The following is a 57,671-nucleotide window of genomic DNA, read 5'->3' as shown; positions in this document are numbered from 1 at the left end:
GTGAGGAGGGTCTTGGTCGGCCATGGGTCGATCCAGACCTCGGGGGCGGGGAAGTGCCAGTCGGTGCGCCGGCCGGAGGTGTTCAACAAGTAGCCGTCGGCCCGGTTCCACAGGACGACCGCCGGGCCGTCGGGTGTGTCGAACCACAGGCCGAAGGTCTGCGGGTCGGGGAAGGTCAGCCAGCCCTGGAAGGTGGCCTGATCGAGTACGCGGGCCGCGGTCGCGTACGCCAGGAGCGACGGCTTCGGGCTGAGGTCGCGGTTCATCAGCCCGTAGTGGTATTCGACGTTGTCCGGATCGGCGACCTGCGGCATGCCCAGCACGCTGTCGTGGAACTGGTACCAGCACACGCAGGTGATGCCTTCGGCTTTCGCCAGTGCCATGCTGAGCAGGACATTCTCGGCGGCGTGCCGGTAGGTGTCGTGCCACCAGCTGTTCGGCTTGGTCGGTGCGTAGGCTTCGGTGAGCCAGACCTCCTTCTCGCCGTGCTGCGCCATCAGCGTCTTCAGTTGCTTCAGTCCGCCGTAGAAGTTCCAGTACGTGCCTTCGGGGCCGGTGCTCCAGTCGTCGCCCGGAGGTACGTAGTCCGGGGTGAAGTTGCCGCGGCCGGGGTGATAGGCGAACGCGTCGATCAGGTCCCAGCCGCCGGCGGCGATGAAGGTCTCCACCCAGGGTTTGTCCATCCCGGCGAGTCCGTTGTTCATCAGCCTGACGGCGGCGCCGGTCGCAGCCCGTCGGTCGAAGACCGGGCGCAGCGCCTTGTCCAGGTAGGTCTGGGCGGCTGCTCCGGTGTTGAACGGCCGGTTCAGTTCGTTGCCGACCTCGAAGTAGCCGGCTCCGGCCCCTTGCGCCACGGTCAGTTTGTCGGCCGCCCAGGCTGCGGCCTCGGTGTCGGTCGCGTCGAGTGACGGTTGCAGTTCGATGTTGTGGCGGATGCCACGTGCGTCGAACGCTGAGGGCGGCAAGCCCGGGCCGCCGTCGTAGGCGATGCGGACCAGTGCGATGCCGGCCCGCTGCCAGAGGTCGAGTACGGCGTCGGCGCTCGGCCGCTGCAGCCACGGGTAGTTGGCGATCCCGAACATGCTGTCCGCGCGGGCCTGGTAGGTGAACGGTGGCAGGGTCGCGAGGTTGGTCCGGGCGAAGGCCTCGTCGTCTGCGGACCGTACGACGACCTCGGCGAGCGCGATGCCGGCGGCCGGCGCGGGCACGGTGAAGGTGTGCTGCCAGGTGCCCGCCGCGGCGATGCTGCCGGTCACGGTGGTGGCGGCCAGTTGCGCGCCGTCGAAGTCGCGTACCGACAGCTGCAGTTCGGCCGGGCGTGCGGTGCCGCCGTTGGCGACCAGGGCGGTGAGCTGCATCGGCTCGCCGGGGACCTGGTAGAGGTTGAAGTCGCGGTCGGTGGTCAGCTCGAGGCCGAGTTCGCGGCCGCGGCCGATGGTGGCTGTGGCCGACGGCCTGGTGTCGGAGAAGAAGAAGTCGGCCCGGCTGGTCCACCCGCCGGCCGGGTCGGCCGTTCCGGGTGCGTGGACCCAGGTCGCGTTCGTCCAGGCCTGGCGTGAGCGGTCCAGCAGGAACAGTCCGTGCCGGCTGCCCCAGGTCGAGGTGTGTGCGACGCCGACGGTTTCCTCGTAGGGGATGCCGCCGCCGGCGTCGCGGACCCATTCGGTGATCGCGATGTAGTCGTCGGGCGCGGTCGGCGTCTGGATCGCCCGGCTGAACAGGAAGCCGTCCGGCACCAGGGTGTCCGCGCCGGTGATCCGCCACTCCAGCCGGGCGTGCTCGGTGGTGACGCTGAACCAGCCGGTGACGGTGGCCTGCCCGGCGGCCGCGTCGAAGGCGTAGTCCATCCGGATCGCCGGTGTTCCGTCCTGCAGGGTGGCCAGTGCGGGGGTGCCGCCGGTCGACAGGTGGATGCCGGTGAGCTGGTCCTTGATCTGGAACTTCGACCCGGCGCTGCGGGTGACACCGGCCGCGTCGCGTATGGCGAGCCGGCCGCCGATGCCGGCCAGCAGGCTGATCCCGCCGGCGGTCAGGGTGACATCGCCGTCCGCGGCGTGGGCCGTCACGGGGGTGGGCTCGGCGATCAGTACGACGCCAGCCGCGAGCGCCGCGCCGAGAAGACCGCGACGGCTGAGGTGGGCGCCTTCGGCAGGTGGGGTCGTCATCGTCTGCTCCTGTCTGGCCGCGAACTGTCGTGATAATGCCTATCTTCAACGTCGTGACACGGACGGTCTCAACCGAACAACCCGATAGTCAAGGGGTATTGCGCTCTTGTTTCCAGCGGTTTAATGTCGCCGACGTCTGTTGAAGTTACGCATTATCACCGGAGGATCGATGCCAACGAAGCCGCGCCGGGTCACCCAGCGCGAAATCGCCGAGATCGCGGGGGTCAGCCAGACCACCGTCTCGGTGGTGCTGAACGACCGTGACGGCACGAACGTGCGTATCCCGGAAGAGACCCGGGCGCGGGTCAGGCGGGCGCTTGAGCAGGCCACCTACGTCGCCGATCCGGCGGCCCGCCGGCTGGCCGGTCTGGACAACCAGATCATCGGCGTCTTCACCTACGAGGAAGCCCTGTCGCCGGAGAGCCTGGACTTCTACGGCCCGCTGCTGAACGGGATCGAACGTGCGGCCGAGGCGATCGGCTGGGACCTGCTGTTCTTCACGTCCTCGCCGGTCGAGAACGGCACCCGCAGTCTGTTCCATCGCAAGACCCGGCTGCGGCTCACCGACGGCTGCATCCTGCTCGGCCAGCAGATGGTCGGGTCCGAGCTGGAACGGCTGGTCGCCGAGCAGTTCCCGTTCGTCGCGGTCGGCCGCAGGGACGAGACGGCCGCGGCCGTGCCGTACGTCGGCGTCGACTATGTCACTCCGGCGGACGCCGTGATCGACGTGGCTGCGAACAGCGGACACCGCCAGGCCTTGTATGTGCACCGCGGCCGCGACACCGCCACTGCGCGGGACCGGCGCGGCGCGGTCGAGGCCGCCTCGGCGGCGGGACGCATGGCGTTCATGCTGGTGGGTGAGGAGCGCGTCGCCGAGCTGCCCCGACTGGCCCGGGCCACGGAGGCCACGCTGATCATCGCCGAGGACGCCTTCCTCACCGAGGATGTCATCCTCTCGCTCGTCGGTGCCGGGGTGGACGTGCCTGGCGAGATCTCGGTCGCCGCGTTCGGTGAGGTCCGTGGTCATCGCACCGACGGACGGGTGCTGACGGGCTTTCGCGTGCCACGCAAAAAGGTCGCCGCCGAAGCGCTCGAGCTGCTGCAGCAGCTGGTCACCACCGACCCGCAGGAGTGGGCCGATCTGGACACCCAGCGGCTCCTGGCAGCCGAGGTCGAAGCGGGCGACACCATTGTCGCTCGGTCGGCAGGGCTGTCGTGAACAAGATCGCCACAGAGGTGGCGGTCATAGGCGGCGGTCTCGGATCGGTAGCAGCCGCTCTCGCGCTGCTGCAGCGCGGACACCGGGTGGTGATGACCGAGGAGTACCCGTGGCTGGGTGGCCAGCTGACGTCGCAGGCGGTGCCACCGGATGAGCACATCTGGGTGGAGCAGTTCGGCGTAACCGCCCGCTACCGGAGGCTGCGGGAGAACATCCGTCGCTACTACCGGGACCACTATCCGCTGTCGGCGGCGGCTCGCGGGGACCGTGAACTCAACCCAGGGCGCGGCCGGGTGAGCCGGCTGTGCCACGAGCCGCGAGTGGCGCTCGCAGTGATCGACGCTCTCCTCGCGCCGTATCGGTCGAGCGGCCGGCTGACCATCCTGCAGCCCGCGGTTCCGGTCGGGGCCGAGGTCGTGGACGGGGTGGTCCGCACGGTCACGGTCGCGGATCCGCAGACCGGGGCGCAGAGCGTGATCACGGCGGAGTTCGTGCTGGACGGCACCGAGACCGGTGACCTGCTGCCGCTGACCGGCACCGATTACGTCGTCGGTACCGAGGCGCGGTCCGACACCGGTGAGCCGAGCGCTCCCGATGTCGCCGACCCGGCCAACGTGCAGTCGATCGCGTGGTGTTTCGTCTTCGACCATGCCGCCGGGGATCACACGATCGCCCGGCCCGACGACTACGACGACTGGCGCTCGTTCGAGCTGCCCTACTGGGGCGCGCCGATGCTGTCGTTCACCGCGCCCAATCCGCGCACCCTGGTGCCGGAGCAGCGCACCATGATCGTAAATCCGGAGCAGGACGTCTCCGGTGATCCGCGGTTCGACGCCGGCGATCAGGACCTGTGGCAGTTCCGGCGGATCGCCGCCCGGCAGACCTTCACCGACAGCCTGTACGACAGCGACATCGTGCTGGCCAACTGGCCCCAGCTGGACTACGTCGGCGGCTCGATCATCGACACCGCCGAACGACTGCAGCACTTGGCCGCGGCAAAGGCGCAGTCCCGGGCCTATGTCTACTGGCTGCAGACCGAGGCGCCCCGGCCCGACGGTGGCCGCGGGTGGCCGGGACTGCGGCTGCGCGGGGATCTGGTGGGAACCAGCGACGGCTTCGCGCAGGCTCCGTACATCCGGGAATCCCGCCGGATCAAGGCGCTGACCACCGTCCGCGAACAGGACATCTCGATCAAATCCCGCGGGTCCGGCGGGCCGGCCCGGTTCGACGCATCCGTCGGGGTGGGGATGTACCGGATCGACCTGCACCCCTCGACCGGCGGCGACAACTACATCGACGTCGAGTCGGCGCCGTTCGAGATCCCGCTGGGCGCCCTGGTCCCGGTCCGGACCCAGAACCTGATCCCCGCCGCCAAGAACATCGGCACCACCCACATCACCAACGGCGCCTACCGACTCCACCCGGTCGAATGGAACGTCGGTGAGTCCGCGGGCGAGCTCACCGCGTTCTGCCTCGACCGCGGACTGAGCCCGCAGCAGGTCGCCGCCGAACCCGCACTCGTCGATCAGCTTCAACGTCGCCTGGTCGAGGCCGGCGTCGAACTCCACTGGCCCGAGGTCGTCGGCTACTGAGCCGGACAGATCGCGTCGAACTGCACTGCCCGAAGTCGCCGGCTACTGAGCCGGACCGGCCAACCAGCACGTCGAAGGGAACCACCATGATCAGAACCAGAAAGGCGCTGAGCGCTGTCGCCTTGACGACGGTCCTTGCGCTCAGCGCGGCCTGCGCCGGGCCGGCGGCCGACACCCCGGACAAGGCAGCAGAGCTGCGGATGACGGTCTGGACCTCGGACGAAGCTCAGCTGAAGCTACTCGACAGCATCGGCGACGCCTACCGGGCCGACCATCCCGACGTTGCGAAGATCACCTTCGAGAGCCTGCCATTCGCCGACTACAACACGACGCTCACCACGCAGATCGCCGGAGGCAACGCCCCGGATCTCGCCTGGATGGGCGACCTGTCGCGGGATCTCATAGCCTCCGACGCACTCGTCGGTCTGACCGACGAGCTCAAGTCCACCCCGGGCTGGAAGTACGACGACCTGCTCGACAGCGTGACAGCGGAGTTCAGCCGCGACGGCACGCTGTACGGCTACCCGTTCTCCAACTCGCCGTACGCCCTCTACGTGAACACCGACCTGCTCGCCAAAGCCGGACAGAAGATCAATCCGGCCACACTGACCTGGGATCAAGTCGCAGCCGCCGGAGCGGCCGTCCACGCCAAGACCGGCAAGGCCGGCTTCGTCATCCGCGACTTCGACTACAAGGCGTGGAACATGCTGGCCACAGTGTGGACCGGCTGGGGCGCGTCAGCGTGGAGTCCGGACGGCAAGACCTGCACCTTCGCCAGCCCCGAGATGCAGCAGGCCTTCACCTTCCTGCACGACGCGGCGTTCAAGACCCAGGCGATGCCCGGCCCGGGCACCGCCGCCGACTTCTTCGCCGGCGATGCCGCCTTCACCATCGCCCAGGTCTCCCGCGCCTCGCTGCTGACCGGCACGTTCGACTTCGGGCTCTACCCGCTGCCCGCGGGCCCCAAGGGCAAGTACTCCGTCCTCGGCCAGGCCGGGGTGGGCGTACTGGCCTCCAGCAAGCATCCGGACCAGGCGGCGGACTTCCTCGCGTACCTGACCAATCCGGAGAACGCCGCCAAGCTGGCCCAGTACTTCCCGCCGCCGCGGAAGTCGTTGCTGACCGGGGACAAGCTCGCCGCGAACAACAAGGTCCTCAACGCCGCCCAGCTGCAGGATGCGGTGGTCGACCGGCTGCCGGACGCCGTCACGCTACCCAACCACACCAGCCCGGCGGAGATAGCCCAGAAGGGCAAGACGGCGCTTGATGCGATGTGGCGCCCGAATGCCGACATTCCGGCCGTCCTGCGCTCGGTCTGCGCCGCGATCGATCCGATTCTGGCCAAGTGACCAGGACACGGGCCGCTGAGCGGGCCACCCCGCAGGCCGCCGGGCAGGCGGCTGCGCCGGCCGCCGCCAAGGCCGCACGCGCATCCGGGCCGACCTTCTGGACGACCCGCCGGCGGGACGTGCTGACCGGCTACCTGTTCATCCTGCCGCAGCTCGTCGGGGTGGCGGTGTTCGTCCTGCTGCCGGTCGGCATGGCGATCTGGTACAGCCTGAACGACTGGAACGTCTTCACCGGCAAGCAGACCTTCGTCGGCGGCGAGAACTACGCGGCCCTGGCCGACGATCCGCAACTGCCCAAGGTGCTGCTGGCAACGGTGCTCTTCTCCGGCGGGGTGGTGGTCGTCAACATCACGCTCGGGCTCCTGATCGCCGTTTTACTGAACCGCAAGTTCCGCGGTGTCACGGTGTTCCGGATGCTGTTCTTCTCCCCGGTGGTGGTCTCCGTGGTCGCCTGGACCCTGGTCTGGGGCTTCCTGCTGCAGGACAACGGCGGCATCAACGGCCTGCTGGGCACGGTCGGGATCGACGGGCCGAACTGGCTGCAGGAGGGCGACACCGCGATGGTGTCGGTGATCCTCACACAGGTGGTGCGCAGCGTCGGGGTCAACATGGTGCTGTTCCTGGCCGCCTTGCAGGGCGTGCCGCAGGAGTTGTACGAGGCCGCCCGGATCGACGGTGCGAACAGCCGCACGGTCTTCGCCCGGATCACGTTGCCGATGATCTCACCGACGGTGCTGCTGACCGTCATCGTCACGGTGGTCGGGGCGTTGCAGTCCTTCGCCCAGATCGCCGTCCTGACCGGTGGCGGGCCGGAGCTGTCCACCACGGTCCTCGTGTACTACGTGTTCCAGCAGGCCTTCGAGTTCAACAACATCGGCTACGGCTCGACGCTGGCCCTGATGCTGCTGTCCTTCGTCATGCTGCTCACCTTGCTGCAATGGCAGCTGCGTCGTAAGTGGGTGTTCTATGAGGACTGACAGGGTCCGGTCGGTACTGCTGGTGATCGCTCTGGGCGTGCTGGCGATCCCGTTCGTGGTGCCGACGATCTGGATGGTCGCCGCGTCGGTCAAACCACTGGCGGAAATCTTCGATGCCCCACCATCGCTGTGGGCCGACTCGCCGACACTGTCCGCATACGCCGAGGCATTCAGCTTTCAGCCCTTTGCCCGGCAGTATCTGAACAGTGTCTACATCGCCGCACTGGTCACACTGATCACCCTGTCGGTGTCCAGTCTGGCCGGGTACGCCTTCGCCCGGATCCGGTTTCCCGGGGCGAATGCGCTGTTCCTGATAGTGCTGACCGGGATGCTGGTGCCGAGCGAAGTGACGATCGTGCCGCTGTTCCAGCTGTTCAAATCGGCCGGCCTGATCAACACGCACTGGCCGCTGATCCTGGTGACCGCACTGGCCGCACCGTGTGTGCTGGCCACGTTCATCATGCGGCAGTTCTTCATCGCTCTCCCGGTCGAGCTGGAGGAGGCTGCCCGCCTCGACGGCCTCGGCCGGCCCGCGATCTGGTGGCGGATCTGCCTGCCGCTGGCCAAACCGGCCCTGTCGGCGGTGGCGATCCTGACGTTCCTCGCCTCCTGGAACCTCTACCTGGAACCCACGGTGTACCTCACGTCACCAGAGCTGTTCACGTTGCCGCAGGCCCTGACCCGCTTCACCGACGCCTACGGCGGCCAGATGTGGAACACTCAACTCGCCGCTGCCACCATGACCGTCGTGCCGATGCTGATCGTCTTCGTCCTGGCCCAGCGCCACTTCGTCGAAGGCCTGTCCCACTCCGGCCTCAAATGAACGCCAGGTTGGCGACCGTCGGCAGCCGCCTGTCGCCGCTCTGGCACCGCCCCACGGCCGTCTGATTCTGGCTGGGCACGCGGATCGTAGCGATCGTGCTGATCACTGGCGACCGCGACGGGAGAGGGCGGCAAGGTCTCATCGCGGTCTGCTCCCTGCTCCTCACGACAGGGATGGGATGCGCGAGCTGGTTACAAGCGAGTACGGAGGAGCTGGATACCGAGCTGCTGCGGCTGCGCCGAGCCGGATGGTCAGCCGTGGCGGAGACCATCTCCCATAGAACTCATCGAATTCTACGACGGCTCCACCAGACGGTGGAACCGAGTCTGCGGCTCAGCAGCGAGTGGGGGCGGCGCGCTCAGGGCTACGGGTCGTTCGGTCCCCTCCGGACGGCGCGCCACAACGCTTCCGTGTGCCCTGGGTTGGGGCACCGGCTGGTGTGGCGCCGCGCCCGCACTCGCCCTCGCACCGGCCTGGACGACGCTTGGGAGGACGTCATCGTCGACCTGGGGTCGCAGTGGGGGCAGTACGAGTACGTCACCAACATCGGCTTCGCCGTCTGAACAACTTCCTGCGCGCCTTTGGCTTTCCGCGCGGCGGATCCCAGACGTTCTATCGCCGCCATACGCGGACCTTCTTCGTCGACAGCAGAGGCGCCCCGCCCGGGCCTTTGACGAAGTGTCCCGTCAGAGGGGGCGGCGTCCGGTCAGGTCCTGCCATTCCTGCCGGGCATCGTCGAGAGCCTCTCGCGCTCGCGGGAGCTTGAGATCGGCACTGTGGCGCGCGCGTGTCTTCTCCAGCCGCTCCTGTGCCACATCCACCGGCTCTGTCGCCTCCTGAGCCTCACGCAACTCGGCTTCGAGCGTACGGATGTCTCCGGCACGCCTCTCACTCAGGCGCTGCGCCGCAGCGGCCGCGTTCTGGATCTGCACGCTGAACCGGCGTACGGCATCCTCGGGGAACTCCTGGCCCTCGTAGCGTTCCATGTGCTGGCGTCCGTCCGGCTGCGTCAGGTACACGTACGAGACGTGCGTGGACTGGGCGAGATCGAACCGGACTTGCATTCCTACCAGTTGCATTTCTTCGTCGCCGATGAGGACCGAGTTCTCGTGCAGGGCGATCTCGCCGAGCTGCTTGACGAGTGCTCCGCGATGCGGTGTGCGCAGTTGCTGCAGCTCGGACTCCACCTGCCGGATCCGGCGCCGGTAGGCCCACTCGGCCCGCTTCACCTCGGTCCGTGCCTGCCATGTCTCGCGACGGGCTGTGCCGCGAAGCTCTCGCACCGCGCTGCGGGCATCGGCCAGAGCCTGCCGGTGCTCCTGGTGCTCCTCGTGGAACGCGTACGCCCACCCACCCGGATACCGGATGAGCCGCCAGGCCGTCCACCACACGCCCAGGGAACCCAGTACGACCACCCACCAGATTGCCTTCATGCTTCCCCCTTCCGCGGCTGCATCGCCGCATGGTCAACGACAGGGATAGCGGGGTGTGTCGGAACCCGTCAATTCGCCCTGATCCTGGAGCTGACCCCGGCTCGGACAGGAAGCGAGCGGTCTGGGACCGCATCTTGGGCAGGGTGCGCGGCCTGTCCGGCATGGCGGGAGCTCCGGGAAGGATGGTGCAGAGCAGGGTGATTCGCAGCCTCGGTGACCGGGTGCCCCGGGAAGCCGACCGCACGCCAGGATGCCGTTACGGCTACTCGTGCTGATGCTGGACTGATCGCTGCACTCCCCGAGGCCCGGCGGTCGGGCCTCGGGGAGGCTGTGGTCCGGTCTGCGGTGCGGCGACGGTAGGCCTTCTGCGGAGGGCGCCCCGGAGGCGGCGTCCTTCGTCGGTATCTGGGATCTTGACCCGGTCGGGGTTCAAGGAAGCGAGGCGGACCAGGGCCCGCTCCTGTCCTTCGGGACCGTCGCGGAAGGCGGTGCGTAGCCGGTAGAGGGCCTTGTAGAGAGGCTGGGAGATCCCGGGGGCGCCCCGGTCGACGAAGGGGGCCATGGCCTCCATCAACTCCCCGACCGGGTCTTGCTCCAGTCCTGTTGCCTCCCGCGCCGCGACACGACAGCGGTAGGCCTTCTGCCGGCACGCCGGTCCACAACTCTTCCTGCACTGGATCGTTGGGCGAGTATGCACCCCGTCCCCGACTCGGGCTCTCATACTGTCCGGGTTCCGGCCCCGACCGACTCCGGTGACACAATGCACGTTGCCGGGCAACGGCACTTGGGCGAACCTTCCCGCGACGACGCAGGAACCGCCAGCGACGTGGCCCGCCAGGGGCGAGTCGCCTGGGCCCGGGGAGACCTTGCCGTCGCTCGTGCTCGGTCGACCGGGCTCCTGCCGGCGTACTCGCCACCAGAGGGCGCCTTGGTGATGCAGCCATCGGCGCTCAGGCGGTCGAGTTCGAGGCCGATCATGCGGTCGTAGGCGGCGAGCGCGATCAGCCGCAAGGTCTCCATCACGCCAGCAGCGATCCACTCGTCGCGGCGCCGGCGCAAGGTGGTGGCCGAGCAGTGCTCGTCGGCGGCACGTTCGTATCCACAGCCGAAGACCAGGACCTGCACCAGGCGGTCGAAGACGAGCGCATCGCTGATCCTCGGGTTGTGGCAGCCCAGCGGGTGCCGGTCCTCGCGCACGGGCAGCAGCGCGAGGAACTGGTCGCGGATCGGGGCGAGAATGCATGATGGGACAGCAGGCACGGATCCCCCGGTGATGATGAAGCATAGAGAGCTCCATGATCGGGCGAACCGTGTCTGCCCTGCTATCGCCTACTCGCATACACCTTGGGGAAGTTGGCGCACTGCCGTTGGTTTGCGGCCGAACCCGGGCTCAGGGTGCTCGGCAGCAGTGGGCCCCGGTTCATCCCCGCCGTCAGCGGTTGAGGAAGGAGTAGCTGCGGCCGAGCTCGGTGAAGCCGCGGCAGGAGTACCACTCGCGCGGCCAGTCGGTCACGTCCGCGATGAGGAAGAGCTGCGGGATCCCGGCAGCGGCGGCCAACGCCAGCCCTGTGGCGAGCAGGGTGTCTCCGTGGCCCTGCTTACGGTGCGGCACAGCGGTGACGAGGTCCTCCAGCTGAGCCAGCCCGGCGGTTCGGTCGAGGTAGAGGTCGGCCCAGGCCTCCCGAGCTGCGGGGGAACCTCACTGCCCGCGACCGAGGGCAAGCGTGGAGATCCCCGGTGGCCAGCCTTCGCGCGCCGTCACGGCTTCGACATCGAGCACCCCGTGCAGTGGGAGGTCGAAGCGCTGGAGCCGGCCGAACTCCGGCGCCTGGTCCTCGCCGCCGTCGACCCGTACATCGACCGCCAGGTCCTCGCGCAGCAGACCGCCCGGCAGGAAGAACAGCGCCGCGCCCTAGCCTCCTTCGTTCGGGGCTGGGGCGCGGGGCGGGCGGGACGTCGTCCTAACGCTGCGCGGGGGCCTGGGCGGCCTGGGCGAAGTGCATGACGATCGCCTTCGAGCCGGCGGCGACTTCGTCGATGAGTTCGTAGCCGCGGGGATCTTCGGGGTGGTTGCGGACCCAGATCATGGCGTAGCTGATGATCTGGTTGATGTCGCTGGGGCGCAGGAAGATGGCGTCGCCGGTGTGGAGCCTCTCGGGGGCCTTGTGCTGCCACAGCCGGTAGTACCGGCCTTCGACATCGTTGAAGCCGAGATGGGTGCAGTTCGATTCGAGTGAAGATCGGGATCAGGCCGTGAGGTCGAATGTTGCCTGGTCGGGTGTGGGGTAGAGGCGTTCGTGCTCGCGGGCGGCGTGGAAGGCCCAGTAGGCGTCGAGGTCGCCGTTGCTGGTGACGGCGCGGAGTTGGAGGACGGCTTCGGCTCCGCGCAGGCCCCAGCGGGCGCCGGTGATGTCGAGGCGGTCTGCGACGAGGTGACGGCAGGCGCCCTCAACCGCTCCCGTGGCGATGGGCCAGCCTGCTTCCAGCGCGGTGTCGTAGCGGAGCTGGTCGAGGTGGCCGGTGAGATAGCGGTGGCATGCGGTGACAGCCTCGCTGCGTGAGCGCGGGAGGTTCTCCCGGTCGGCCTGGGCGAGGATGCCGTCAGCGACGCGGGCGGCGTGACCTGCGAGGATCGCGGTGAGACGGTCGGCGGTCCAGGCTTCGGCCTCGCGGCTGCCGGGCTTGTGGAACGTGTGAGCGGCCGCCCACACGTATTCAGAAACATGCACGAAGTCGAGCAGTATGTGCACGGGGATCTGGTGCTGTTCGGCCTCGGTGTGGATCAGGTCGAGCTGGTGACGGGCTCCGCCGACCAGCACGACCCAGGGCCGCTGATGGTGCGGGTCGCGTGCCTGGGCCTGGGCGAAAGCTTCGGCGACAACCTGCTCGGGCGGGCGGACCAGGGATGCGGTGAGCCACTTGTCCTCCGCTTTCGACCCCGGGCGGTGGGTGCGTTCTCCACTGCGGCCTTCGGGCGGGCCAATCACGTCGTGGGGACGGCGTGGGGCGGGGCGGGTGTCGAATACGCAGGCGACGGTGGCCATCCGCTTGCGGTTGGGTTTCTCACCCGGTGCGAGACGGCCCCGCCGTCCCTGGGCCGCGGCTTTGAGGGCCGCGCGACGGGTGGCCTCGCGGAGCGCATCGGGCCGCATGACCACGCCCTTTCCGCCGACCTGGATCACCAGGGGCATGTCTGCACTGCGCGGCAGCGGAATCCTCGCCCGAAAGAACGCGTCAACGTCGACAGCAGCTTCGGTGACGAGTTCTTCCAGGCGGCGTTTGCCCAGGACCTTCCCACAGCGTCGTTCGACCGCCGCCTGGGCCTGGTCGTAGGAGCCGCGGACGGCTTCGGTAACGGCGAGGCGGCGCAGTCCCATGGAGTGCTGGCCCGCGGGCAGAGACAGCGTCTCGTCGGCGGGGTGGATGTTGGACACGCCCGGTCCCCGGTGCGCGACGCGAGTAACCCTCACCAGCCCGAACAGGCAGGCCAGCCGACGGGAATGTCTCGCCTCCCGCCAGGGCCGCGGTATGCCGTCCGGCCCGACAGGGCGGGGACGGCCCGCGTTCCGGGTCTGTTCCTCCTCCCGCAGGGCCCGCAGGTCGAGGTGGTCCTGCAGCAGCAGCATCAGCTCCCGCCCGGCCGTCTCGAGTTGTTCCTCCAGCTCGGCGTGGGTCCAACCGGCGGCCGAGCTGCCCGACAGAGTGCGTGTCAGCGTCTCGAAGGCGTCGACCGAACGGGCAAACGGGTCAGCGGCAGCGCCGGTGTCGTACTGTTCCATCCCAGGGCTCTTCTCTCCTGGTTCGGTTTGGTTGACACCTCCGAATGTAGGGAGAAGAGCCCTGATTCTACGGGGAGTTGGACGAATCCAGACTCCGGCGGTGGGACGAGGTGAACAAGCCGGGTGCGTCCTCGTCCAGCCAGCCTCGTTCCACCAGCCGTTTCAGCTTCGCCTGGGTCCCCGGCGCGGAGGTCTCCGTGGGCACTGCCTCCCGTACTCGTCGATACCGGGATGGGGACGCCGCAGGCGCCTCCCAAATCCATCGAGAAGTGCCTTCACTGCTGCTCGATAAAGCCACCTGCCCACCCCGCGGAAGAAGCCCTGATGTGTGCACGTGGTGCACGTACGAATCAATTCCTTCGCAGCACGGGATGAACCACAAGTGCCGGCGGCCCGCCACGGGTACACGCCTCACCCATCGAAGCGGGACCAGCGGAATCCGTGTTCAAGCAAGGGCGTCAGGGTCGCGCGGTGGAGTGCGCCGAAAGCTACGACCGCCTCGTTCTCGTCCATGCTGGCTGACATCAGCAGCCCCGGGGCCACGAAGAGCTTCTCGGCAGTGTAGGTCGGTAGAAATGGACTCAGGGGTATGGGCCGCAGCATGTTCCACAACGTGTCCAGACGCGCGGTCGGCATGCAGTAGGTCCATGCCTGGTAGGGGGCGGCAATCGTGGCTTCGTAGAGGGTGAACTGCAGGAGGAAGCGGCTCAGCGGCTCATCTTCGATGAACGTCTCCGGCTCCGTAGCACAGGGATCATCGATGCACGACACGCGGGGATCGGCTGCGCCTGGTCCCTCCAGCGGCCACGGGATGGACCAGTCCATGCCAGCCTCGTCCTGCACGGCGAAGACCAGCCGGTCGCCGAACGGTCCGGAAGCGCGCTTGGGCTGCTCCAGCACCGATGGTTGGTGGCTGCCTACCCTTGGGCGCCGCGCGGTGCAGGGGACGGTCGGACCCTGCCAACTTCGACTACGCCGCATTGGAGCTCGACCAGCCGCTGACCCGCGAGATGCTGGACGTGGTCCGACCGGTCCCGGCACCTGGTCCGGTGCCGGATGTGGACTGGGTCGACCACGTAGACGCGGATCCGATTCGGGCTCTGGAGTCGTTCGTCCTCGGTTGGTTTCCTGCTGAGCAGCCGGAGCCAGCCGAGGAAGGGAACGCGGTGGGCGAACTGGGCAACCTCCCGGAGGCGTTGGTCGCCTTCCACCGCTTGGCCCGCCTTCGCCCGGCACTCCACAGGTTCCATGACCCTACGTCGTTGAGCACCTCGGCGACCCCGAGGCCGTGCTCATCGTGGACGACACCGGCTTCCTGAAGAAGGGGACCCGGTCGGCGGGTGTCCAGCGCCAGTACTCGGGCACCGCGGGCCGGACGGAGAACTGCCAGGTCGGTGTCTTTCTCGCATACGCCGCCGAGCGCGGTCGGACGTTGATCGACCGCCGGCTGTATCTGCCCACGTCCTGGACGGACGACCGCGAACGCTGCCGCCAGGCCGGCATCACCGATGAGACCGCCTTCGCTGTCGCATCAAGGGCGACGAGCGCGGCGCTCAACGACCCTCATTCGACGGCCGCCATCTCCGTCATGCGGGCGAACTTGTCGAAGTTCGCGAGTCGGCGCTCGCGCCGCACCGGTGCGCATGTCGACGAGCACGACGAGGTCGTCCATCCGGCCGTAGGTGCGGTCACCGTCGAGGTAGAGCTCCCGAGCGCCCCAGACCGGCATGAAGTCGGCATCGTCTTCATACCAGCCGTCGACGTAGAGCGTGTGCCGCGAAGCCGGCCCGCCGTACGGAGGCACCACTCGGCCAGCGTCCTGCTCGCAGCCGGGCAGCGCCCTGCTGACGTTCCGTCGGCCGCACCGTCTCCCGTCGTCGGGCGCGACGCCTACCGTCCCCGGCAGCACCGAGATCCCTGCCAGGCCGCCGCGAGGGCACCGCGGACCAACCTGCGTTGTCAGTGGCCCTCGTTAGTCTCCCCTCATATCGCAGTTCAGGGGCTTCGTGGCCCTTGCTTCGGGCTGCGCTGACATCTGATGGACAGGCGGAGGGGCACGGCTGATGGCGTGGCTGGCAGCGGGTGAGGGGTACGAGATCACCCTCGAGGACGGGCGTGTGGTCGCACGGCGAGTCGGGGGGCGGCAGTTGAAGGCGCCGCCGAAGGCGTTGCGCGACAGTCCCGAGGTCGACCGGCTGAGGCAGCTGGCCGAGTGGCTGGACCGGCACGCGGCCTCGTGCGTGGCTCAGGTGGATGCCTGGATGGTGTCGTCGCTTCCGGTTCCGACGGAGCTGATCGCGCGGGTGTGGCCGGACGAGGCGTGGCAGGCGGCGCTGCGTGACATGGCCGTCGTGGGCGACGATCCGGACGAGGTCGGCTTCCTGCGGGACGTCACCGGCGACGGGGAGCTCAAGGTGGTCGACCTCGACGGTGAGACCGTGCGGCTGTCGCCGCGCACGGTGACGCTTCCCCACCCCGTGCTCCTGCCGGACCTGGACGACGTACGGGACTTCGCGGCCGACCTCGGCATCACCCAGAAGGTGGAGCAGATCCACCGGGCGACCTGGACCAGGCCGGACGGGCCGGATACCGAGCGTCCGGAGACGGCGACGGAGGTACGGGACTACGCGGGCGGGAAGTTCACCTCGCGGTTCGGTCTCGCGGCGCGCGCCACAGGCCTCGGCTACCGGGTGTCCGGTGGCTACGCCACGTGCAAAGTACGTGATGGGGGCCGCAGCACGGAGGCGTCGGTGTGGATCGGCGAGCCGTACTGGGACGGGGAGTCGGAGACCGGCGGGCTGAGCTGGCACGACGAGGACGGCCGCGCGGTGCGGCTGACCGAGGTCGGGTCGGTGGCCTGGTCCGAGGGGATGCGCATGGCCGCTGCGCTGTACGCCGGCCGCACGATCGAAGAGGGTGGGGACGCGTGACCGGGACGGTTGGGAACGACAACAAGGAGCTGCTCGCGGCAGGCGCGGTCCTCCCGGCCGACGCTCGGGGTGCGGGCCCCTCAGCGGTCGAACTGACCGCACGGGCCTATCGCCACGCGGTGCTCGGCGAGGATCGGGTCGTCGTGCGGCTGGCCGCGGCCGAACTGGGCCCCGCCGAGGACCTCGCCGCCGGCTTCCTCGGACTCGAGCCGCAGGGCGAGCCGGCCGTGGTCGGTCTCGGCCGGCGCCAGGAACTCGGCTTTCCCGAGTGGGTGCTGGTGCACCACCCCGAGGACGGGCACCACGCCCTGGCGGTCGTGCCGGAGCTGGACCGGCTGGCCCGGCAGGCCAAGACCAAGCCCAAGGCCGCCCTGGACGCCTGCCACGAGCTGGCCGGGCGGCTCGCCGCGGCCGTCCCGCACTTCCTGCCCGTCTTCTACGAGCAGGCCGCGCGGGTCTTTCTCGGCGTCGAGAACAGCACGTACGCCGGCCAGCTGTTCGGCCGTGCCCGCACGAGCGAGGCGCAGCACGGGCTGACGGTCGACGAGGACCGGCTCGACGCCCTGTTCCTGGAGTTCGCCCTGGCCGGCGCGCTGCCGGTGAAGGTCCTGACCGGTTACGGCAAGGACCTGTCGGCCCGGCTCGCGCCCGTCGAGGCGTACGAGCGGTTCCGGCGGCTGTGCGTGCGCCGGACCGCCGGCGGTCTCGCGCCGTCCGCCCAGGCCGCGGTCGAGCTGAAGCGGCTCGCCCGCGCCGCGGCCCTGTCCGGCAACGAGGCGGAGCAGGACTACCTCGCCGAGCTCCTTCCGCTGCCGGCCACCTTGCGGGCCGCCGCCGGTTGGTGGAAGTCGCACCGCGGCGCGCTGGTCGCGCTGGCCCGGCGCGTTCCGTCCGTGCGGGGCACGCTGCTGTCGATGACCCCGCCCGGGGACAACGGGGATATGACCGAGCTGTGGCTGGGAATCATGGCGGAGTCGGGGGCCGACGCCGGTCTCGAGGACGCCGGCCTGCCGCAGGAGGAGCAGTGCTCCGACGGCGCGGCGGGCTGGCTGGAGCGCTTTCACCGTGCCCGGCATCGCGGTTGGGGGCCGCGCCCGACGCCGCCCGCCCTGCTGGAGTTGGTCGAGCGGGCGGCCGGCCGGCTGCGTGCCGATCTGGCGGCGCGGCCCGAGGGCGAGCGGTTCATGTGGATCGGTGTCGAGGACGTGAACCTGCTGGACCTCCTGCTCTCGCTGGAGATCGCGGTCGCCGACCCCGGGGAGAAGTCCGCCCACCACCAGCGCGGCAGCGCCCTGAGCCTGTCGGACTGGGCCCGCGGTGAGGAGCCGCGGGACCTGGTCGCGCTGGCGGCCGACCCGCGCTTCCGGCCCGCCTTCGGGCGCGGGGCGAACAGCTACAACAGCGCGTCCTCCGGTGCGGACGTGATGCGGCGGCTGGCCGCCTCGCCCGGCGGCCGCCCGATGCTCACCGAGTGGATGCGCGAGGTGGCCGCCTCGTCGGTGGCGGCCGGGCTGCCCGGACTTCCGCAGGCGATCGAGCGGCTTTCGTGGCTGCCCTCCGAGGCTCTCGCGCTCGCGCCGCAGGAGGTCGCGGCCGCAGCCGGTGCCGATCTCGGCGAGGCCGTGGCGCGCACGCTTCGGGGCGGTCTGTGGGAGGAGCTGCGCTGGCCGGCGTGGGAGGAGGCGCTGACGGAGCTGGCACCGGGCCACCACACCACCGAGGGTCTGACGGTCGTCGAGGCCTGGCCGTATCTGATCGTGGCCAACGCGACGCAGGTGCGCGTCATCGACGCCGACTCCACCGTTCTCGTGCACGATCTGCGGCTGCCCACCACGTCCGTGTGGCGGACGGGCTTCCATTACGTGGACGGTGCGTTGCTGGTGTTCTGGAACACGTACGGTCGCGGCGAGCCGCAAGGCTACTGGCACACCGCGCCCGACACGGTGTTCGCTCTCGCAGGAGCCGGCGCCGGCTCCTGGGCCATGCGTTCGGACCACCTCAGCCTGCAGCTGCCCGGCGGCGGCCGCACCACCGGCGGCGGGGTCCTCCACAGCGGCGACACGAAGCTGCCCGCGGAGCGCGCGCTGCTGTCCGACGGCACGTCGTACTGGGTGTGGCAGGACAGGGACGGGGAGGACAAGGGCGGCTGGCTCGAATACGACCCCGTGGGCGGTGCGTACGGCCGGCGCTCGCAGCCCGGTTTCCTCGCCGACGCGCTGCTGCGGCACGCCCCCGGGGCCGAGTTGGCGGCCGGCTCGTGCCGGCTGCGGCCCGCCCCGGCGGTGGCGGGTTCGGCCCAGAGGACGTCCGCGGACGGGCTCCTCGGCTGGCGTGTCGTGCGGCTGTCCGACGGCGGCCACCACGGCGAGGACACCACCGGACGGGTCGTCACCCTTCCGAAGGGCGCCGACAGGCCGGTCGCCGCGCTGACGTTCCCCGGCGACGACCGGCCGCGGGCACTGACCCAGCAGTGGCGCGAGCTGTTGCTCAGCGACCCGGAGGGCACGGTCACGACGTCGGCCCAGTGCGACCACCGCAACGAGCTGTACGGGACCGCGGCTCAGGCCCTGCCGCCGCTGCCGTACCTGTACATGCTGCGCGCGCGTGATCCGCAGGGGTCGGCGGCGCTGCGGGGCGCCGACGCGGAGTCGGCCGGCGTCCTGCTGAAGGCGGCTGTGCTCGCGGAGCGGGTGGCGGACCTGCCCGAGCTGGTGAGCGCCGCGCTGCCGCAGGTCTCGGCACCCGAGCTGGTCGCCGGCGTGGTGAAGGTGCTGCGCTTCGCGGTGCGGCAGCAGAAGGCACTGGACGCCGTGGCCGCACGGCTCGACCCCGCCGCCGAGCCCACGGAGGTCCGGGTCCAGGGACCGAGCGACCACGTGCTCGCCAAGGCGCTGCACGGCATCGTCAATACCGGCTACTACCGCTACGGCGCGGACACCGACGTGACCCACCGATACCTGGAGACTCTGGCGTCCGTGCGCGCGGACACCGCCGCTACGGCGCTGCCGGGCCGGCTGCACTTCGATCTGCCGTCGCTGCCCTACTCGGGACTGCCGTTCGTCTCGCTCTTGGACGAGCCGGCCGCGATCGCCTACCGGGCTGTCGCGCCCGGCAGCGACCCGGCACACCGGGCAGCCCTGCTCGAAGTCCTCGGCCGGGTGGACGCGCTGGGGCTGGCCTCGACGGCGGCCTCGGCCGGTCACTGGCGCCGGGTCCTGGTCCGCCTGGCGACGGCCCACCTGCACACGCCGGACGGCCAGCAGCGCAACGTCGCGCACCGCAGTGTGCTGCCCCTGGGCGGCGGTGCTGTGCTCGGCATCGCCGAGCACAACTCCGGCGTCGACGACGGGTGGGAGTTCGGCGCGCTGCTCCACGATCCGAGCGGCCGTTTCGAGGTGCCCAACCCCTACACCGTGAGCAGTGACGCGCCGGTGGGCGATCGGGTGCGCGGCGCCGACTGGCTGACCGGCTTCCTCGGGGAGGCGCGGTCCCGTGAGGTGGTGCCCTTCCTGCCGGAGGCCGCCGACGAGTTCAGCCGCCTCACCGGTGTGTCCCGGACGCTGGCCCGGATCGTTCTCGTGGGCATGCCCGACGTGGACAGCTGGGAGAACAACTTCCTGCCGACCGAGCTGCGCAAGGCGCTCGGGCTGAAGGTGGCCGAGGCGGGACACGCCCGCGACGAACTGCGCGCGCTCCCTGTCGAGGTACGCCGGGCGGTGCTCGCGGCGCTCCTGCCCGACGACCCGGCACGGCTGTGGAGCGAGGGCCCGGACGTGGCGTCGGCGGCCGCCGTGTGGAACGAGAAGGTGGGACGGCGCCGGCAGGTGCCCGACTGGCTGGCGGCGGAGGCCGCGCGCGCCGCGCGCAGCGGCTGGCCCGTGCACCGGGCGCTCCCGGCGCTGCTGGAACCGGCGTCGTCGCCGGAGCTCGGCGTCGACGTGCCGTGGCGCATCGAGGGCGATCACCCGGCGACGGCGTCCCCCGCCGATGCGCCGTTCACCTCGGCGGTGCTGGTCGGCTCGATGAGCCTGACGGCCTGGCTGGCCCACCGGCTGCCCGCCGGCGATCCGGTGCGGGCGGCGCTGCCGAGTGCGCTGACCGCCGTGCGGCAGCGTCTTGCGGCACCCGAACTGCTGCTCTCCGCCGGGCACTACACGAGCCTCGCGGACTTCCGGAAGGTGGCCGGCGCCCCGACGGAGACGGCACCGGACCATGAGCGGTACGGCGCGGTGCTCATGGCCACGCAGGACGGCCAGCCCCAGCCGGCCGTACGGCCCGCCCTGCTGGACTCCACCGGCTCCGACCCGTATCTGGTGGCACTGCGGGGTGCCGATCAGCAGCCGACCGGGGTCGAGACGGCCCTGCGGTGGGCGTACGATCCGGCGTTCGCACGGCTGCTGGCCGACCCGGGCGTTCCCGTGGCCGGCACGGCGGACGACGAGGGCCTGTGGTGGCCGCAGGATCCGTCTCGTTCGGTGCCCGAGCGGGTGGCCGAGGTCGCCGAGGCACACGGTCTGACCGCCGACGCGGCGACGCTGTACCTGATGCTGCTGGCCATGCCCGACCCGACGGACCGCAACACCGCGCGATGGACGGGGTGGAAGCCGGCCCGTCTCAAGACGGCGCGGGCCGAACTGGCCGAGACCGACCTGGTGGTGTCGGGCGTACGGGCCCGGGCGGGACGCTCGCTGGTCCTGCCGGGCGCCTGGGCGGAGCAGTCGGCGCCCGTCCTGCCCGTCGAGCAGTGGAAGCTGCCGATGTACGGGGTGGCCACGGGCGGCCGGCCGGTGCTGGGCGCCCTGGTGCCGACCGAACCGGCCGCGGAGCTGTTCGCCCGGGCTTGGCAGCGGATCCTCGACGGCGACCTCCCGCGCTTCGAGGAGCTGAAGGTGCGGCGTACCAGGCGCCGCCGCTGAGGCGCCGCCGAACGGCACCTGAGCCGCCGCTGACCGGCCACCCGTCGTCAGCACGGCGCGGCGCGCCCGCCCCCGGGTGCGCCGCGCCGGTCCCCGACCCGTATGAACACCTGTCGAACCATGACGAAGGAAACCCGCATGACCGTCACCGAACAGACCGCACCCGTCCGGCAGGGCCAGCCGGCCGAGGAGCGCCACGCCGCCGAACTCGCCTTCCTCGCCGCCCAGGACCCCGGGCCGCGGCCGCCCGGCTGGGCGCTCACTCCTCGCGCGGTGGTCACGTTCGTCTGCGGCAGCGACGGTGTGGAGCTGGCCCTGCCCCGGCGTCGCGCCGGTCTGCCGTCGAAGCTGGTGATCGCCCCGAAGTTCGTCGGCGAGCGCGCGCTGGTCGAACGCTGTGTGGTCACCCTCGCCGGAGAGCGCGGGCTGCTGCTCACCGGTGAGCCCGGTACGGCCAAGTCGATGGTGTCGGAGCTGCTCGCGGCCGCTGTCAGCGGGACCAGCGCCCTGACGGTGCAGGGCACGGCGGGCACCACCGAGGAAGCATTCCGCTACGGCTGGAACTACGCTCTGCTGCTCGCCCAGGGCCCCACCCCGCAGGCCCTGGTGGACTCCCCGGTCCTCGCCGCCATGCGGGCCGGACGGGTGGTGCGGGTCGAGGAGATCACCCGCTGTCTGCCCGAGGTTCAGGACGCCCTCGTCTCCATCCTGTCGGACCGGCGGATCAGCGTACCCGAGCTGACCTCCACCGAGGACGCGGTCGTCCGCGCCGCCCCCGGCTTCACCGTCATCGCCACCGCCAACCTGCGCGACCGGGGTGTCTCCGAGATGTCGGCCGCGCTGAAGCGCCGTTTCAACTTCGAGACCGTCGACCCGATCGCCGACGCCGACGCCGAGGCGGTCCTGATACGCCGCCAGGCTGTCGCCGCCGTGCAGCGGGCGGGCGCGGCCTTCGCCGTCGATGACGCCGTCCTCGACGCCCTCGTCACCGTCTTCCGCGACCTGCGCTCCGGCCGCTCCAACGAGGGCTGGGACGTGGAGCGGCCGGGCACGGTGATGTCCACCGCCGAGGCCGTCCAGGTGGCGGCGTCGCTGGGGGTCGCGGCCGCCTACCTGCCCGGCGAGGACGTGCTCGACCTGCTGCCGGGACATCTGCTCGGCGTGGTCCGCAAGGACGACCCCGCCGACCACGCACGGCTGCTGGGCTACTGGGACGGCCCGGTGCGCCGCCGCGCCGAGAACGGCTCGGCGATGTGGCGCCGGCTCTGGGACCTGCGCGGGAGCCTGCGTTGACGACCGTCGATCCACGGACGGCCGTGGACGCACTGGCCGCATCGCGTGTGCCGTACCTGCTGGGAGTGCGCCACCACAGTCCGGCGCTGGCCGCGGTGGTACCCGCCCTGCTGGAAGAGGCACGGGCCGAGGTGGTCTGCGTCGAGCTGCCGACCGACTTCCAGCCCTGGCTGGAACACCTGGCGGACCCCGAAACCGTCACCCCGGTCGCCCTGGCCGGGGCGGGCGAGGGAGGACGGCTTTCGTTCTACCCGTTCGCGGACTTCTCACCGGAGCTCGCCGCGGTCCGCTGGGCCAGAAACCGCGGGGTGGAGGTCGTGTGCTGCGACCTTCCCCTCGGCGACCCGCGCTGGTCGGCGGGGGCACTCGGGCCGGTGCGCGAGCGGGACGGGAACGAGGCCGTACGTCCGGAGGCCGATGCGCCCTTGGGGGCTACGGGTGCGCTCGACGCCGGTCCCGGCGCCAGTCCTGACCCTGCTCCTGGCGACGGGACGACGCGGGTGCGGCGCTCGTACGCCGAGGCGCTCGCCGCCGCCGGGACCGGCCGGGACGGTGACGATTTGTGGGACCGCGCGGTGGAGGTGCTGGCTCCGGGGTGCGCTCCGGACGCGGTGCGCCGAGCCGCACTGGGCGTGGGTTGGGCCCTGCGCGCCGACGCCGCCGTACCCGCCGCCGACCTGGCGCGGGAGGAACGGATGCGGCAGGTGATCGCCTCTGCCTCGGCGGACGGGCGTCGGGTGGCAGCCGTGATCGGCGCGTTCCACGCACCCGCGCTTCTCGCGTCCACGGAGGCGGATGCCGGAGCGGAGGCCGGGGCAGGGACGGCGGGTGTCTCCGGCGCTACGGGGCGGGCGGCCGTCCCGTCCGAGGCCGCCCCGCGCGGTGCGGGGCCCGGCACGTGGGGGTCCGATACGGGCGCGGCAGGGGTTTGGGCGGCCGGCAGGGCCGGGGGAGAGGGCGCCGCAGCGACCGACGGCTCGGCGGTGACCTCGCTCGTGCCGTACTCCTTCGACCTGCTCGACTCCCGGTCCGGCTACCCGGCTGGAATCCGCGACCCGTTGTGGCAGCAGGCGGTGCTCACCGCCGCCGGCGATCCGGAACGGATCCGGGAGGCGGCTGCCGACGCGGTGACCGGCCTGTGCCGCGAAATGCGCCGCAACGGTCACACCGCGGGGACCGGCGAAGGCGCCGAGACGCTGCGCCTGGCCTGCGACCTGGCCGCTCTGCGCGGACTGCCCGCGCCCGGACGCGGCGAACTCCTGGAGGCCGTCACCACTGTCCTCGGCCAGGGCGAACCGCTCGGCCGGGGCCGGGCCCTGGCCCGCGCGCTGGAGGCCGTGTTCGTCGGCACCGCACGCGGCCGGATCAGCCCGCACGCACCCCGGTCCGGTCTCGGCCCCTCGGTCGAGACCGAACTCGCGGAACTGCGGCTGCCCCGACCGGACGACCCCGACCGCCGCGACCTGCGCCTCGACCCGCTCCGTTCACCGCTGGACGGCCGCCGCGAAGTGCTGCTCCAGCGGCTGCTGGTGATCGGCGCCTCGTACGGCGAACCCCTGGACGTGGCGGGCACGGGCGACGGCACCGCGCTCGGCACCAGGTGGCGTCTGACGTGGACGCCGTCCGTGCCCGCACGCCTCGACCTCGCGGGCGTGCGCGGGGTGACCGCGGCCCAGGCCGCCGCCGGTACGCTCGCCGCGACTGCGCGCCACGAGGCCGCCGAGGGTGGCCCCACTCCGGCCCAGATCCTCACCGGGCTGACCGCCGCCGCGCGCTGCGGCCTGCCCGAACTGGTCGACGCACGCCTGCACGAGGCCTCCGTCGTGCTGCCCGACAGCGCCGACCTGCCCGAGCTCCTCCAGGCCCTGGACCTGTTGGAGGGACTGCGGCGCGGCCACTACCCCGAGACGCTGCAGGACGCCCGCACGACGGCCGGCGCCCTCACGGAGGAACTCCTCGACGCCGCGGTCCGGGCCCTGCCCGGCCTCGCCGGGAGCGACAGCGGAGCCGACGCCGGGGCGCTGGTGGCGCTGGCGGACCGGACGGCCGCCCGTCATCTGGGCCTGCGACTGGACCGGGCGCTCGCCGAGCTGGCGGCCGAGGGCTCCCCGCTCATCCAGGGCGCGGCCCTGGCCGTACGCGTGCTGCTCGACCTGGACGACGCGGCCGGGCTGGGCGAGCGTACGGCCGGCTGGATCGACGGGGCCACGGCTCCGGACACGCGCCGGGCGCTGGCGAAGCGTCTTGCCGGGCTGCTCACAGCCGCCGGTCCCCTGCTCCAAGCGTCGCCGGACACGCTCGCCGTGCTCATGGACCGGATCGACGCGCTGACCGACCAGGACTTCCTCGACCGGCTCCCGGCCCTGCGCGGCGGCTTCGACACGCTGACCCCGGCCGCGCGCGACAGGCTGCTCACCACCGTGACGGAGCGGCTCGGCGACCGGCTCGACCTGTCACTCGACGCCCCGCCCGAGCTGCTCGCCCTGTGGGCGGCGGCCGACGCGGCCGGATCGGCAGCGCTGAAGGCCCTGGGCCTGCCAGCCGCGGACACCGACTCAGGAACGGACCCGGGCTCGGCCTCGGCCGGCAATCCCCGCCCCGTACCCCCACCCGCAGCGGACAGCGTTGCCGCGGACGACGCGGACCGACGGCTCGGCCGTGCCGACCGCTGGCGGCTGCTGCTCGGCCGCCACAAGGAACGGCTCACCCGCGACGCGCGCCGCTACGCCCACGCCCTGGACGAGCTCTACGGCCGCGGGCGCGGCGAAGGCGCCCAGGACCTGGCCGGCGGCGCACCAGGTCAAGGCGGCGGTCAGGACCCGTCCTTCCCCACGGCGCGGGAGTGGGCGCAGGAACTGGAGGCCCTCTTCGGCACCGACGTACGCGAGGAGGTCCTCGCGGAGGCTGCCGACGCGGGTCGCACCGACGTGCTCGCGCAGCTCGATCCGGCGTCGGTACGCCCGTCGGTGGAGCTGCTCGGTTCGGTGCTGTCCCTGGCCGGAGGCATGCCCGAGGCCCAACTCGCCCGGCTGCGTCCGCTGGTGAAGCGGCTCGTCGACGAGCTGTCCCGGGAGCTGGCCACCCGCCTGCGCCCGGCGCTCACCGGCCTGGCCACCCCGCGCCCGACCCGACGGCCCGGCGGGCGCCTCGACCTCGCCCGTACCCTGCGGGCCAATCTCGCCCACACCCGGCGGACGGAGGACGGCCGGCTCGTCGTCGTACCTGAGCGCCCGCTGTTCAGCACGAGGGCGAGCAAGGAGGCGGACTGGCGCCTGGTTCTCGTCGTCGATGTCTCCGGCTCGATGGAGGCATCGGTGATCTGGTCGGCGCTGACGGCCGCGGTCCTCGGCGGGGTTCCGACCTTGTCCACGCACTTCTTGGCCTTCTCCACGCAGGTGATCGACCTGACCGACCGGGTCGAGGATCCGCTGTCGCTGCTGCTGGAAGTCAGGGTCGGCGGCGGTACGCACATCGCGGCCGGTCTCGCGCACGCGCGTTCGCTGATCACCGTGCCGAGCCGCACGCTGGTCGTCGTGGTCAGCGACTTCGAGGAGGGCGCACCGCTCGGCGGGCTGCTGGGCGAGGTGCGTGCCCTGGCGTCCTCCGGCGCCCACCTGCTGGGCTGCGCGGCGCTCGATGACACCGGCACGCCGCGCTACTCGGTGTCCGTGGCGCGCCAACTCGTCGCGGCCGGTATGCCGGTGGCCGCCCTCAGCCCGCTCGAACTCGCCCGCTGGGTGGGCGACCGCCTCCGTGGAGAACCCCGTTGAGCACCGAACTCCTGCCTCCTGTCGCCCCCGACGTCCTCGCCGATGCCGTGGAGCAGCTCAGCGCACGGCTGCGCAAGAAACTCGACGCGGCGATCTCTGGCTGCGCCGGCCAGGCCTCCGCCACGGCCGACGGGGCGGTCGAGGTCCACTTCGGCGAGGACACCACGGTCACGCTGAGCCCGGGCCCGTCCGGCACGGTCATGAACGCGGAACAGGCCGTGTGCACCTGCCTGTTGGCCCCGCGCTGCCTGCACCGGGCCGCGGTCCTGGGCGCGGCACCCATCGCCGATGGGGAGGGCGACGCGGGCGGGGGTGACGACTCGGGTACGGGTAAGGCCGCAGGCTCGGGCACAGCCTCCGACACGGGTGCGGGCCCCGAGGAGCCCGCACCCAACACCCCCGCCGCCGACGTTGCGGCCACGGTGGTCTCGCCGGCCGCCCTCACCGCGGCGCAGGTCCTTGCCGCCACGGCGCTGTGGGACGCCGCCGCCGAAGCCCTGTCCGCCGGCGTCACGGCGGGCGGCGCCGTGGTGCAGGCCGAGCTGCTCCGCGCCGCCCACACTGCGCGGCTGGCCGGGCTGCCGCGGGCCGAAGCGGCCGCGCTGCGAGTCGTACGGAGCCTGAGGGCCGCGCGGGAGCGGAGCGAGGGACAACGTCTCGCCGACCTCACCGGAGCCTTCCGTGAGCTGCTGGCCGGCACCGCCCTGCTCGCCTCCGGGTCGGCCGACACGGATGCGGCGGGCTCCGCGCGCCGGGTCTACGAACAGGGCGGCAGCCTGCGGGTGTACGGCCTGTGCCGGGAGCCGGTGCTGTCCGCGACGGGGTATGGCGGAGTGACCACGCACCTGGTCGGTTCGGACGGCGCCGGTTACACGGTGTCCGACGTGCGCCCCGGTGGCCTCGCCCGCGTGAAGGGTGCGGGGTCCGCGTCCGTGGCGCTCGGCGGTGCCGTCCTCGACCACGCCGGGCTGGCGCGCGGGGGTCTGCGGATCGTCGGCGCGACCGTCTCCGCGGACGGGCGGCTCGGGGCAGGGCGGGGGGTCAGCGCGACGCCACTGCGCGGGGTGGACTGGTCCGAGGAACCCGCCGCCGCCCTCTTCACCCGACCGGTGCAGGAAGCGATGGCCGCTGTGCTCGCCGACGGCGCGCCCGAGGTGGGCGGGCCCGGCAGGACGGCGCCGAGTCTGCTGGGCTGCGACGTCGAGGTGATCGGTGCGGCCGGCGACTCTGTCGTCGTCCGCGTCGCCGGTGAGGGACCGCTGCTGCGGCTCCGCCCCGCACACCCCCACCCGGAGCTGCCGCACGCCGCCAACCTGCGCCGGATCGCCGAACACCCGGGGCTCGCCCTGCGTGTGCTCGGCCGTCCCGACCTGGACCGGGCGGCGACGCTCCGGCCGCTGGCGGTCGGGCCGGTGCCGGGGGCGTCCGCCACGCTGCGGCTGCCGGACGCGTGGAAGGGCCGTGCCGACCTGGGATACGACCGGCTCCAGGGCGAGCACTTCCCCCGCGAGACGGCAGGATCCGCGGACTGCGGGCCGGTCACCGCGGGCCCCGACCCGCTGGCGGAGGCACCGCTGTGGCGTGTCCGGCGCCTGCTGGAGACGGGCGTCGCGGGCGGTCGCCGTGCCGTGGCTGAGGCGGGCCGCGGGACGGATGCGGCCTCGCTCTCAGCCCGCCTGACCCGGGCGGAACTCGGCGTAGCGGCCCACCTCGCACAGGCCCTGACAACGGAGGCGGGCCGCCGCCCCCGCGACACCTTCGGCCGGCTGACCGACCCCTCGGCCGACGCCTACGCGAGGGCCTGGCTCGCCTCGGCCGTGCACCTGGCGGCTGCGGAACGCTCGCTGGTGGCCGCTTCCTGGTCGTGACCTACCGCTGAGCCCACCGGGCCGCCTGGGCCGCCCGGTGGGCTCAGGCGGTCCCGGGCCCCGGTCCTTCCGGCGTTCCGCACCACCGGGTGTGGCAGCCTGTCTGCGAACTCCTCCACCGAGCCGCTCCCGAACCACCGGTCCCTGCTACCCGTGTTCGACGCTCTGCGCGCGGCGAGGTCCGGTGGCATGGCCCAGTTCCGTATCGGTGTCACCCGCGAGGGCGGCACCCTCTCCGTGACCGTGACCGTGACCGTGACCGTGACCGTGACCGTGACCGGGCTGGCGTATCTCTGAGGGGCACTGTCACGTTGGTTGACCGGGTGAGATGGTCTTCGGGTTGGTCATGGTGGAGGGGGTCGTCCGTGAAAGGCACGCCGTCATACAGGGGGCACCGGTACCCGGTCGAGGTGATCTCCCATTGCGTGTGGTTGTATTTCCGTTTCCCGCTCAGCTTCCGTGAGGTGGAGGAGCTGATGCTCCAGCGCGGCGTGATCGTCTCGTATGAGACCGTTCGCCGCTGGTGTGTGAAGTTCGGGCAGGCCTACGCCGACGGACTGCGCCGCCGCCGGCCAAGGCCGGGGGATAAATGGCACTTGGACGAGGTCTTCATCAGGATCAACGGTGAGCTGAAGTATCTGTGGCGGGCCGTCGACCAGGACGGCAACGTGCTGGACATCCTGATGCAGAACCGGCGGGACAAGGCCGCGGCCAGGCGTTTCTTCCGCCGCCTGTTGAAGAAGACCCGGGCGGTGCCGCGGGTGGTCGTCACGGACAAGCTCCGCTCCTACGGCGCCGCCCACCGCGAGGTCATGCCCTTCGTGGAGCACCGCTCCCACAAGGGCCTGAACAACCGGGCCGAGAACAGCCACCAGCCGACGAGGCAACGTGAACGGGCCATGAAGGGCTTCCGCAGCGTGGGCGGGGCCCAAAGGTTCCTGTCCGCGTTCAGCGGCATCTCGCCTCACTTCCGGCCTCACCGCCACCTGATGACCGCACATCACTGCCGAGCCGAGATGACCGTCCGCTTCACCATCTGGGACCAGGTCACCGGCGCTGCCAGCCGACCCACCACGGCCTGACCACAGGCCCGGAACCCGGCACCACCACACCCCGACAAGCCGTCAGACACCCAAACACCCAACAACGTGACAGTGCCCGCGCGAGATGTACCAAGCGCTGTAGTTCGCTGGCCAGTTGGGGTGTTCGGAGAACGCGTCGGGGGCGGCGATCCAGGAGATCTGCGGCCGCCTGGCGGCCTTGACGTCGTCGATCCTGCGCTTCATGGAGAACCGGTTCGGAGTGAAGGAGCCCAACATCTCGCCATGGCGGCGCGCCATCTGCGGTGACCTCACATCCGCCTTCGACTTCTCCCTCAAGGTCACGGACCCGGCTGACCTGCCGGACACCGCGGGCTACGCCCCGCCGGACCGCGACCGCCACGACAGCTACGTACCGAGGCCACCCGCTCAGGGCACCCTGCCCCGGCAAGAGGCCGGGCGCGGCCGAGCCGCCCGCTCTCCTACGCTCCCTACGTCGACGGGGCCGCAGACCTCACGACCGGCAAGTACAAGCTGACGTTCAGCGCGGGGGACCAGGCGGGCGCCGCCTTCCAGGTGCGCTCCCAGAAGCGCACCGACGGCCCGTGGACGTACACGGCGGCAGCCGGGAAGCCCGTTTCGGACAGCTGGAACTCGGTGTACTCCGGCGGCAGTTACGACCTCACGGCCCACGGCCCGAACGGCTTCCTGCGCACCTTCAAGGGCAACAACAAAGCCGCCGAGCCGGAGGTGACGGCACGCCACGACGCCGGCAACCTGAAGCTCACCCTGACCAACCCGTCGACCGCCGACGCGCACCGCATCGTGACCAACGCGTACGGCGGCGGGCGCCAAACCTACACGGTCCGCGCCGGCGCCACCGTCGTGCAGAGCATCGACCTGCGCGCCACCAAGCGCTGGTACGACCTGACGGTCGTGGTCGAGGGCAACGCCGGATACCTGCGGCGCCTGGCCGGGCACGTCGAGAACGGTCAGGTCGGCGTGAGTGACCCGGGCATCGCAACCGTGTGAGACCCGTGCCCCTCCGCCCGGTGGACGGAGGGGCACACACCCGGAGCATGACGAGGCGTCAGCGTGACGTGCCGGAGCTCACCACCCCGCGAGTACGCAATCCGCGACGCGATCCCGGCGGGCGGCTCAACCGCGCTGAGCACGGATGAGGTCGCGGTACCACGCGAAGGACGCCTTCGGGGTGCGGACCTGGGTGTCGTGGTCGACGTGGACGAGACCGAAGCGCTGGTGGAAGCCCTCGGCCCATTCGAAGTTGTCCATCAGGGTCCAGGTGAAGTAGCCGCGCACGTCCACGCCCTGGGCCACGGCGGTGTCGACGGCCTGGAGGTGGGTGTCCAAGTAGTCGATGCGGTCGAGGTCGAGGACGGTGCCGTCCGCGTTGACGACGTCCTCGGTCGAGCAGCCGTTCTCCGTGATGTAGACCGGCGGGAGTGCCGGGTAGCGCTCCTTGAGGCCGACGAGCAGTTCCCGTAGGCCGTCGGGGACGACGGGCCAGTCGAAGGAGGTGCGGCGGTAGCCCTCGATGGGGGCCTCTTCGAACGGCAGTCCCTCGGACGCCGGCGCCTGGATCCGGGTCGGGTTGTAGTAGTTGATGCCGAGCGCGCTCAAGGGGGCCGAGATCAGTTCGAGATCGCCGTCCCGCACGGAGCCGCCGAGGGTCGTGTCCGCGCCGAAGTCCGACAGGTCCGGGTAGGTGCCCGTGAGGATCGGGTCGTTGAACAGGCGGTTGTGCAGGTTGTCATAGGCTCGCGCGGCGGCGTGGTCGGCGGGGGAGTCCGAAGCGGGCCAGACCGGGGTGCAGTTGTTGGCGATCATCACCTGGAGGCCGCGCGCCCGCAGCTCCCTCAGCGCCAGGCCATGGCCGAGCAGTTGATGGTGGGCGACCGGCAGGCAGTCCAGGAACAGGGTGCGGCCCGGTGCGTGAGTGCCGAGACCGTAGCCCCAGACCATGTGGATGAACGGCTCGTTGAGTGTGATCCACTTCTGGACGCGGTCGCCCAGCCTGTCGGCCATGATGGCGGCGTACTCGGCGAAGCGGTGCGCGGTGTCGCGGTTCAGCCAGCCGCCGCTGTCCTCCAGGCCCTGCGGGAGGTCCCAGTGGAACAGGGTCGGGACAGGTTCGATGCCGCGTGCGAGCAGGCCGTCGACCAGCCGGTCATAGAAGTCCAGACCCCGGGGATTGACCTCGCCTGTGCCGGTCGGCTGGATCCGGGGCCAGGCGATGGAGAAGCGGTAGCCGGTGAGGCCCGCCTCGGCCATCAGCGCGATGTCCTCCTCGTACCGGTGGTAGTGGTCGCAGGCCACGTCACCGGTGTGCCCGTCGCGGATTGTGCCTGGCCGCGCGGTGAAGGTGTCCCATACCGAGGGTCCGCGGCCGTCCTCCTTGGTGGCGCCCTCGATCTGATACGACGCCGTCGAGGCGCCCCAGATGAAGTCCGCGGGGAGATGGTCCAGTGTCACGTCTAACCTCCTGAAACATGAGCAGGGCTCACGTTAACCCGCTCGATGGGATGATGGAAGCGTGAATCAAGATCGCACCGCAGGGACGCTGCGCCGGCTGCCGGTCCAGAAGCGCAGCGCCGAACGCTTCGAACGGCTGCTGGACGCTTGCGCCGAACTCCTGGACGAGGTCGGCTATGCAGGGCTGACCACCAAGGAGGTGGCCCGCAGGGCCGAGGTGCCCATCGGCACCCTTTACCAGTTCTTCTCCGACAGGGAGGGGCTGATCGGTGCGCTCGCCGCCCGCAATCTGGAGTCCTTCCTGGGGCGGGTCGCGGACCGGCTGGAGCAAGAGGAGCCCGAGGGCATCTCGGGCATCGTGGATGTGACCGTCGACGAGTTCGTCACCATGCGCCGGACGATCACCGGTTTCGGCGTGGTCGACTTCGGCGCGGTGGGACAGGACCACATCCTGGAGCCGACCCTGGACAACAACACCGCGGTCGCCGGAAGGCTGCGCTCACTGACCGCCTCCCTGATAGGGGTCCAGGACGACGCCGAATTCGAGATCGCGGTGCGGGTGGCCCTGGAGTGCGCCGACAGCGTGCTGCAACTCGCCTTCCGTATCGATCCGCTGGGCGACGCCCAGCTGATCGCTGAGTGCAAACGAGTCCTCAACAGCTATCTGAACGATCGACGCCGGTGACCGGCCCTAGCGGACGGCCTTGACCTTCCAGACCAATACCGCGCCCAGCGCGGACATGGCCGCCGAACAGAGGAACAGCGAGCTGTAGCCCCCCGGACCGCTGAGCACGACCGAGGCGACCGCGGGAACGAGAACGTAGGGCAGGGAGGTCATCAGGTTGGCCAGGGCCATGTCCTTGCCGCGGTCGGCCGAGGCGGGGAGCACCTCGGTGACCAGGGCGGTGTCGACGGCCAGGTACACGCCGTAGCCCAGGCCCAGGATGACGGCCGCGACCAGCGTCATGGTCCACGTGGGCGACAGCGCGAGCGGGACCGCGGCGACGGCCATCGTGACGCCGCCGAGGAAGACCAGCATGCGCCGCTTGCCCAGCTTGTCGGAGAGCCAGCCGCTGAGAACGACCGTAGAGATCGTGGCCAGGCAATTGATGCCGATCACGATGAGCAGGCCGTCCTCGGTGGACTGGCCGGGGAACAACTTCTCGTAGTGCAGGACGTCGTCCAGGAAGTACGGCAGGTAGAGCGTGCCCATGCCGTAGCCGAGACCCATGATGAAGCGGGAGCTCATCGCCCAGACGAAGTCGGGGTGCGCGCGCGGGCTGATCCGGTAGCCGTCCACGAAGGTGCGCAGCGAGAACGGCTCGCGGTGCAGGCGGGGCAGCGGCGGATCCTTCATGGTGGTCGCGAACAGCAGTATCAGGAGCGGCAGTACGGCCATCAGCAGGTACTGCGAGGCGAAGCCCGTGACCAGACCGATCAGCAGCCCGCCCGCGATCAGGGCGCCCGCCTGCGGGACCATGGCCCAGCCCAGCACGGCGCCGCGCTGGGCGACCGGGACCTGGTCGGGCACCACCGGGGAGAGTCCGGCACCGATGATCATGAACGAGGCGGACAGCACGAGGGAGCCGAGCGCGACCCCGACGACCGTCGTCTGGAGGCCGGTGAAGACCAGCGTCGCCATGCAGACCAGCGAGCCCACGAGCATCCACGGCCGGCGGCGGCCGAACCGGCTGGTGGTGCGGTCGCTGAGCGCGCCGGCCAGCGGTGCGATGACGATGCCCGAGATCGCGCCCATCATGCTGACCCAGGCGTAGCTGCCGACCTTCCCCGCCGGGTCGATCTGGGCGATCTGCTCGGGCATCAGGAACGTGGTGGGCACCTGCATCGGGATGAACACCCCGACGTTGGCCAGGACGTACAGGGCGACCCAGCCGGGGCCGACCCGGCGGACGGGCTCGGCGAGGGCCTCGGGGCGCTCGGACAGCCGGCTGCGCTCGGGGTGATCGGGCAGCTCGGGGGCAAGGCTCATCGGGACACTCTCTTGAGGTGGACGAGCTCGCTCGTCCAGTCGAAGGACAGCAGCGGCGGGAGGCCGTGGCTGAGCAGGACGGCGCCCTCGTGGACGGCGCCGGTGGTCTCGTCCCGGTAGCGGGCGTCGGGGTCGAGGCCCTTCAGCCGGGTGCGGGCGACCGAGCGGGTCAGCGCGGACGGCTGGAACTGGAAGACGACGACCTCGTTCTCGGTGAGGTACTGCACGGCGTCGTGCTCCAGGCGGTACTGGACGCCGCCGTGCACCACGGGCCGGATCCGCTTGTACTGCTCGACCAGCATCCGGGCCCAGGCCAGATCCTCCTCGCTCCAGTTCCGCAGGTTGCCGCCGATGCCCATCGCCCCGGCCATCGAGACATGGAAGCGGTACCGGATCGAGGTCGGGCGGGCGGTGAAGCTGTGCGGGCTGTCGGTGACCCAGGCGCCCATGGTCCGGGCGGGCAGCAGCTGGCAGTGGCCGTGCTGGATCGCGACCCGGTCGGCGGCGTCGGTGTTGTCCGACGTCCAGACCTGGTCGGCGCGGGCCAGCACGCCCAGGTCGGCCCGGCCGCCGCCGCCCGCGCACGATTCCAGATACAGGCCGGGACGGGCGGCGCGCAGCCGGTCCATCACCTCGTAGACCCCGCGCGTGTGCTCGATCCAGACCCGGTCGGGGTCGGCGGCACCGGGCTGCCCCGCCTCGCTGAAGGGCCGGTTCATGTCCCATTTGAGGAAGACCACGTCCAGCTCGGTGACGGTCCTGACCAGCCAGTCGACCGCCCATTCCCGGACGTCGCGGCGGGCGAAGTTCAGCACGTGCTGGTGGCGGCGCCGGGTGCGGGTACGGCCGTCCTGGCACAGGATCCAGTCGGGGTGCGCACGGAAGAGGTCGCTGTCGGGGTTGACCGCCTCGGGCTCGACCCACAGGCCGAAGCCCATGCCCAGTGCGCGGACGTGGTCGGCGAGCGGGCCCAGGCCGTTCGGGAAGCGGTCGGGGTTGGGCCACCAGTCGCCGAGCCCGGCCATGTCGCTGGTGCGCGCGCCGAACCAGGCGTCGTCCACGACGAAGACCTCGACGCCGAGACCCGCGGCCAGGTCGGCCAGCTCGGTCTGCTGCTTCTCGCTGATGTCGAACTCGGTCGCCTCCCACGAGTTGAAGATCAACGGGCGTTCGGCAGGGCGGGCGGGCAGCACCTCACGTTCGATGTAGGCGTGCCAGCGGCGGCTGGTGCCGCCGAAGCCGTCGGGGGCATACAGCCCGGTGAAGACGGGGGTCTCCAGACGCTCGCCGGAGGCCAGCTTCCAGACCAGGCCCTCGTGGCCGAACCCGCCCGTCCAGGAGGCGCGGCCGTAGGAGTCGCGGCGCAGGGTGATCCGGCGGCTGCCGCTCCAGGCCAGGGCCGCGCTCCAGACCTCGCCGTGCTCCTCGGCGGCGTCCTGCGCGTCGAGCATCAGCCACGGCCCGGCGTGCTGTCCCGTGATGCCGAGGCGGCTGGTGAACACGGTCTCCCCGACGGGCACCCGGTCGCGCCGGAGTTGGAACTCCCGGCCCCATTCCCCCACCACATGACTGACCCGGTAGTCGTCGCGGGCGGGCAGCGTCCAGGCGGCGGAGTCGAACCGCAGGACGTCAACCGGCTCGTCAGCGGTGAGGACGGCCCAGCGCTCGATCTGGTCATGGCCGTCCCGGAGCCGGTAGTGCAGGTCGAGACCGAGGGAGCGGACACGGTCGGTGAAGGAGAGCGTGAGCAGGTCGTCCTCGACCGTGTGCGAGAGGAACCGCCACTCGAAGCCACGGACACCGTCGTCGAACCGGACGGTCAGCGACGGCGCCCCGAACCGCAGGCCGCCCTCGACCACGTACTCCTCACCCCCGGGGTCGTCGCCGCCGGGGTCCTCGTCGGGCAGGTCGGCCGCGATCACGACGGCCTGCTCCGGGGTCAGCGGCCGGCCCCAGTGCACGTGCCGGGGGACGTCGTCGGCGTCCAGCCGGAAGGCGTACGAGGTGCCAGGGGTGCTCAGGAGCCAGAGGCGGGCTTCGGAGTGGTGAGTGATCACGAAAATCCTCAAACGTGAGTAGGGCTCATGTTCCGCTCATACGTTAGGCATGCGAGCCCGCAACGCCAAGCCCCTGACGGGGGCTATCGAATTTCGCGGCGTGTGGTTCCCTGCGCTCTGCGCGGCTCGGTCGGCGAACGCGCCGGAAAGTCAGCCGGGGCCGGCCGGATCAGGAGAGCTGATCCGGCCGGCCCGGCTCCGGGCACCGCCTCATGGGTGGGTCAGTCGGCGTAGACGCCGACCTCGCGAAGCGAGTAGCCCCACTGGGTGCCGCGCTCCAGTCCGGTGATTCGTACGTAGCGCGCCGGGGTTCCAGCGAAACGTGCCGTGTCCAGGCCGCCGACACCGGCGGTCGTGGACCAGACCGACTTCCAGGTCGTGCCGTCCTCCGACAGTTCGACGCGGTACGACTTCGCGTACGCCGCCTCCCAGTCGAGGGTGACGCGCTGGACCGGCTTCGAGGATCCGAGGTCGATCCGCAGCCATTGGTCGTTGTTCCACTCGCTGGCCCAGCGGGTGCCGTTGTCGCCGTCCACGGCCTTGCCGGGCGCGAAGCTGACGAATGGGTTCCACCATTCCGACGAGGACGCCGAGGCGGTTGCGCCCGAGGCCAGGTTCGCCCCGGACGTGTGCTGCTCGGTGTTGCCCCAGGTGCGGAGGTAGGACTCGGCGCCCGAGAAGAGGTCGTCCACGACTCCCTGGCCGCCGACGATCCGGATGTCCTCGATCCAGTCCGGGACCATGCCGTAGTGCGCGGCGCCATCGGTGTTGAAGTCCCATGTGCGTTCGCCGGCGGTCTGCTTGTCGATCACCGAGCCGCCGTCCGTGCTGCGGAAGGGGTACTTGACCGGGTTCGGGGTGTCCCCGCCCCGCGGGGCCGGCCAGCCGCCGACACCGTTCATGTCGGTGCCGTATCCGTAGCCGACCTTGTACTTCTCACGCAGCGCGTCCGTGCGCTTGGCCTCCGCGCTGAACGCCTCGGAGCCGCTCATGTACTGGGCGGCGAACCCGCCGAGCTTGTAGAGCCGCTCGGTCCAGCCCAGGTCCATCCAGCTGTGCGAGGAGATGGCGCCCGGGTACGACTCCGACTCCATGATGTCGAAGGCCTGACCCGCGGCCTTGACGCTCATGTGGTCGAGTTCCAGCATCATGTGACGTTGCATCATGCCGCGCACCGCGTACGCTCCGAGGTCGGTCAGCCCGCGGGTGTTGCACTGCGCGTCCGAGGCGTACGAGGGGACGGCCACCCCCGCCGGCAGCTGCTTCTCCGCCCCGGGTGCCTTCGCGTTGCCGATGGGGTTGTCGTGCTGCGGGCCGCGGCAGGTCTCCGTCTTCCAGAAGGTGCCGGTCGACAGGAACTGGCCCACGTTGATGGCCGTACCGAGGGCGCCGGAGTCGTAGCGCACCCCGCACAGGGCGTTGTCGAACTTGTGACACAGGAACATGCTGCGCACGCCCAGTTGGTGCAGCTCGTCCAGGCCGCGGTCGATGTCCTCCTTGCTGCACTGCGCGACGTCCAGGATCTGCTTGCAGCCGAACGGCTCGGAGGTCTCGACCCCCAGGACGACGGCCAGCTTGCCCTGCTTGATGACCTCGCGGGCCTGCGCGCTGTCGGTGACGATCCGGAACCAGCCCTTGCCCGGGCCGCCGTACATCTTGTCGATGAAGGCCTGCATGTCGTACGTCTTCTGCGCCTCAAGACGGATGGCGGTCATCTCGTCGCAGCTGCGGTCCTTGAAGAAGTAGACCGAGCAGATCACGCCGTTGGTGACCAGGTCGTTGACCAGCACCCGCTGGCCGCCGCGCCAGGCCCGCTCGATCCAGGCGTAGTAGTTCTGTTGGTGGGTCAGCGAGTCGTGGGCGGGCCAGTCCTTGAACGTGGGCCACCCGTTGGGGTCGTGCTTCCCGTCGCCCTTGGTGATGAAGTCGAAGACGGCGCCCGTGCCGTCGGGGTAGTGCTCGGGGCAGTCCTTGAGCGCGTCGGCGACGCCCTGCTCCGAGAACGGCTTGCCGCAGATCAGCCGGCCGCCGAAGCCCTCGTTGGACATGATGTGGTCGTGGGCGTCGACGAAGCCCCTTACACGCCCCTGGGCGTCGGTGCCCTTGAAGGGCTCGCCCGTGACGCCGATCTGCGCGTCGGGCGTGGGCCGCGCGGTCGGGGTCCACCAGCCGGGGTCGGGCTCCGCCGCGGAGCTGGGCATCGGGCCGAGGACCAGGGACATCACGGCGAGGAGCAGTGACACCACCGTGAGGGATCTGAGTTTGCGGCGCGGAGGTTGAGCCATGGTCATCACTCACTTTGATTGACATGTGCACTCAAGTTACTGATGGGTTTTCAGAATCGCGACCACCGTCGGCGGAGTCAACGGTCCGGGCCGAAAAACATGAGGAATTCTCAGCTTTGGTGAACTTGTCTTCAACTGCGGTCATTTGAGGGTTGATCGAGTGTCGAGAGTCGAGTGGCCCGGCCGGACAGGCCCGCCCGCCCGGCCATTCGTCAGGCCACGCTGCGGATGCGGTTGACGAGGAGACCGCCGATGAGGATGACCAGGGCCGCGGTGGTGTAGAGGCCGGTGTAGCCGCAGAGGTGGGCGATGATCGGCGAGGCGAGGGCGGGGGCGAGGACCTGCGGGCCGGAGTTGGCGATGTTGATGACGCCGAGGTCTTTGGCGCGGTCGGCGGCCTCGGGCAGGACTTGGGTGACCAGGGCCTGGTCGACGGCGAGGTAGATGCCGTAACCCGCGCCGAGCACGGCCGCGGCGGCGAGGGCGGACGGCCAGGTGTGGAGCAGGGCGAGCGGCACTGCCGCTGCGGCCATGACCAGCGAACAGAGGACGACGAAGACCTTGCGGCGTCCAACGCGGTCGGACAGGACACCGGCGGGGATGGCCGTGAGTGCGGCGCAGAGGGTGTAAACCACCGTGAGGATCAGTACGCCGGTGCCGGGGTCGCCGTAGTGGACGGCGTCGGCGAGGAAGTAGAACAGGTAGAGGGTGCCGAGGGTGTTGCCGAGGTTGATCAGGAATCGGGTGAGCCAGGCCCAGCCGAAGTCGGGGTGCTGCCGGGGACTCACCCAGAGCGAGCGGGCGAAGGCGCGGGCGTCGAAGGTGGGGCGCAGTGCCCGGGGCAGGGGCGGCTCGGAGTGGCGCAGCACGAAGGGGAGGGCGAGTGCGACGGTGAGCACGGCGAGGGTGCCGTAGCCGGAGCGGACACCGGTGATCAGCAGTGTGGTGATCAGCGCGCCGAGGACGAGGCCGAAAGACTGCATGAGGCCGGTCCAGCCGGAGACCTGAGCGCGTTGGGTGAGCGGTACACGGTCGGCGATCGGGGTGGTGACCCCGGCCAGCATCGCGTTCAGGCCTGCCTGCGCGAGGCACCAGCCGACGGCGACCCCGGCCACGGTGTGCTGGGTGGCGGTGACCGACAACCCCCCTGCCCCGGCGAGGGCGCCGCCGAGAATCCAGGGCCGGCGGCGGCCGAACCGGCTCGTGGTGCGGTCCGACCAGGCGCCGGCGAGCGGGTTCGCAAGCACCGCGACGAGCGCGCCGAGGCCGGTGACGAGCGAGAGCGCATCGTTCTTGCCGTGCGGGTCGATGTGCTCCAACTGGAGTGGCAACAGGATCTGAATGGGGGTCATGAACGCCATGAAGACGGCGAGCGTGGCCAGCGAGAGGTTCACCGTCCAGTCGGCCCTGACCGGGACGGTGGGCTGGGCGAAGACGACGGCGTCGTCCCCTGCGGAGGCGTGGGACATGACGGCTCCGTCGCTCAGGACCGCTGGGAGGCGATCAGGTCGCGGTACCACTCGAAGCTCGCCCGGGGCGTGCGACGTCGGGTGGTGAAGTCGACCTCGACCTCGACCAGACCGAAGCGCTGGTGATAGCCCTCGGCCCACTCGAAGTTGTCGAGCAACGACCAGGTGAAGTAGCCGCGCACGTCCACCCCGCGGGACACGGCGCGGGCGACCGCGGTGATGTGTCCGGCGAGGTACTCGATGCGCGCCTGGTCGTGCAGCCCGGCCGGCTGCGAGCAGCCGTTCTCGGTGATCCACACCGGTGGAAGGTTGTTGCCGTAGCGGGCCTTGAGGCCGGTGAGCAGCTCCGTGAGCCCATCGGGGACCACCGGCCAGTCGAACGCGGTTCGCTCGTACGGCTCCGCGGGCTCGGTCAGGTCGAAGGGCAGCGCGGCGGCGGCAGGATCGGCCGGGGCGGTGACCCAGGTGGGGTTGTAGTAGTTGACGCCCAGCCCGTCCAGCGGTGCGGCCATCGTGGCGAGATCGCCATCGCGCACCACTCCTCCCCAGCTCGGGTCGGTCATGCCGTAGGCCGACAGGTCGGGATAATTCCCCAGCAGCAGCGGCTGTTCGTGACCGGGGCACGCCGTCCAAGGTGGGCCGCACCATAACATGAACTATCGTTCACATTCTATGGGTCGGGCCTGGCCACGACCTGGCCGGCGGGGCGGGGCGGGGAGGGGTGCGGCTCGGGCAGAAGCAGCGTTGGCCGGGACCTGGGGCGAGCGTCGAGGCCGAAACCACGGTCCGCGGCGGCGGACCTCGGATGGTGGCAGACCTCGGTGGCCGGCTCGGCGAGCCCCCGGAGTCGGCCCCCGGCAGGGGACCTCGGTTGGCTGGGCTCGGCCGGCGCGAGTTGCCGGGCAGGGCCTGGCCGGGATGATTGCCCGTGTCACGACGCCCAGGGTGCGGGCTGGGCAGCGGCGGTACCGGCCGGCCCGACAGTCCGGGCCTGCGGCCCGAGGCCCGGCGAGCTGCTGAACGCCTCAGTTCACCCTTCCGCGGCCGTCAGCCGGCCGCGCAGGTCCTCCCAGTAGGCGTTCAGCATCCGCTTGAGCTCGTCCACGGTTTCCAGGTCCGGCTCGCCGTCGCTCTTGAACACTTCGTGCAGCACGGCGTTAGCCGCCCACACCACCATCCGCGTTGCCCGCTGCGCCTGGTGACCGCCGGGCCCGCCGGTCAGGTGCTCCACGATGCGCTGCAGGCCCTCGGCGATGTGTGTGTTGCTCGCCTCGTCGGCCCGCGCGAGCTCGGGACTGAGGTGCCGCCCGGCCCACAGAGCCATGCCGCCCGCCTGGGACCGGAAGAGCTTGGCGTAGACGCCGACCATCATGCCGACCGGGTCGGTCAGTTCGCCCTCGACGGTACGCTCGACGAGTTCGTCGATGGCGGCCTTGAAGGCATCGAGGTACCGCTGGCCCAGCGCGTCCACGACGGCGCTCTTGTCCGCGTAGAACTGGTAGATGCTGCCGACCGGCGCGCCCGCCTCCTCGGCGATCCGCCGCATCGTCAGCGCCTCGTACCCCTCCTGAGACAGGATCCGGTCGGCTGCGGCGAGGATGGCCTCGACCCGGGCCCGGCTGCGCGCCTGCTGAGGCTGCCTCCGTAGCCGCGCCCGCGATGTCGGCTGCGGCTTGCCTGCTTCCGTCACCACGTGCCCCTGGTCGTCCGATGACGCGAACGTAGCACGCGGCCACGGAGCGGGGGCCGGCCATGCTGCGCCCCCGCTCCATGCGCCGGCTGCAAGACTCCTGAGCATGCGGTTACCGGGGGGAGGCCATGGGCGTGATCGGGCTGCTGCCCGTCGCGGGCGCGGCCGGGGCGCGCCCGGAGTCCTGGTACGGAACGGGGGTGATGGAGCCGTCGTCGAGGGTGAAGGCCAGGTACGGGTAGCGGTTGCTGTAGGTGCTGCCCACGGCTATCGCGCCGTTGGCGACGGCCGGTGCCGCGACGTTGAACGGACGCGCGTAGCCGTTGCCGACGGAAACGACGGTGGGAGTACCGGAGGCCACGAGGTTGTCGACGGCGAGTGAGAGCACGTTGCTGCTGCGCTCGCCCTTCGCGCCCAGGACGTCCTCGGAGACCGGGGTGGGCTTCTCCGGCGCTTCGTACACCACCGGCTTTGAGACGGAGGCCACGCCGGGCAGCGCAGTGAGCCGGTCGGCCTGCGCCGCGGGGACCTTTACCACCAGGCCGTTGACGACGTTGTGATAATGGCGGTGGACGGTCAGTGGAATCCCTGCGTGCCCCGCGGCATCGACCAGCTCCCGCTGGGAGTCGTCGGCGGCGTGGCGCGCCGCGGCACGTTCCTTGGGAGAGGATCGCTGCGAGGCCGGCGCACTGTCGAGCGTGATGATGCGGGTTACGGACGGCCCGGACCGATCGTCCGTGGCTGCATGTGCAAGGCTGCCGGGCACGGCGAGTGGCAGCAGCAGGAGGGCGGCCGCTGCGGTGATGGATTGTCTGTTCACGACCGGAGATCCAAGCCCGCGCCTCCGTAGCGGATCAATCGTTTCCAATGTCGCGTTCTTGACATGTCGAAAACTCGACGTGGTCCTGTGCGCGCGGCCGGGCTGCCCGAGGCAGGTGGGAACCCGGATTGCTCCGGCGAATGCCCGGTCAGGTCCGCCACCCGACCGGTGCCGTTGAGCGCACAGGTTGCATCAGGCACCCACGTCGATGGGCACGACGTCAAGCCGGCCGCGCCAGGCGGGCCGTCAGAACACGGGCCCGGGCCTGCTGGACCGCCCCCGCCTGGGAGGCGGCGAAGCGGAGCAGGCCCGGGGGCGTCCGCAGGTGCAGCGTGTCGGTGACGACGCAGCCGGCCTCATGGCGGTCGATGGTGAAGCGGTAGCTCATGTGGACCCGGCCGGGGCTGCGGACCTCGCCGGATATCTCGGCGGACTGCGGAAGACCGTCCGACACGGCGACGAGCGTGACGTCGATGATGTTGTCGTGCCGTAGGACGCCGAGGAACCGAAAGCGCTCCACGGCCGTGTAGTGCATGGTCCCGCCGCTGCGGCGCACGTCGCGGACGGCGACGAGGAGCGGCGACAGGCCGACGTAATGCGACGGTTCGGCCAAGTGCGCGAAGACCTCCTCAGGCGGCGCTGCGATCCGGAACGTGTGTTTCAGCTCGGCGGACGGCACCTTGGACTCTCCTCGATACGGTGTGGTGGCACGGTGATCCTCCCATCGCGGGCGCTCGGAAAGGTCGTTGAGCCCTCGCCCCAAGAGAAGATCCCTGTGCCTGAGCTGAGGGCACCCGAGTAGGGGCCCACATGCGGTGAAAGAAGAATGATCAATTTCCATCCTGATTTCGCAGGTCACGGGGCTGGCGTGAGTCGATGGCGGGGTACTCGGGCTGGTCTGGAACATGATCGGTAGCAGGTGATCGATTGCCACGGGCCTCGTTCGCGGAAGTCGCCGTACGGGCGGTTGTCTCCTCGTAGGGTCCGGCAGGAAGATCCGGCCCGGGGAGGGGAAGTTCATGGTGGATGTACTGACATGGACGGTGGAACGGCGGGTCCTGCTGGCCGACCGCGCCGAGCGGCTGCGTAAGGAGCTCGCCGAGATCGATGTCGAGGTGGCCCGGCTGGAGGCCGCGGAGGTGGTGTTCGGCCAGTACGCCGAGGCGACGGACGGCGGCAGGCGGGACGATCCGGTGGTGGAGCCCGATCCGGTGGAGCCGGATCCGCCGGCGACGCAAGCGTCGGGAGCCGGCGGGATGCTGCTCGTGCCGCACCGCGTCGAGGGGATGAGCGAAGAGGTGCTGCCCGCCGACTATCAGCGGATTGTGCAGGTGGTCGCGGGTGCGTCCGACGGGCCGGTCAAGACCCGAGAGGTGTGCGAGAAGCTGGGGCTGGGCGTGCTGCCCGCGCAGACCGAGGCGATGCGGGGCAAGCTGAGGCGGCTCGCGGACCGGGGCTGGCTGCACCGCACCCCGTCAGGCCGCTACGGACCGCGCTGACACCAGCCCGGCATCCGGCCGCAAAGTGGCCGATTCCTGCCACAACGCGAGGGCCCCCGGCGGGAGTTGGCGTGTTTTGTGAAGAACAACCAGCCCGCCGAGGGCTCTCAGGATGCTGTCTACCAGGTTCGCCTTCCGGTGTCGAAGTCGACCATCGACCTCGTCGCCGACCTGATACGCAAGCAGCGCAAGAGGCTGGGCACCCGCTGGCGCAAGGTCACCCCGGGAACCCAAGCGATCATCGTGCTCGCCGTTCTCCGTCATGACCAGCGCCTTCTGGACATGGCCGGCGGCAACGACGTCTCCGCCTCGACCGTGCGCCGATGGGTGATCGAAGTGATCGGCCTGCTCTCTGCCCGCGCCCCGCGCCTGGACCGGGCCCTGAAGAAGATCGCCGACGATGGCGGGGTGGTCGTCCTGCTGGACGGCACTCTCGTGCGCACCCGCCGCCGCACCGGGACAGAGAACCGCAAGAACTACAGCGGGAAACACAAGTCCCATGGCCTGCTGTTTCTTGCGCTCACCGACGAGAAGGGCAACCTGATCTGGATCTCCGCGGCCAAGCCCGGGCGGTCCAGCGAGATCACCACCGCCCGCCACAGCAAGCTCACCGAGCATCTCCGCGAGGCCAAACTCGGGGCCCTGGCCGACCTCGGCTTCGTCGGCCTGGACGACGACCCTGACAACCCGGTGATCATCACCGGCCGCAAGGCCACCCGCAACCACCGGCTCACCGACGCCGAGAAGGAGGCCAACCGCCTGCTCAGCCGTGAACGCGCCGCCGTCGAGCACGGCTTCGCAAACCTGAAGACCTGGCGATTCCTCAGCAAGGTCCGTATGAACACCCGCCACGCGACCACCCTCCTGCGGGCCCTACTCGTCCTGGCGAACAGCGAAGTGCAGAGGTGACAGACGATCTCCCTCTGCCGATCATGTCCTGGCCAGCACGAGTACCCCACTACAAGCTCACACCAGGCCCGTGACCAGCGAAATCAGGATGAAATTTCCTCAATGGGCCCACCACCTCAGACAACGGGCCGCCGACGCCGGGTCCACCGAAGCCCTGCACTACCTGGCCCAGGGGCAGTTGCATGCCGGGGACCGGCAGGGGGCCGAAGCCCTGCTGCGGCGGGCTTTCGACGCCGGCGATACCAGAGAATCCCTGCGCTGGCTGGCCCATCTGCGGCAGGAGGCCGGGGACTGGGAGGAAGCGGAAGCCCTGCTGTGGCGGGCCGCCGACGCCGACGCCGTCGACGTCAGTGACCTGCTCTGGCTGGCCGATCTGCGGCAGGAGGCCGGGAATCGGGACGGGGCCGAAGCCCTGCTGCGGCGGGCCGCCGACGCAGGAGATACCACAGCCCTGCTGCGGCTGGCCGAGCTGCGGGAGAAGGCAGGGGAGTGGGAGGAAGCCGAAGCCCTGCTGCGGCGAGCCCTCGACGCGGACGCCGACTCCATCGGCGTCCTGCTGCGGCTGGTCGAGCCGAGGCTGAGAAATTACGCCGGGGACCGGCAGGGGGCCGAAGCCCTGCTGCGGTGGGCCGCCGACGCAGGAGATACCAAAGCCGTGCTGCGGCTGGCCGAGCTGCGGGAGAAGGCAGGGGAGTGGGAGGAAGCCGAAGCCCTGCTGCGGCGGGCCATCGACGCAGGAGATACCAAAGCCCTGCTGCGGCTGGCCGAGCTGCGGGAGGACGCCAGGGACCGGGAGGGCGCCGAAGCCCTGCTGCGGCGGGCCGCCGACGCAGGAGATACCAAAGCCCTGCTGCGACTGGCCGAGCTGCGGGAGGACGCCAGGGACCGGGACGGCGCCGAAGCCCTGGCACAGCGGGCCATCGACGTCGGCGACGCCAGCGTCCTGCGCCAGTTAGCCGAGCGGCGGGAGGCATCCTGGGACCGGGAGGGGGCCGAAGCCCTGGCACAGCGGGCCGCCGACGCAGGAGATGCCAGCGTGCTGGCCCGGTTGGCCGAGGTGCGGCAGCGCGCCGGGGACTGGCTGGGGGCAGATGCCCTGCTGCGGCGCGCGCTCGATGTCGGCGACGCCGGCGTCCTACTCCGGCTGGCCGAGCTGCGGGAGGAGGGCGGGAACTGGCTGGGGGCCGATGCCCTGGCACAGCGGGCTGCCGACGCAGGAGATACCGGCGTCCTGGTCCGGGTGGCCGAGCTGCGGCAGCGAGCCGGGTACCGGCAGAGCGCCGCAACCCTGCTGCAGCGGGCCGTCGACGCCGGCGCACGCTCCTCCGATGTCCTGCTCCGGCTGGCTGATCTGCGCGAGGAGGCCGGGTACCGGGAGGAAGCCGAAGCCCTGCTGCGGCGAGTCATCGACGCCGACGTAGACGCCAGCAGAGCTTCAATATCCGGCTTACCCTTTTCGGACAACACCGTAGTCGAGCGCTTGTGGCCGTACGGGTTGAACCCGGACGGCACACCGACCGCCCCTTGGTCGTAGAGGCGCCTGCACGGGAACGAGGCGGTCAGACTCGTCGTCTGGTTCGACAGCTGAGCAGGGCGATGAGCCTCTGGCGATACCCCACGGCCACCACACGGGTACGGGAGCGGGGCGGCTGGCGTGTCCGGCGGGAGATGCCGACCGAACGCGCTCGCCTGGAAGGGCATGCATACGACCTCGCACTCCAGAAATGGGCGCACGAGGATCACGACTACAACAGCGTGACCGCAGCCAGGAGGTACAGCGCTCACCTCTTGCTCGACATCATGACGCCAGCCGAAGCACGGGAGTGGGTCGCAGCCCGGCCGCGTGGGGGCTCGGACTATCGGCTGTGCAAGGTGTGCCGCCCAGAAGTGCCTACGGTCTCGTGGCGCGTGTTCAGGCGCCAGTTTCCGTCTCGCTGATGGCGGCGTTGAGGCTGGGACGGTCGTCCTGCGCGGACCGGCAGGTGGGCCGACGCGCTACGCGGTCGCGGTCAGGTTGAGTTCGTGTCAGCGAGATGACCGGCTTCGGCCTGGTCCGGGACTGTGAATCGTTCGGCTCTGTTCCGTAGTCGGTGGTGACGGTGCGTTCTCCTTATTGCAGGAGGATGCGGTGACGGAGGAGGTCGAATTCTGCTCGGCCGTGCATCTGCCGCGTGATCTTCTTGGTTCGGGTATTGACGCCTTCTGTCCGGCCGTTGTGGTGGGGCAGGGTGAGGCCGGCGTTCACGGCGGCGCGGTCGAGTTCGAGGCCGTTGCAGAAGCTGTGCAGGTGGGGCAGGCCGGCGGTGCGGACCGTGGCGATCCACTGGGTGAGCTTGTCGTCGTTGGCCTGGGCCGGGGCCAGGAGCGCGGCGAACTCGCCGGTGAGCCGGGCGAGTGCGGTCATCTCCGGGCACGCTGCGGTGAGGAGGCCGAGCAGGTCGGTGTCTCTGGTCCACAGGTGCTCGGGGTGGGTGAGCAGGAGCCGGGCGAGGTGGCGGGGGGTCGTCACAGGACGGTCGCCTTCGGCGCGGCCCTGATTGAGGTAGCGGACCAGCAGGTTGGCGCTGCCGGTATAGCCCAGTTCCCTGATTTCGTGCAGGAGGTGCGTGACGGGAACAGCCGGGTTGTCGGACCGGCGCCGGCGCAGGTGGTCGCGGTAGGGGTCGACCAGGGTGGGCCGGTAGTGGGGGGCGGTGCGATCCGTGGGCGGTTCGGGATGCGGGCGTAGCGCTTGACGGTGTTCAGGGCGAGGTTCAGTCTGCGGGAGCAGTCGAGCAGGCCGACGCCGGAGTCGAGGAGGGCGTGGACTTTGTGCCAGCGTTCGCGGGTGGTCTGCTCGCGGACGCCGCCGGGCCGGGGCGGGTTGACGGCGGCCCAGCAGGGAGCGTGGGCGCGGACCTCGGCCAGGACTTTGTCGCACAGGTTCCGCCACAGATGCCAGCGGTCGCTGACCTGCACCGCGTCAGGCAGGGCCCGGCGGATCGCCTCGGCGTAGGTGGCCGAGCCGTCCCGGCACACGACTTCGATCCCTTTTCTTCCCTCGCAGCCATGCCTCCAATGTGGCGGCTTCGCGGTCGGGCAGGACATCGATGCGCTCGCCTGTTTCGGCGTCGATGATGATCGTGGCGTAGCGGTGACGGCGGCGCAGGGCGAAGTCATCGACCCCGATCACCCGCGGGATCCGCACCGCCGGCGGGGGGATTCCCCGCAGCACCCGCAGGGCGGTGGCGAACGAGACGGGCACGGCCAGTATCCGGGTGAGCCGGGCGGCCGCCCGGCCGCATAACTCCTTGACCACCCCCGAGACCTGGCTGGTCAGACGCGTGGTACGGCGCTGAAGGCGCTCGATCAGCCCAGGGACCTGCTCGCGGAAGGTCTGCCGCCGGCAGCCCAGGACCGGGCAGACCAGACGTCGTACCCGGACGTTGACCACGACCCGGCGGCCATCGACCGGCACATCCGCAACCGTCCGGACATGGTATCCGTGCACCTTCCCCGTCGGCACCCCGCACATCGGGCAGGGAAAGGGAACATCCCTGGTCCGGGCCAAGACCCGGATCACCTCGTCGTCGTCCGGCACATCATCGATGACCAGTGCCGATAGCCCTGAAAACAACGTTGCCACAAGGGAGTTGGCATCTCGCATACAACGTCAACGACGCTCGTTACCTGCCGTCACCACCGACTACGGAACAGAGCCGCTCGTTTGACAGACCCGCTCCCCGACATCGCCACCCCTGAGACCGGCGAAAAGATCAACGCGGCCGTACACACGTACCTCTGCCCCGACTTCTGACCCTCGCCCATACCGTGGACGCGTCCCAATTAGCGCTTCATGGCTGCGGCGCTACTCGGACGCCCCGCCCGAACATCCCCCCCGGGCGGGGCCTCACCTCTGGCCTGTTCAACCCCTGCCGGAGACAGGGGCTTTGGCGGTTCAATGGCTCCACAGGTCATGAAATACCACGGGGGGCGCTGTGCTGGCGGAAGAGTTCGGGTACCAGGTCACGTCACGGCCCGCTGCTGAACTGACAGCAACCGTGCGACCGGAGACAGAGCGAGCACTAGAGGCAGCAAAGGCGGCCTTGGCCGCCGTTACTTTTGGCTATGCAGGCCCCACTTTCTTTTTCATCGTGTGCTTTATCTACGCCAGCGTCAAAGACTCATCTACTCCATTCCTCATAGGCGTACTCGGCGTAATCTTGGCGATAATTTGGAACACCGCCGCTACGAGACCGGAGAAGGCCGCAATAGTCGAACTGGAAGAAAAGATTCCGGCAGTGCTGGCAAGCCCCTGGCAAGCATGGCCATGCCGCGTAGAAGCCATCCCTGGGCAGCAGACCAAACGACTGCTTCTGCTCGATCCCGACGGGGGTGTGGCTCGCGAGTTCCACTCAGCCATACCTGACGCCGTATGGATCGGTATGACGGATGGGCGAGCATTGATTTGGTTTGCCGGAGACATGCGATTCGGAGGATTAGCCTCGCTCCCCGGCGGCAGCCCTATCTGGTGGGTGTATATGCCGAAGGCAACATCGCAGCCTGCGCCGAGTGGACCTCGACAGCGCTTGATCGAGGAAGAACTGACACGGCAGGCAGTGACGTACGTGTTCGACGAGTGGCTCTGAGACCTGTCCCTGCGCTGACCCCACGACCGGCATGCCCAGACAAAGAACGATCCGCCCAATGCGGCGGGCCTTCACGTTTCCCTCGCGTCATATCCGCACGGATGGCACGATGCCCCTTCATCACCACGCCGGGGGAACCATGCATACTCGCATCACCAAGGCCGCCGCCGCGGCCGGCCTGCTCGCCACACTTACCGCCTGCTCGTCGTCCAGCGACAACAAGACCACCGCTCCGCCGAGCAGCACAGTCCGAGATCAGCGGCCGACCACACCCGCACCCGCCGACGTCACGTGTGGAGCCGACGGACAGTACCACGAACCCGCCTTTGAGTGAGAACGAGTTCTGCGAACCGAACCGGCACTTCGTGATCTCCGCGCGGTCCTTTTTGGTCTTACTCGGGAAAAGGACCGTTTATGAGAATCGGGGCAGGGGGCCGCGCTGCGCCATCCCGGAGAAACGGGACCAGGCCGCCGCCCACTGGAAGAAAATCGTGCGCCTCGCCTTTCCCGGCGGGCGCTGACAGGTGAATACCGACACGCGCCGAGGTGGCGTTAGGCGGGCTGCGGGGCGGGCGTTGCCGGAGCGGCCGCGACCTTGCGGGTCTCGCGCATTATCAGCAGCCCGTTGACCACCATCAGTGTCGCGGTCAGGCCGTGGACGCCGAGCGCGGTGGCCACGGAGCCGTGGTGGGCCGGCACGGTGGTCATGTCGCCGTACGCGGCGAGGGCCTCCACCAGCAGCACCCAGCCCAGCGCCCGGCGGTGGCCCGTCACCAGCAGGATGCCCAGGACCAGGGCCAAGACGACGTCGTGGATTCCCTTGATGATCAGGAAGCCGTCGCCGTCGCCGGACGGCCAGCTCGGCAGGCCAAAGCCCGGCGCCGTCGTCTCCGGGCTCAGGATGAACTCCATCCCGAACCAGAGGATGAAGAGGATGAAGGCGGCGGCCAGGACGGTGTTGATCTTCTTCAGCGACATTGTTCTTCTCCTTGCGAGTCTTCGCCAACTTGGTGAGCTTCGTGGAGCTTGCTGAGTCGTGTGGGGCCTGATCAGGCCGCGCGGACGCGGCTGATCGAGGGGCGTAGCTTGTCGGGATCGCAGTTGTGGGATCTGAGCGGCAGCTGCATTCCCGAATGTCGGGATTTCGGTGGCCACCTGCCGCCCGGGGAGTGGTGATTGTGCGCCACCGGCGCGGCGTCGGCCCGCGGGGTCAGAAATCCGAAGCCCTGTCGGGCTCACCCCGACGGGGCGAAAGCTGTCGACATACAGGGGTGAACCAGTGCATGTCGGGGCGGCTTTGGTATCAGGCGAGGGCGGCGACCAGAAGGGCGAAGGCGGCGATGATGACGGCGACGCGGACGTAGTGGTAGCGGTCCCAACGGTTCATCTGCTCCTTCCAGTCGTCGGGCCGGTTGTCGGGGGTCCAGTTCTTGTTCTGGTTGTTGATCGGGACGAGCAGCAGGATCGACATGATCACGCTGACGACCAGCAGCGCGGCGGCGGTGACGACGAGGCCGGTGCCGTGGTGGTGCCATCCGGCGACGGCCCAGATGCCGACGAGGACGAGTGAGCCGATGTACCAGAACGGCATCACGGCGCCGAGCATCCGGCCCCCGTGGGAGTGGGCCAGCTGGTTGCTGTCCTCCGGGAGGGCGTTGAAGATCGGGTTCATGACGAAGGCGACGGAGAACTCCACTCCCACCATCAGGCCGACGACCACGGTGGTGATGACCTCGAGTGCGCTGAGCATGTTGCCCCTCCCGGGATCTAGCACTGCTAGTTGATGTGGGCAACGCTAGTACTACTGCCGCTTGCCTGTCTAGCGATGCTAGGATTCGAGTTATGTCGGTACAGGAACGCAAGGCACGCGAACGGGCGGTCCGCGAGCGCCTCATCGTGGCGACGGCCCGTGAACTCGCCGAGCAGCAGGGCTGGGACGCGGTCACCACGCGCCGGCTGGCGGAGCGCATCGAATACAGCCAGCCCGTCCTCTACAGCCACTTCCGCGGCAAGCGCGAGATCATCGGCGCCGTCGCCCTCGAAGGCGCCGCCGAGATGGCCGCGGCGCTGCGGGCCGCGGCCCGCAGCGCCGCGGACGGCCCGCGCGAGCGGGTCGCCGCCCTCGCCCGCGCGTACCTCGACTTCGCCGAACGCAACCCGGCGGTCTACGACGCCATGTTCCAGCTCGACGGCGGTCTGGCGTTCGCGGACGAGGACACCCCGGAGCCGCTGAAGGACGCCTTCGCCGCGCTGATGGAGAGCCTCGGCGAGCTCGCCGGGGACGGCGTCGACCCGGGGCTGTTCACCGAGGTGTTCTGGGCGTGCTTGCACGGCATCGCGACCCTGACCCGGGCGGGACGGCTGCCGCCGGAGTGCGCCGAGCAGAGGGTGGAACTCCTGGTGGACCGACTCGCTGTGCTCTGACACACCATCCCGGCGGGCACGCGGCCGGGGCCCTCGGACCCCGCCGCTGCTCAACCGAGCTTTGCCGAACCTCGGCAGGGCCGTTGGACGCTGTGCTAGACGGCGAGATCAACCCTTAGCGCCAACCGCTGTTCCGTTGTTCGACCGCCGCCAATTGCATCGGATGCGAACTCGCGACGGTTTGTGAATGTGCCTGGGGAACGAGGGCAATCGCGGTGTGTACCTGCGGACTTGATCGTGGACTCCGCTGGCGACGATACCCGCCCCTCGGGCCTCGTGGCGGCTCGTGCAGGGGGCTGAGCTGGGGCTCCACCGCCGACTCGCATAGGATGCGGTTTTCTCGCATCTGATGCGAGTCGCGGAGGGTGGTGAAGCCGTCGCTCAACGGTTCGATACCGGGGGTGGCTGGGCTGCATCTGGTCGACGGGGTCGCCTTGCTGCGGCCGGAGGAACAGGTCCTCACGGCGATGCTGACCGGGTTCGCCAACCAGCAGCTCGCCCGGAATCTGGCCCGAACGACCGTCGAAGGCCGGGAGAACACGGTCAAGGCGTTCGCGGCCTATGTGAACACCTATCCCTGGCTCTGGACGCCGGCGATGGTTGACGAGTGGCTCGGTGACCTACGTTCGCTGCGGGACCTGAAGCGCTCCACGATCCGCTCGTACTCGGAGGCCGTGCGGGCGTTCTGCCACTTCATCACCGATCCGCTCTACGAGTCGACGGCCACCTGCGAGGAGCGGTTCGGGACCCACCCGGTTCAGGTGGTGCACGAGTGGAACACCGCGGTGCATGTCCAGGACAACGAGGCGGACGCCAAGAAGCGCGCGTTCACCAAGGCCGAGCTGCACGCCTTCTTCGCGCACTGCGACGACGAGGTCGCCCGCATCCGGGCCTTCGGCCGCAAGGGCTGGCTGCCCGCCTTCCGCGACGCGACGCTGTTCAAGACCGCCTACGCCTTCGGGACGCGGCGCAACGAGACACGGATGCTCGACGCCGCCGACTTCGGCCGCAACCCGCACGGCGGCGAGTTCGGCGAGTACGGCCGCTGCCAGGTCCGGTTCGGCAAGGCCAAGAAGGGCTCGCCTCCCAAACGCCGTGGGGTGCTGACCGTCTTCGACTGGACCCCGGACGTCCTGGACGAGTGGTTCACCGAGGTCCGCCCGCTGTTCGGCACCGACAACAACCCGGCGGCCTGGCCCTCCGAGCGGGGGCTGCGGATCGGCTGCCAGCGGCTCAATTCCCGCTTCATCGCCTACCGCAAGGCTCTCGGCCTGGACGACGGTCTCGACTTCCACTCCTTCCGCAGGTCCTACGTCACCCACCTGATCGAGGACGGCTGGGACCCGCGCTTCGTCCAGGAGCAGGTCGGTCACGAGCACGCCAGCACCACTTCGCTCTACACCTGTGTGTCCTCGGACTTCCGCACCCGCACCCTGCGGCGGCATCTGGACTCCACCATCGCCGCCGCCCTCCAGACCCAGACCGGGAGGCAAGCATGAAACGCAAGGTCGGATACACCTGGCGGCTGCGCGAGATCATGGCCCAGCACCAGATCTTCACGGCCACCGAACTGGTGCCGCTGCTGCGCGAACGCGGCATCGACCTGTCCGCCTCCCAGGTCCACCGCCTGGTCTCCGGCACCCCCGAACGCCTGTCGTTGCAGGTCATGGCCGCGCTCTGCGACATCCTGTCCTGCACCCCGGCTGACTTGGTGGCCACCACCGCCGAGAACGCCGGCGTCCGCAAGACCGCCAGCGGCGACCTTCCCACCTCGCCCGCGAACGTCGCGAAGCTCCGCCCCCGCGCGGCCCGCATCCTGCCCGACGCATGACCCGCCCCTACGCCACCGACGAACAGTACGAGCGCTGGTTCATGGCCGATTGTTGCCGCTGCGGTCTCCGCAGGCACAAGGCCGGCACCTGGCCGGACGGATACGTCTGCCGGACCTGCTCGGACCGCGCCGTCCGGACACGAGGCACCTGCCCGGGATGCGGCGAGGACCGGGCCCTTCCTGGGCTCCGTCCTGGTGACAGGGCTGCGATCTGCACCACCTGCGCCGGCTTCTCCCAGACCTTCGACTGCTCACGCTGCGGCTTCGAGGGCAAGCTCCTGCGCGGTCGGCTCTGCGAACGCTGCACGCTCACCGACCGCCTCACCGCGCTCCTCGACGACGGCGCGGGCCGCGTCCGTCCCGCGCTGGTCCCGCTGTTCGACCTGCTGGTGACGATGGACAAGCCCGGAAGCGGACTGGCCCGGCTGGACATGTGCCGCGGACAGCTGGGAAACGCCTCGCAGCTGCTTCGTCGGCTCGGTCTCGGCGAGATTCCGCTGACCCACGACGCGTTCCACGAACTCCAGCCCTGGCGAGCGGCCTCTCACCTGGAAGAACTCCACATGGCATGCGGAGTCCTGCCTGCGGTCGACAAGCACCTCTGTTCCTTTCAGCGCTGGCTTCCCGGCCACCTGGCAGACATCGCCGATCCCGAGCACGCCAAGACGATCAGGCTCTTCGCGACCTGGCACGTCCTCCCCGGGCTTCGGGCCCGCGCCGAGCGGAGCCACATCACACCCAGCATCCGCCGCTTCGCCAGCGAACAGATCAAGTACGCAACCGCCTTCCTGCAATGGCTCGGCGAGCGGAACACCACCCTCGCGTCATGTGGCCAGATCGACATCGACGCCTGGTTCGCCGAGAACGCCGAGCACGCCCGCACCCGCCTGAGAGGCTTCCTCAACTGGGCCATGCAGGGCCGGCACTCCCGACGTTCCCTGGCCATCCTCGCGATGAAAATCTCCCGTCGGCCCGCACTGAGCGAAGACGAACGTCTCACTGCCCTGGGCAGGCTTCTGACCGATACGGAGATACCGATACGACTCCGCGTCGCCGGAGTCATCGTTCTCCTCTACGCACAACCGCTGAGCCGCGTCGTCCGGCTCACCATCGACGACGTCATCCGCGACGGCGACGCCGTGCTGCTACGACTCGGCGAGCCGCCCTCACCCGTTCCCGCGCCGGTCGCCGCCGTGCTGCTGGAGCACATCACCAACCGCGGCAACATGAACACCGCCACCAACCCGGCGTCCCGCTGGCTCTTCCCCGGCCGCCGGACCGGCCAGCCGGTCGGCCCCAACCACCTGTCCGCGCTCCTGAATAAGGTCGGAATCCCGATCGCCGCCGCCCGCGGCGCCGCCATCCGGCAGCAACTCCTCGAACTCCCCGCCCCCGTCGTTGCGGACGCTCTCGGCTACCACGACAAGACCACCAGCCGCCTCCGCAACGAGACCGGAGGGACCTGGAGCCGATACGCTCCAGGAGATCACGCAAGGTCACCAACAGGCTGGGTTCCTCGCGGAACAAGCGAAGTTGGGAGCCCTCCGGTTCCGAGAGCCTGAGCGCGCATGAGTGCTTGCTTCGGGGCCACTGGGACGGCTACCCCTGGCGGAAGAATTCCTGCACGTCGGCGGCGACAGTCGTCAGCTCTTCGCCAGCGTCAATCACGGTCGTCACAGTGCACTCCCAGCCGCTGGAGAAGACGTCGGCTCGCAGGGTCCAGCTCAGACACACGTGACCGCCCGAACCGAACGTCGCTGCCACGACCAGCTCGTTGTTGACCCAAGACCGCTCGCCCTCCCAACCGCGGAAGTCGCGCGCAAGACCGTCGAGAAACTCGGTCAGGTATCCCGCACCGTCCCAGGCAGACACGGTCACCGCCCCGATCCGTGCGCGCAGGCCGTCATCGACAGCCTCCACGGCGAATACGACCTCGAACTCATCTGTCCGCGACCAGTCGAACAACCGGATAGAGGGCGCTTGCGACCCCACCCCCCGAACGACGAGCTCGACCTGCCCAGGAACCACCTCGATCAGACTCACCCACTGAGGATAAGGACGCCAACACGGCCCGGTCATCGCCATTACGACGCGGTGCTATGTCCCGTCGACGTTGGGGGCTCCACACCCAGACCCCCGCCAGGAGCGTCACGGTCCGTAGTGATGCCGGAGCCAGATTGATCAACTGGCGGCAGTTGAATACGCGAGCCCACCAGTAAAGCGCCGCGTGACCAGTGGTCTGGCTTCGGCCGGTCACGGACCCGCGGCGATCACGCGCTGGACCGAGCCGCTGCGCATCACCCTGTCCGGCTTCGGCGGCAGGGTGATACAGACGCCAGAACTGCTGAGTCCGGTCAGGCAGTTGACGGGTTGAGATGGATACCTGGACATAATTCGCAGGCGTGCGGCAACGGCAAGGACCTATTCTGCCCGCCATGACCGACTGGAAGAGCGTCGAGGCCGCCGACTGTGCCGTGCCCGCTGACCGGCCCATGGACGACCTCGTCCGCGAGCTGTCCCGTGCCCTGGCAGATCCCGATCCACTGGTCCGGGACGGCGCGCCCTACACCATCCTCGCGACCTGGATCGACCGCGGGGCGATCGGGACGTCCCGGCGGCTGGAGCTGGGGGACGAGATGGCCACCCGGTTCACCGACCCGCGGGTCGAGGCGCGCACCTTCGCGCCTCTCGTGCTCGACATGCTGGTGGCCGCGGGGGACCTCAAGGCCGGCTGGGTGGACGCGTTCGAGCACTGGTACCCGGCGGAGCAGGATCTGCGCGGCCACGACGAAACGCTCGGCTGGCTTCACGCGGTGGCACACGGCGCGGACCTGCTTGCCAGCTTCGGTTGCCACCCCGAGGTGGCGCCGGTGCGGATGCTGTACCTCGCCGCCGCGCGGCTGACGGCGCCCACCGACCACGTCTACGACCAGATGGAGGACGACCGCCTGGCTCGGGCGATCGCCCGGGTCCTCACCCGCACCGACCTGAGCGAGCGCGACGCCGTTGGCTGGCTGGATCCGATCGCCGACCGCTTCGGGGCCGACCGCATCAGCACCCCGGTGCCCGCTCACATCAGCAACTGCCTGCGCACCCTGCGCCTGCTCTACATCCTCGCCGACCGGGGCGTGCGCCCCACCAGCGAACTGCCCGCGGAACCCCTCCACCACCGCGACGCGGTCAAGTCCGGCATCGCCACCGTCCTCGACCGGATCGTCAGACGCTGACCGACGGCACCCGGTTCTGCGCCACCAATCAGGCACCCCGCTGGCTGTGTGTCCCCGCCTGCGCGAACATCTCCCGCACCGATGAGCACGCCGCCGCCCTTCGGCGCCACGCCACGGCACTTGACCAGCAGGCAGGCCATGTTCCCGGCCCGCTGGGCGAGCGTCTGCGCGACCTCGCCGACGCCCACCACCGCACCCGTGCAACCCTCCAGGACGGCACCGCATGAGCCCCGCACCCGACGAACGCGACCGTATCCGCGCGGCCATGGACCGCATCCTGCAGGGAACCACGCAGCACTCCAACGGCGCGCTGACGATCGTCGCCCTGGCCCAGGAAGCCGGCGTCCCGCGCAACGCGCTCACCCAGCGCCACCTCGACCTCAAGAACGACTTCTACGCAGAGGTCAGGGTGCGCGGGCAGACGCCGCACTCCGAGGTCCGTCTGCGCCAGCAGATCGTCAAACTGAAGGAGCTCCGCGCCAAGGACGCCACCGAGCTGGCCCAGCTGCGGACCGACGTCGAGCACCTCGTCCGCGCTGTGAACCAATTGACCGCGCACAACCGGCAGCTGCTCCACGCCCTGTCGCAGCCCGACTCCCCGGTCCGGGCGTTGCCGCCCCAGCCACATCCAGGCCGAAGCCACTGAGTCGCTGCCTACGTCCGGTGCAGGTGGTGGCTTCGCCGCAAAGTGCAGCTGACCAGCGGGACGAAAGGCGTACCCGGTCATTCACCGCCCGCGGGCTCGGAGGCGGGCCTGCCCTGCGGGAGGAACCATCCGTGGTCAGATACGGCGGGCGGCCCAGACGGTGCGCTCGGTGCGTACCGTCAGGTCGTCGCGGCGCAGGATGCTGTGCGGGCTGCTGGTGTCGAGGAGCTGGTCGAGCGCGGTGAGGTCCTCGGGGGAGAGTCTGCCTGCGATGACGCTGCGGATGCGCTGCAGGACTCCGGTGGCGTAGCGGCCGATCGCTTCGCTGCGCGAGCCTTCGAGGTTCACGGCGATGGTGCGTTCGCCCTCGACGGTGAATCCGGCGGCGGTCAGCATCGGGCCCCAGTCGGCGCCGCGGTGGGGCATGTGTTCTGCTTGGCGGCGGCGTGGACGCGCTCTTCCAGGCCGGGCCTGCCCTCGGGGGCGTTTTCGGGCAGGAAGTGGGGGTGGCCAGCCAGTTCGACGACGGCGAACAGGCCGCCGGGCGCG

General features: G+C 70.2%; 42 protein-coding genes and 7 pseudogenes (2 of these 49 running past the window's edge). 27 read left to right on the top strand and 22 right to left on the bottom strand.

Going from position 1 to position 57,671, the window contains the following annotated elements; genetic code table 11:
• Window positions 1–2,165 carry the 5' portion of a hypothetical protein gene (locus NRF20_RS01680; protein WP_398634196.1) on the bottom strand. Its footprint begins 244 nt before the window's first position, so only the first 2,165 of its 2,409 coding nucleotides appear in the window; it begins with the start codon at window positions 2,163–2,165; its stop codon lies beyond the left edge, outside the window.
• 169 nt (window positions 2,166–2,334) lie between these two features.
• On the opposite strand from NRF20_RS01680, the gene NRF20_RS01675 reads away from it, so the two are divergent.
• The 6 genes and pseudogenes from NRF20_RS01675 to NRF20_RS01650 form a co-directional block, all read left to right on the top strand.
• On the top strand, window positions 2,335–3,384 hold the full coding sequence (locus NRF20_RS01675) for a LacI family DNA-binding transcriptional regulator (RefSeq protein WP_413751828.1): 1,050 nt from the start codon (window positions 2,335–2,337) through the stop codon (window positions 3,382–3,384).
• Between the two features lie 5 nt (window positions 3,385–3,389).
• Window positions 3,390–4,976 (top strand): FAD-dependent oxidoreductase, encoded by a 1,587-nt coding sequence (locus NRF20_RS01670; protein WP_398634213.1) that lies wholly within the window; start codon window positions 3,390–3,392, stop codon window positions 4,974–4,976.
• An 86-nt stretch (window positions 4,977–5,062) separates the two neighbouring features.
• The gene (locus tag NRF20_RS01665; protein WP_398634198.1) at window positions 5,063–6,325 is read left to right on the top strand and encodes an extracellular solute-binding protein; all 1,263 of its coding nucleotides are present in this window, start codon (window positions 5,063–5,065) and stop codon (window positions 6,323–6,325) included.
• Window positions 6,322–7,302 (top strand): carbohydrate ABC transporter permease, encoded by a 981-nt coding sequence (locus NRF20_RS01660; protein ID WP_398634199.1) that lies wholly within the window; start codon window positions 6,322–6,324, stop codon window positions 7,300–7,302. Before NRF20_RS01665 ends, NRF20_RS01660 begins: the two co-directional genes overlap by 4 nt.
• Window positions 7,292–8,125 carry a carbohydrate ABC transporter permease gene (locus NRF20_RS01655; protein ID WP_398634200.1) on the top strand — a complete coding sequence of 278 codons (834 nt, stop codon included), beginning with the start codon at window positions 7,292–7,294 and terminating at the stop codon, window positions 8,123–8,125. The genes NRF20_RS01660 and NRF20_RS01655 overlap by 11 nt, the downstream gene beginning before the upstream one ends.
• A 473-nt stretch (window positions 8,126–8,598) precedes the next feature.
• Window positions 8,599–8,688 (top strand): annotated as a pseudogene (locus tag NRF20_RS01650) (transcriptional regulator); the annotation flags it as partial.
• Between the two features lie 123 nt (window positions 8,689–8,811).
• On the opposite strand, the gene NRF20_RS01645 reads toward NRF20_RS01650, so the two are convergent.
• The 7 genes and pseudogenes from NRF20_RS01645 to NRF20_RS01615 form a co-directional block, all read right to left on the bottom strand.
• On the bottom strand, window positions 8,812–9,558 hold the full coding sequence (locus tag NRF20_RS01645) for a hypothetical protein (RefSeq protein ID WP_398634201.1): 747 nt from the start codon (window positions 9,556–9,558) through the stop codon (window positions 8,812–8,814).
• A gap of 876 nt (window positions 9,559–10,434) precedes the next feature.
• Window positions 10,435–10,818 (bottom strand): annotated as a pseudogene (locus tag NRF20_RS01640) (IS5/IS1182 family transposase); the annotation flags it as partial.
• 172 nt (window positions 10,819–10,990) lie between these two features.
• Window positions 10,991–11,170 (bottom strand): hypothetical protein, encoded by a 180-nt coding sequence (locus tag NRF20_RS01635; RefSeq protein WP_398634202.1) that lies wholly within the window; start codon window positions 11,168–11,170, stop codon window positions 10,991–10,993.
• A 349-nt stretch (window positions 11,171–11,519) separates the two neighbouring features.
• The gene (locus NRF20_RS01630) at window positions 11,520–11,645 is read right to left on the bottom strand and encodes a hypothetical protein (protein WP_398634203.1); all 126 of its coding nucleotides are present in this window, start codon (window positions 11,643–11,645) and stop codon (window positions 11,520–11,522) included.
• A 159-nt stretch (window positions 11,646–11,804) separates the two neighbouring features.
• Window positions 11,805–13,337 carry an ISKra4 family transposase gene (locus tag NRF20_RS01625; RefSeq protein WP_398634204.1) on the bottom strand — a complete coding sequence of 511 codons (1,533 nt, stop codon included), beginning with the start codon at window positions 13,335–13,337 and terminating at the stop codon, window positions 11,805–11,807.
• 67 nt (window positions 13,338–13,404) lie between these two features.
• Window positions 13,405–13,542, bottom strand: coding sequence for a hypothetical protein (locus NRF20_RS01620; protein ID WP_413751827.1), 138 nt, complete (start codon window positions 13,540–13,542; stop codon window positions 13,405–13,407).
• A 206-nt stretch (window positions 13,543–13,748) separates the two neighbouring features.
• A complete protein-coding gene (locus tag NRF20_RS01615) occupies window positions 13,749–14,237 on the bottom strand; it encodes a hypothetical protein (RefSeq protein WP_398634206.1) in 489 nt (162 codons plus the stop codon).
• Between the two features lie 355 nt (window positions 14,238–14,592).
• Between NRF20_RS01615 and NRF20_RS01610 the strand changes: the two are divergent.
• From NRF20_RS01610 to NRF20_RS01570, 9 genes and pseudogenes are all read left to right on the top strand, one after another.
• A pseudogene (locus tag NRF20_RS01610) lies at window positions 14,593–14,862 on the top strand (transposase); the annotation flags it as partial.
• Window positions 14,863–15,400: 538 nt separating this feature from the next.
• Window positions 15,401–16,267: a DUF4132 domain-containing protein gene (locus NRF20_RS01605; RefSeq protein WP_413751826.1), complete on the top strand. Its 867-nt coding sequence runs from the start codon at window positions 15,401–15,403 to the stop codon at window positions 16,265–16,267.
• Window positions 16,264–21,183 (top strand): DNA-binding protein, encoded by a 4,920-nt coding sequence (locus tag NRF20_RS01600; protein ID WP_413751825.1) that lies wholly within the window; start codon window positions 16,264–16,266, stop codon window positions 21,181–21,183. The genes NRF20_RS01605 and NRF20_RS01600 overlap by 4 nt, the downstream gene beginning before the upstream one ends.
• A 138-nt stretch (window positions 21,184–21,321) precedes the next feature.
• Entirely contained in the window at window positions 21,322–22,476 is a 1,155-nt protein-coding gene (locus tag NRF20_RS01595; protein ID WP_413751824.1) for an ATP-binding protein, read from the top strand.
• The gene (locus NRF20_RS01590) at window positions 22,473–26,246 is read left to right on the top strand and encodes a vWA domain-containing protein (protein ID WP_413751823.1); all 3,774 of its coding nucleotides are present in this window, start codon (window positions 22,473–22,475) and stop codon (window positions 26,244–26,246) included. Before NRF20_RS01595 ends, NRF20_RS01590 begins: the two co-directional genes overlap by 4 nt.
• A complete protein-coding gene (locus NRF20_RS01585) occupies window positions 26,243–28,114 on the top strand; it encodes a hypothetical protein (RefSeq protein ID WP_413751822.1) in 1,872 nt (623 codons plus the stop codon). The genes NRF20_RS01590 and NRF20_RS01585 overlap by 4 nt, the downstream gene beginning before the upstream one ends.
• 153 nt (window positions 28,115–28,267) lie before the next feature.
• Window positions 28,268–28,411 carry a hypothetical protein gene (locus NRF20_RS01580; protein ID WP_413751821.1) on the top strand — a complete coding sequence of 48 codons (144 nt, stop codon included), beginning with the start codon at window positions 28,268–28,270 and terminating at the stop codon, window positions 28,409–28,411.
• A gap of 68 nt (window positions 28,412–28,479) precedes the next feature.
• Window positions 28,480–29,196: an IS6 family transposase gene (locus tag NRF20_RS01575; RefSeq protein ID WP_413751820.1), complete on the top strand. Its 717-nt coding sequence runs from the start codon at window positions 28,480–28,482 to the stop codon at window positions 29,194–29,196.
• 184 nt (window positions 29,197–29,380) lie between these two features.
• Window positions 29,381–30,186 (top strand): annotated as a pseudogene (locus NRF20_RS01570) (phospholipase domain-containing protein); the annotation flags it as partial.
• A gap of 126 nt (window positions 30,187–30,312) precedes the next feature.
• Here the strand turns inward: NRF20_RS01570 and NRF20_RS01565 are convergent.
• Window positions 30,313–31,647: a GH1 family beta-glucosidase gene (locus tag NRF20_RS01565; protein ID WP_402007624.1), complete on the bottom strand. Its 1,335-nt coding sequence runs from the start codon at window positions 31,645–31,647 to the stop codon at window positions 30,313–30,315.
• Between the two features lie 61 nt (window positions 31,648–31,708).
• Here NRF20_RS01565 and NRF20_RS01560 point away from each other — a divergent pair, with 61 nt between their 5' ends.
• Window positions 31,709–32,332, top strand: coding sequence for a TetR/AcrR family transcriptional regulator (locus tag NRF20_RS01560; protein ID WP_266751471.1), 624 nt, complete (start codon window positions 31,709–31,711; stop codon window positions 32,330–32,332).
• 6 nt (window positions 32,333–32,338) lie between these two features.
• Here the strand turns inward: NRF20_RS01560 and NRF20_RS01555 are convergent, their stop codons facing one another.
• From NRF20_RS01555 to NRF20_RS01520, 8 genes and pseudogenes are all read right to left on the bottom strand, one after another.
• Window positions 32,339–33,637 (bottom strand): MFS transporter, encoded by a 1,299-nt coding sequence (locus NRF20_RS01555; RefSeq protein WP_398634792.1) that lies wholly within the window; start codon window positions 33,635–33,637, stop codon window positions 32,339–32,341.
• Window positions 33,634–35,694 carry an alpha-galactosidase gene (locus NRF20_RS01550; RefSeq protein WP_398634793.1) on the bottom strand — a complete coding sequence of 687 codons (2,061 nt, stop codon included), beginning with the start codon at window positions 35,692–35,694 and terminating at the stop codon, window positions 33,634–33,636. The genes NRF20_RS01555 and NRF20_RS01550 overlap by 4 nt, the downstream gene beginning before the upstream one ends.
• A gap of 221 nt (window positions 35,695–35,915) precedes the next feature.
• On the bottom strand, window positions 35,916–37,985 hold the full coding sequence (locus NRF20_RS01545; protein WP_398634794.1) for a discoidin domain-containing protein: 2,070 nt from the start codon (window positions 37,983–37,985) through the stop codon (window positions 35,916–35,918).
• A 206-nt stretch (window positions 37,986–38,191) separates the two neighbouring features.
• Window positions 38,192–39,448: an MFS transporter gene (locus tag NRF20_RS01540; RefSeq protein ID WP_398634795.1), complete on the bottom strand. Its 1,257-nt coding sequence runs from the start codon at window positions 39,446–39,448 to the stop codon at window positions 38,192–38,194.
• Between the two features lie 14 nt (window positions 39,449–39,462).
• Window positions 39,463–40,053: pseudogene (locus NRF20_RS01535) on the bottom strand (family 1 glycosylhydrolase); the annotation flags it as partial.
• Between the two features lie 425 nt (window positions 40,054–40,478).
• A complete protein-coding gene (locus NRF20_RS01530) occupies window positions 40,479–41,141 on the bottom strand; it encodes a TetR/AcrR family transcriptional regulator (protein ID WP_398634796.1) in 663 nt (220 codons plus the stop codon).
• Window positions 41,142–41,250: 109 nt separating this feature from the next.
• A complete protein-coding gene (locus NRF20_RS01525; protein WP_413751819.1) occupies window positions 41,251–41,958 on the bottom strand; it encodes a protease inhibitor I9 family protein in 708 nt (235 codons plus the stop codon).
• A 220-nt stretch (window positions 41,959–42,178) separates the two neighbouring features.
• A complete protein-coding gene (locus tag NRF20_RS01520; RefSeq protein ID WP_398634798.1) occupies window positions 42,179–42,637 on the bottom strand; it encodes an SRPBCC family protein in 459 nt (152 codons plus the stop codon).
• 340 nt (window positions 42,638–42,977) lie between these two features.
• Between NRF20_RS01520 and NRF20_RS01515 the strand changes: the two genes are divergently transcribed.
• The 3 genes from NRF20_RS01515 to NRF20_RS01505 all read left to right on the top strand — a co-directional run bounded on the left by NRF20_RS01515 (window position 42,978) and on the right by NRF20_RS01505 (window position 45,900).
• Entirely contained in the window at window positions 42,978–43,457 is a 480-nt protein-coding gene (locus NRF20_RS01515; RefSeq protein WP_413751749.1) for a hypothetical protein, read from the top strand.
• A 78-nt stretch (window positions 43,458–43,535) separates the two neighbouring features.
• On the top strand, window positions 43,536–44,366 hold the full coding sequence (locus tag NRF20_RS01510) for a transposase family protein (RefSeq protein ID WP_413751748.1): 831 nt from the start codon (window positions 43,536–43,538) through the stop codon (window positions 44,364–44,366).
• A gap of 70 nt (window positions 44,367–44,436) precedes the next feature.
• Window positions 44,437–45,900, top strand: a complete 1,464-nt coding sequence (locus tag NRF20_RS01505) for a tetratricopeptide repeat protein (RefSeq protein WP_413751818.1) — start codon at window positions 44,437–44,439, stop codon at window positions 45,898–45,900.
• Window positions 45,901–46,476: 576 nt separating this feature from the next.
• Here the strand turns inward: NRF20_RS01505 and NRF20_RS01500 are convergent.
• A pseudogene (locus NRF20_RS01500) lies at window positions 46,477–47,982 on the bottom strand (ISL3 family transposase).
• A gap of 361 nt (window positions 47,983–48,343) precedes the next feature.
• Between NRF20_RS01500 and NRF20_RS01495 the strand changes: the two are divergent.
• A complete protein-coding gene (locus NRF20_RS01495) occupies window positions 48,344–48,994 on the top strand; it encodes a hypothetical protein (protein ID WP_413751817.1) in 651 nt (216 codons plus the stop codon).
• Between the two features lie 139 nt (window positions 48,995–49,133).
• Window positions 49,134–49,328 carry a hypothetical protein gene (locus NRF20_RS01490; protein ID WP_413751816.1) on the top strand — a complete coding sequence of 65 codons (195 nt, stop codon included), beginning with the start codon at window positions 49,134–49,136 and terminating at the stop codon, window positions 49,326–49,328.
• A gap of 218 nt (window positions 49,329–49,546) precedes the next feature.
• Here NRF20_RS01490 and NRF20_RS01485 read toward each other — a convergent pair whose 3' ends face one another.
• Together NRF20_RS01485 and NRF20_RS01480 are read right to left on the bottom strand one after the other, a co-directional pair.
• Window positions 49,547–49,972 carry a DUF4267 domain-containing protein gene (locus NRF20_RS01485; RefSeq protein ID WP_398635276.1) on the bottom strand — a complete coding sequence of 142 codons (426 nt, stop codon included), beginning with the start codon at window positions 49,970–49,972 and terminating at the stop codon, window positions 49,547–49,549.
• Between the two features lie 325 nt (window positions 49,973–50,297).
• Window positions 50,298–50,744 (bottom strand): DUF1772 domain-containing protein, encoded by a 447-nt coding sequence (locus NRF20_RS01480; RefSeq protein ID WP_398635277.1) that lies wholly within the window; start codon window positions 50,742–50,744, stop codon window positions 50,298–50,300.
• Window positions 50,745–50,836: 92 nt separating this feature from the next.
• On the opposite strand from NRF20_RS01480, the gene NRF20_RS01475 reads away from it, so the two are divergent.
• From NRF20_RS01475 to NRF20_RS01460, 4 genes are all read left to right on the top strand, one after another.
• Entirely contained in the window at window positions 50,837–51,418 is a 582-nt protein-coding gene (locus NRF20_RS01475; RefSeq protein WP_413751815.1) for a TetR/AcrR family transcriptional regulator, read from the top strand.
• 401 nt (window positions 51,419–51,819) lie between these two features.
• On the top strand, window positions 51,820–52,917 hold the full coding sequence (locus tag NRF20_RS01470) for a tyrosine-type recombinase/integrase (protein WP_398635279.1): 1,098 nt from the start codon (window positions 51,820–51,822) through the stop codon (window positions 52,915–52,917).
• Window positions 52,914–53,249, top strand: coding sequence for a helix-turn-helix domain-containing protein (locus tag NRF20_RS01465; RefSeq protein WP_398635280.1), 336 nt, complete (start codon window positions 52,914–52,916; stop codon window positions 53,247–53,249). The genes NRF20_RS01470 and NRF20_RS01465 overlap by 4 nt, the downstream gene beginning before the upstream one ends.
• A complete protein-coding gene (locus NRF20_RS01460; RefSeq protein ID WP_413751814.1) occupies window positions 53,246–54,811 on the top strand; it encodes a hypothetical protein in 1,566 nt (521 codons plus the stop codon). The genes NRF20_RS01465 and NRF20_RS01460 overlap by 4 nt, the downstream gene beginning before the upstream one ends.
• 37 nt (window positions 54,812–54,848) lie before the next feature.
• Here NRF20_RS01460 and NRF20_RS01455 read toward each other — a convergent pair whose 3' ends face one another.
• Window positions 54,849–55,292 (bottom strand): DUF6228 family protein, encoded by a 444-nt coding sequence (locus NRF20_RS01455; RefSeq protein WP_398634789.1) that lies wholly within the window; start codon window positions 55,290–55,292, stop codon window positions 54,849–54,851.
• A gap of 392 nt (window positions 55,293–55,684) precedes the next feature.
• Here NRF20_RS01455 and NRF20_RS01450 point away from each other — a divergent pair, with 392 nt between their 5' ends.
• Both NRF20_RS01450 and NRF20_RS01445 read left to right on the top strand, forming a co-directional pair.
• On the top strand, window positions 55,685–56,476 hold the full coding sequence (locus NRF20_RS01450) for a DUF2785 domain-containing protein (protein WP_413751813.1): 792 nt from the start codon (window positions 55,685–55,687) through the stop codon (window positions 56,474–56,476).
• Window positions 56,477–56,699: 223 nt separating this feature from the next.
• Window positions 56,700–57,122, top strand: a complete 423-nt coding sequence (locus NRF20_RS01445) for a hypothetical protein (protein WP_398634787.1) — start codon at window positions 56,700–56,702, stop codon at window positions 57,120–57,122.
• Window positions 57,123–57,257: 135 nt separating this feature from the next.
• Here the strand turns inward: NRF20_RS01445 and NRF20_RS01440 are convergent.
• A pseudogene (locus tag NRF20_RS01440) lies at window positions 57,258–57,671 on the bottom strand (SAM-dependent methyltransferase) (its annotated part continues 92 nt past the right edge of the window); the annotation flags it as partial.

This window comes from Streptomyces sp. R-74717 (assembly GCF_047305335.1).
GTDB classification, from domain to species: domain Bacteria; phylum Actinomycetota; class Actinomycetes; order Streptomycetales; family Streptomycetaceae; genus Streptomyces; species Streptomyces atratus.
This window is presented reverse-complemented; position numbering and strand designations above follow the sequence as displayed.

What these genes read in the sequence shown, in the direction of transcription:
- NRF20_RS01630 (WP_398634203.1), bottom strand. Translation starts at nt 11,645, where the DNA reads ATGATCTGGGTCCGCAACCACCCCGAAGATCCCCGCGGCTACGAACTC.
- NRF20_RS01445 (WP_398634787.1), top strand. Translation starts at nt 56,700, where the DNA reads ATGAGCCCCGCACCCGACGAACGCGACCGTATCCGCGCGGCCATGGAC.
- NRF20_RS01605 (WP_413751826.1), top strand. Translation starts at nt 15,401, where the DNA reads ATGGCGTGGCTGGCAGCGGGTGAGGGGTACGAGATCACCCTCGAGGAC.
- NRF20_RS01450 (WP_413751813.1), top strand. Translation starts at nt 55,685, where the DNA reads ATGACCGACTGGAAGAGCGTCGAGGCCGCCGACTGTGCCGTGCCCGCT.
- NRF20_RS01490 (WP_413751816.1), top strand. Translation starts at nt 49,134, where the DNA reads ATGCATACTCGCATCACCAAGGCCGCCGCCGCGGCCGGCCTGCTCGCC.
- NRF20_RS01595 (WP_413751824.1), top strand. Translation starts at nt 21,322, where the DNA reads ATGACCGTCACCGAACAGACCGCACCCGTCCGGCAGGGCCAGCCGGCC.
- NRF20_RS01545 (WP_398634794.1), bottom strand. Translation starts at nt 37,985, where the DNA reads ATGACCATGGCTCAACCTCCGCGCCGCAAACTCAGATCCCTCACGGTG.
- NRF20_RS01625 (WP_398634204.1), bottom strand. Translation starts at nt 13,337, where the DNA reads ATGGAACAGTACGACACCGGCGCTGCCGCTGACCCGTTTGCCCGTTCG.
- NRF20_RS01460 (WP_413751814.1), top strand. Translation starts at nt 53,246, where the DNA reads ATGACCCGCCCCTACGCCACCGACGAACAGTACGAGCGCTGGTTCATG.
- NRF20_RS01555 (WP_398634792.1), bottom strand. Translation starts at nt 33,637, where the DNA reads ATGAGCCTTGCCCCCGAGCTGCCCGATCACCCCGAGCGCAGCCGGCTG.
- NRF20_RS01480 (WP_398635277.1), bottom strand. Translation starts at nt 50,744, where the DNA reads ATGCTCAGCGCACTCGAGGTCATCACCACCGTGGTCGTCGGCCTGATG.
- NRF20_RS01485 (WP_398635276.1), bottom strand. Translation starts at nt 49,972, where the DNA reads ATGTCGCTGAAGAAGATCAACACCGTCCTGGCCGCCGCCTTCATCCTC.
- NRF20_RS01475 (WP_413751815.1), top strand. Translation starts at nt 50,837, where the DNA reads ATGTCGGTACAGGAACGCAAGGCACGCGAACGGGCGGTCCGCGAGCGC.
- NRF20_RS01515 (WP_413751749.1), top strand. Translation starts at nt 42,978, where the DNA reads ATGGTGGATGTACTGACATGGACGGTGGAACGGCGGGTCCTGCTGGCC.
- NRF20_RS01465 (WP_398635280.1), top strand. Translation starts at nt 52,914, where the DNA reads ATGAAACGCAAGGTCGGATACACCTGGCGGCTGCGCGAGATCATGGCC.
- NRF20_RS01655 (WP_398634200.1), top strand. Translation starts at nt 7,292, where the DNA reads ATGAGGACTGACAGGGTCCGGTCGGTACTGCTGGTGATCGCTCTGGGC.
- NRF20_RS01645 (WP_398634201.1), bottom strand. Translation starts at nt 9,558, where the DNA reads ATGAAGGCAATCTGGTGGGTGGTCGTACTGGGTTCCCTGGGCGTGTGG.
- NRF20_RS01665 (WP_398634198.1), top strand. Translation starts at nt 5,063, where the DNA reads ATGATCAGAACCAGAAAGGCGCTGAGCGCTGTCGCCTTGACGACGGTC.
- NRF20_RS01540 (WP_398634795.1), bottom strand. Translation starts at nt 39,448, where the DNA reads ATGTCCCACGCCTCCGCAGGGGACGACGCCGTCGTCTTCGCCCAGCCC.
- NRF20_RS01675 (WP_413751828.1), top strand. Translation starts at nt 2,335, where the DNA reads ATGCCAACGAAGCCGCGCCGGGTCACCCAGCGCGAAATCGCCGAGATC.